Below are 54818 nucleotides of genomic sequence, written 5' to 3'. Positions count from 1 at the left end.
GGTCTGCATGATCGACGGGGCTGTGCCCGGTGGCAGCAGCAATAGCGCTGCTCGCCACCGGAGACACGCAGATGCCCAAGCTGAACGACACTCAGACGCTGCTGCTGGCGCAAGCCGCAAACCGCGATAGCGGAGCGCTCTACCCGCTGCCCCAGACCCGCAACGGCGCCGCCGCACGGGCGGCCACCGCGATCGCTGCGCTGATGAAGCTCGGCATGGCCGAAGAGCGAGAGACCACCGATAACTCTGCTGTCAGCCGCCGCGACGGTGACCTTCGCTACGGTGCCTACGTCACCGCCGCGGGCCTGGCTGCGATCAACGTGACGGTGGAAGGGGAGGGCGGTGAGCCTGCGCTGCCTGCAGCGGCGCCGCAGAAGCCTGCGACCAAGACCGACACCGTGTTGTCGCTGCTGCGCCGCGGGGAGGGCGCCACGCTCGCGGACCTGATCGCCGCGACCGGCTGGCTACCGCACACGACCCGCGCAGCGCTGACCGGCCTGCGCAAGAAGGGCCACGTGCTGGTGAAGAGCAAGCGCGATGACGCCACCTGCTACCGCATCGAGGTGGTGGCATGATCGACCTGGAGCTGGAGATCGCCGCACTGGACGATCTGACGTCAACCGAGCTGCGCGAACGCTGGTCGCGGCTCACCGCCAGCCCGGTGCCACGGATCAGCCCGAAGCTGCTGCGGCTGGCACTGGCATGGGAGATCCAGGCGCGGCGGCTGGGCGGGCATAGCCGCGAGGTGACCCGCCAGCTCGATCAGCGGGCGCGCGGCAAGACCAGGACCGCGCGCTCACGTGCGGGCATGCGGCTGGTGCGCGAGTGGCAAGGCAAGGTGCATGTCGTCACCATCGAAGAGCGGGACGGAAGCGAGGATCAGGTGATCCGCTATGCGGATCGGGAGTATCGCTCGTTGTGCGAGGTAGCGCGCACGATCACGGGCACGCGCTGGTCGGGACCTGCGTTCTTCGGGCTCAAGAAGCGGGTGGCAGCATGAAGACCATCCGCTGTGCCATCTACACCCGCAAGTCTTCGGACGAGGGGCTGGAGCAGAGCTTCAACAGCCTCGACGCGCAGCGCGAGGCGTGTGCTGCCTATATCCTGAGCCAGGCTAGTGAAGGCTGGTCGCCGGTGGCGGACACATACGATGACGGCGGTCTGTCGGGCGGCACGCTGGAGCGCCCCGCGCTCCAGCGCCTGCTCGCGGACGTAAGAGCGGGCAAGATCGATATCATCGTGGTCTACAAGGTCGATCGGCTGACCCGCTCGCTACTGGATTTCGCCAAGCTGGTAGAGGCGTTTGATGCCGCAGACACCAGCTTCGTGTCGGTGACGCAGTCGTTCAACACCACCACCAGCATGGGACGCCTCACGCTTAACATGCTCCTGTCGTTCGCGCAGTTCGAGCGCGAGGTCACCGCCGAGCGCATCCGCGACAAGATCGCGGCATCCAAGGCGCGCGGCATGTGGATGGGGGGTATCCCGCCGCTGGGCTACAAGCCCGACGGCCGCAGCCTCGCAATCGTGCCAGAGCATGCCAGTATCACAAAGCACATCTTCCAGCGCTATCTGGAGCTCAAAAACGTGCGCCTGCTGGCGGACGACCTCATAACAACGGGCATCCGCTCACCCGAACGCGCAACCAGCACCGGCAAGGCGATCGGCGGTCGCACGTTCTCGCGCGGGCAGCTGTACCTCATGCTGAAGTGCGTGACCTACACCGGGCAGATCGGGCACAAGGGGACGGTCTACGCCGGCAAGCACCCAGCGATCATCGACCGAGACACGTTCGCCCAGGTGCAGACGACGCTAGCCGACAACAGCAATGGAACGCGCAGTCGCAGCCGTGCCAGCAACCCGAGCCTGCTGGCGGGCAAGATCGTCGATCAGGATAGCCAACCGCTGATCGCCACGCATGCCAGCAAGGGCGCAACCCGCTACCGCTACTACGTCAGCCACGGGCTCCACCATGGCACCGCCAGCAGCAACATCCGCCTGCCGGCTCGCGAGATCGAACGGCTGGTGATCGACCGGGCAGGGGAGCTGTTCCGCGATCCGCTTCAGCTGGTCGCCAGCGCATGGCTCGATGTCGCACCCGACAGGATCAGCGCACTGCACGATCGCTGCGCCGAGCTGACCGAGACGCGACGCAACACCAAGCTGCTGGCGGGCATGATCACGCAGGTGCGGATCGAGGAAGGGCAGGTGGTGCTCAGCTACGACACGCTCGCGATTGCGACGGCGCTCGCGGCGACGCAGCACGAAGACGCGCCTGCAGAGATCATTATCACGCTGGACGCGAGACTGACGCGATCAGGAAGAGTGCTTCGGCTCGTTCATGACGGGGCACCCGGCGATGAACGTAGCAGCGTGTCGCTCACCAAGCTGCTTGTTCAGGCGCACGGATGGTGGTCGGAACTGCGCAAGGGCGAGCTCGACATCAAGCTGCTTGCCGCGCGGGAAGGGGTGACGGGCTCCTACCTCACCCGCGTGGTGCGGCTGGCGTTCCTGTCGCCCGCGCTCACACAAGCGATCCTGGCCAGTCGGCATCCCGCCGGGCTCGACGTGCGCTCGTTGACGTTGACGGGCACGGTCGTGGCGAGCTGGTCCGAGCAGGCTGGGTGTCGTCTGAATGCCTGAACCCCAGACCGCATTATCTAACGCAATTCAGCCCACACGGCATAGCCGCGCGCAACGAGCCGCCCGACGATCCAGCGGATAACGAGCTGCGGATGGCAGTAGACCATTTCCTTGCGATCCATCGCCTGCCGCCAGAACTCTGTCAGCATGGCATTGTCCGCGACGTGCGGATGCAGCACTCGCAGCGCGAGCCGGACAGCTTCTTCCGCCGGTCGCTCCCGCGCCGACTGCCGCGCTGCCTGATCGAGCACGACCAGTGACAGGTTAATCATCAGCATCGTGGATCGTCGCTGACGTAGCTCAACGGCGTTCTCGGCGAACGGGACACCATCAACCCGTACATTCGGTTCATGACACGCGCGGCAAGATAGGTCCGCACGAACGATCGGCCATTCGCACGATCTGCGTTCATTCATCCGCTGAGCGATCAGCTCCTCACGATCGAGCAGATGGACACGGCCGCAAGCGCGGCAGGTGACGCGCACCGCAGCCTCGATCCTGCGCAGATCCTGCAACGTTTTAGGCGGCCCAACCATGAGCGTCGTATGACAGAACGAAACGCGAACGGAAGGTCTCGAATCGACCGGCATCCCGCAGATGACACGAAAGCGCCATGAACCATGGGCAGGCCGCGATGATGCGAATTTTGATCCTTGCTTCGGCCTCCGCTTGTCTTTTTCTCGCACCATCGCAGGCGCTTGCGTGGGGCAAGACGGGGCACCGCGTTGTCGGCCAGATTGCTAATTCGCATCTTAACGCCCGCGCCAGGGCGGGGGTGAAGCGTCTGCTGGGCGTCGAATCTCTCGCCGAGGCGTCGAACTGGCCGGACTTCATGAAGTCCGATCCCTCCCCCTTCTGGCAGAAGACGGCAGACCCCTGGCATTACGTGACGTTGCCTGCTGGTAAAACCTACGATGAGGTCGGCGCGCCGCCCGAAGGCGACGCTGTCACGGCGCTGGCACGCTACGCTGCGGTGGTCCGCGATCGTAAAGCGACGGTGGCCGACAAGCAGGCTGCGTTACGTTTCATTGTACATCTGGTCGGAGACCTTCACCAACCGCTTCATGCTGGGAACGGGCTCGACAGGGGCGGCAACGAGCGGCGGGTGACCTTCATGGGTCGGTCCACGAACCTGCACAGCGTATGGGACTCAGGACTGATCAACGAGACCCAGTTGTCCTACTCCGAGATGGCGGCGTGGCTGAACACTCGCATTACGCCCGCTGACGCGAAAGCATGGTCCGTCACCGACCCGCGTGTCTGGATCGAGGAAAGCGCGTTGCTGCGGGATCAGATATACCCGCTCGGCGACGATAATTCGCTCTCCTATCGCTACGTCTACGACAACGAGACGCGACTCGAGGAGCGTCTGGAGCAAGGCGGTGTCCGGCTCGCGGCTTATCTCAACGACCTGTTTGGTAGCCGCCGGCGCGCCAAATAGCGCGGGCTACAGCGCCCTGAGCGCCGCTAGCAGGCCCGCCACAAACGCTCCGCCGACGATCAGTGTTGCCAGCCACCACAGCTTCTCTCGTTCGTCGTCCTCGCTCATGATATCGGCGTGGCGCATGTTGGATCGTGTAGGAAAGCGATGACACCGGACCAGGAGCGTTGGGCGGAAGCAGGGATGGTCCTGCGCCAACGCGGCGACCAGGCTCCCGTGTTCGTCGCCGAGCGTGTCGCGACGCTGGCGCTGGCCGGGGACGTCGCAGGCGTTCAACGATGGAAGGAGATTGCGGCGAAGCTTCTCCAACTGATCGACGCGCCAAAGGCATGAGGTGGCGGCGTCCCACGACGCTAGAGATTGAGGCGTGGCTGCTCGGCGTACTGGTCGTTGGAACGCTGGGGCTCAGCCTGATCGATGGCGGCACCTGGATCTGGGGCATCCTGCACTGACATTAGCTGCGACGGGTACGGCTTCGCCAAAGCGACCGCATCTTCGAACGGGCAGGTGAGCCATCGCTCTTCGTCTTCCGCATCGAGCAGCACCGGCATGGCCTTCGGATGGATCGGCGCGACCAGCGGGTTGGGCTCGGTCGTGAGGAAGGCGAACACCGCTCCGGCCTCTGTCGGACGCCAGACGCCCGCGAAGCTGACGATCGGCCGGCTGGGCACGTCGAACCAGTGGAGCGATAACTTGCCGTCCTCTCCCCGCTGTTGGCCGTATTCGCTGAACGCGGTGAAGGGCACCAGGCATCGACGCGCCGGGTTCACCAGCGCCGATCGCCAGAACGGCGACGTGTAATTGCGGACGTTCGTGATCTTCTTGTCGAGCAGGACGGGCTTGCCGGTCGCCTTGTCGATGCGTTTGCCGGGCACCTTGTGCGGGAAGCCCCATACCATCGTATCGAGCGTGCGATTGGCTTCGTCCTGCCGCACCACCCATGCCGGGCGATCGGGAAACAGCTCGGGGGGCTGGAAGGTGGCGTCCTCGGAATAGATCGGGTCCACGCCGTAGCGGGCGGCGACCTCGGCCTGTTTGGCGGTCATGCGGTATCGATTGCACATGCCGCGAAGCTGGCACGTCGCCTAGCTGACGTCGATAGCGCAACGAATGTGAGAAATGGTGGAAACCAGACTGACCGGTTTGAGGCGGCGAAATGCCCTTAGCGGCCGTTCATTCACGTCGCCTCACTGGGCAACTAAGCGCCCCACAATCGGTCATTCGCAGTCATTGCCGAGCCGTTTGAAAGCAGACCCTACCTTTCCTCTCGTGGGCGATCGTCAGCAACTATGCGGAAAGCGATCACTCCGCGCGGCGCCCACTCGGCATCCCGTGCGGTTGCCGGAGTAGGATGCTCGACGAATTGGAGGGTGGGCGCTAGATACAGAAACACCAGGTGAGGACTAGCCTGACCTGGTGCCCTATATTCTGTGCCGAGGGCGCATAGCTTTCGCCAGTGGGGCCGCTTCGACTGCTAAGAGATAACTAGGCGAGGGAATGGCAGAAAGTCAAGTACCATACCCCAATTTGCCGGTCCAAATCGCCGCAATCCGGGCCTCACTGTCAGAACCTCGCTTCGCCACCTATCTCAAAAAAGGTGGCGGTAACGAGGTCTACGCGATTGCCCTCTACCTCTACAACGCACGAGTGGCCAAGGCGTTCATGTTCCCGCTAGGCGTTGTCGAGATCACTCTGCGCAACGCTATAGACGCTTTGCTCGTGACAAAGCATGGCGCGACTTGGCATCTCGATGCGGGGTTCCGCGACACCGTGCTGATGCCAGAGGGCCTATCGACGCTCGACAAAGCCATCCAGCGCGCCGGCGCCGGCGCGGCTCGCAGCCGGGTGGTCGCGGAACTGACCTTCGATTTCTGGTCGAACCTGTTCCGTCCCGACTATGGCGCTCTCTGGCGAACCGGGCTCAACGTCGTATTTCCGAACTTGCCCAAAACAACGACGCGACACGACATCCAAACGATGGCGCGTTCCATCAACCAGTTCCGCAACCGCGTCGCCCATCATGAGCCGGTCCTGGATCTCAATGTCACCGATGTTTATGCCAGCATCGTCGAGCTTGTGGGCCTGCGCTGCATCGAGACCGCAGCATGGCTGAAGCATCATTCGACGCTCAGCACCATCATCCGTACCCGGCCGCGAGGTGCCGCTGCAGGCTTTGTGAACCTGGAGTCCCGATTGGCGCCCGATTTCATCGCAGTTACCGAGGCAACGACGCTCGAAGACGTCGCGGCGCAGTTCGATCGAAAATGCCAAGTGGCCGTCTGCCTGGATGAGCGAGGAGCGCTAGTTGCGGCGTTTGGGCCGCTCGACCTGATCCGCTTCCTTGCCGACGACAGCAAGGCCAATGACGGGATGACCGCGCCGCGCGAGCAGACGGTCAGCGCATTGCTCGCGGCGGTTAATGTCGGTCCCGGCTGGACGGCATTGCCGGCGGATGGTCCGGTTGCCGCGGCGGTGGATCAGTTGACGGGCAAGGCGATCAACATCGTGGTCGGCACCGATGCGACGGGCGCGGTCGTTGGGGTCATGACCCGGGCGCTGCGCCGTTACTAAGCTGGCGCGAAGCCGATTCCGGCCGGCGAGCGTTCGCGTTCGGCAAATTTGGTCGGCTGCGCACAGCCGGGCTGCATCACGCCCATCCAGGACGCCTGATAGCCAAGGATCAGGAAGAGCATTGGCGCGCGGCGCCGGTCAGTGATTGAGCGCCAGCTGTTCAGATCAACGCCGGAGGGGGTGGGGATCGCCTCTGGATGCGAATGCCATTCGCCCAGCCAATCGACGACATGACGAGACTGCAGCCAACGCTTGCGAGCGACTTCGCTATGCCCGGCCCGTCCCCGCCGAAAAGCGAAGCGCGAGCCCCGATCTCCGATCATCGGCAAGGTGGCGTCGACGACATGAAAGTGCGCACCGCGCCGGGTCCCAAGCAGAATGCCTCCACGCTCCTCGCGGCCGCCAAGATGCGCAACATCCGCAATCAGTGACGCCATAACCGCTTCCTCGAAAAGGATCAGCGACCCACTCACCCGCTACACGCTGCGCATTGGGCCAATGGATCCGGTGACACCCAGGCAAGCCGATCCCGGCCATGCACGGGATCGACGATCGTTGTGCGCATCCGATGGCCAGGCTCGCCGCCCGCCCAATCGACCGCCGCGCGTACGGCCAGTGCTGCCGCTGCGACCGGGGCATCGGACGGGAATGGGACATAACCGCCTTCGCCGCAATGCGCCGGCGCCCGCCGCACCTCGGCATCCGGATCCCGCATCGGGTTGTATCGCCATTGCCCTCCAAAGCCAGCACGCAGGCAGCGATAACAGGCGAGTCCATCGCCCAGGTTCAGGAAGGACTGGCCGGCAACTCCGTTGCCGAAAACCCATGCGTGAAGCAGAGCCAGTTGCTGGCCGTCCATTCTCGCCCTTAAATAAGGGTCATTCAGAGCAGTGGACACATTGGCGTCGCCGGTCGCATCGATGATGAGGTCGCAACGCGCCAGAGCGTCCCAATCGGCGAGCGCGTTACCCTGACGATAGGTGACATCGACATCGGGATGAAAGCCTTGCACGAATGCCGCGAGCGCTTCGGCCTTGGGCCTGGCAAGATCGCCGAAACCGAGCACATGTCGCCCCAGATTGCCGGGCTTGAGGGTATCGGGATCGTAAAGCGTAAGGGGGGCGTCGCAGCCCGCGCCGTTCTGAACGAGAAGGTGCGCCAGATAGCCGCCGATCGTGCCGCACCCGATCAAGGCGACCCGCTTTCCGATCAGGCCGGTGCGTCCATCTAGATTGCGGCCAACGCAAAAACGCAAATCTGCTTTCGTTGCCGATTCATGTTTGAGCATGACTTCCTTGGTCCTCGAAGCAAGCGATGCCCGCAGGAAATTTGGGCGAAAGCCCTTGGGCTTGGCATGGATGAGCGCCAACGTCCCCGTCAGCCTGGAACGCCAGCCAACGATCGCATTGGGGGCTGCTAAAAGAATGTCCTCGAGCCGTGCAGAGGCATCGAGCACCGCTGCCTGCCAGCCAGGTGGCGGCTTTTCCTGACCCGCGATATAGGCAATGGCTTGGTCGAGCCGTTCTGGCGGAAAGCCTTCGGCGTGACGAAGCGGCCGGTCGAAAACGAGCACGGTGGCCTGCTCGCGTGTATTCCCCTTGGCTTGCCAGGCATCCCGCGCCACTAGCACAAGCCCCGACGGTTTGCCTGTCCCCAGCTTGACGATATCGGCAGCGACAATCGCGGGCGAGCTCGGCAGCTGCATCGCCGAATAGAAATAGCGGCCGCGCCAGTAGGCCGCGAGCTCATTGTCGAATTCATGGCGCGACCTGGCGCCGAAGGATCGCTCCAGTGCCTTTGCTGCTTCGTTGAGGACGCGAAGCGCGGCGCCGCCCGGATCATAGAGGTCGAGCACCAGTCCGCCTTCGTCGGTGTAGCAGATGCCGCCACCGACCAGCAGGTGGGCGATCTGCCGCTCACCGAGTGCGGCGCCGTCGACGAGTCGGACGACGGGCAAGGTCGCGAAGCTCAGGTCGGAGAACGCTGCCTCGATGGTCACCGTCTTGCCATGGACCTTGATAGGGCCCTGATAGGTGGCAGGCGGGCCTATATAGGTGAACCCCTTGGCGGTGAGCGTCGCATGGATCGTCCAGATCGGATCGGGCGAGTTCATCCGGAGGTCGAGGCGCTCACCGTAGGAGAAGCAACCTTCGCCGGACGCTCCGCCGCCACCGTGGCCGCGATGGTCGGCATCATCTCCACAGCGTCGGGACGATAGGGGATGCGGGTGCCGAGTGCACGTCGAAGGCTCTCAACCACTAGCGTTGCGTCATGCGTGCCCTTCAACGCCGAGTGCAGGTCCGCTGCCAACGCCTCGGCGCTGCCGATAACCGCATCACGGTCCTCCGGGGACCAATCGTTGAGAATGATGCGCTGCCCGGGGAAGACGGGGTTAAGCAACTCGCCGCGCAGGATTCCGGGCAGGCGCTGCGCAACCTCGTAGAGAAGATGATCATCTGGAAGTGCCCGGTGCCCGCCGTTCAACATACCTAGTGCTTTCTCGACGGCGACCATGAGCGTGATGGACGTTAGGCAGGGCTTCGCCCAGCGCTGGTCGCGCCAGCCCTTGAGATAGCGGCACACCCGCCGGAAGTCCGGGCCATAGCGCGTAACGCATGCCTCAACCCAGTCCTTCATGCGTAGAGGATCGGACTGGGTCCAGGTCCCGTCGCGATAGGCCAGCATGATCTTGTCAGAGGGCAGGCGCTCGTAGCGTTCGCCTGAACGCTTCGCGAGCGCGGTATCCTGCGCCTGGAATGAGATCGCCTCGGTCACTCGCCGAGGCGCCGAATAGATCGGCAAATCGATATGGGCATCGCGCGCGACCTGGACGCGGACGCAGCAATCCTTCTCGGACAGGTACCAGCCACGCGCCTTGCAAAGTGGCATCAGCGCTTCTTCGATGAACTGGTAAAGCGCTTCGGCGACCAGCGCAGGCTCGCCGCTATCGAGATACTCGACATTGAAGTAGACCCCATCGTCCAAGTCGATTTGCTGGGGCGGCAGGTGCCAGGGCTCGACCAGCAGATCATAGTCCACCGATCCCTGCGTCTTGAACTTGGGTACGATCGACGGCCGCTGGCTTGCCGCAACCGTCATGAACCGGCCGCGCCAGAAACGGCCTTCGAGCGGGATCTTGCGGGCCGCTTCGCGAAGCGTCTGGCGAATCTCCCGCTGAGCGCTCCTGAGCGCGGCCTCGCGGTCGTCTTCGACCAGCAAGGCTTCATGATAGCTCTGGAAGCGCGAAGCGCCGACGAACAATGCGCTTGCGCGCGCGAGAAACCCCATATCTTTCCTCCCCGGCCGCTACGCGGCTTCAGTGGTGCTTGTTGCTCCTTCCCCGTGAATGACGTAGGCTCGTTCATCATATGTTCAAGATGCTCTCCCCTACTTTCTTGGCAGTGCCGGTCGCCTGGCTGGCGATTTTCCTGTTGATAGGTTTGAACGCCGTCTCGCCCAGCCTGAAGGCAATCGGGCTGTCGCCGACCAACAGTTGGGTAGTACTCGTCATTCAGGGCGTGGTGGCGCTTTTCTTCCTGACCCCCGCCTGGAAGATTTTTTGGAAGCTCGTGCCGCCGCTCAACCGCTGGTTCTATCCGGACTTGTCTGGGGAGTGGGTTGTCGAACTCGAGTCCAATTTCTCGCGGATCGAGGCGATCCTTGACGCTGCAATGGATGCCAAGGTCACCCTCGACATGCGCCTGTGCCCGTCCGATGCCCTGCCGCCCCTCCAGACCAGCCGGTTACGGGCGAAGATCACGCAAGGTTGGGTCAGCATGGACATGGAGGTCTGGAATCCGGAAGGCGATGGGCCGATCAAGCAGTCGGACACGATCGTCGTCGAGCCGTTCCGCGGTCGGCAGGGCAAGCACGGCCTCGCCTATATTTTCGAGCAACAGAACGAGACCGATACGGCGAGCGATACAAACTGTTTCAAAGGTGCCGCCTGGATCGTGCGTGACCGAGAAGATGCCAATGTACTGCATGGCCGCATGTGGAACGACCGCATGTGGCGGCGCGGCATGAACACGGCGGCCAATGTCCGCCTCACCCGCGCGACGCCCTGGCGGTCCTTCTGGGAAAGGCCGATCAACGGGGATAAGGCCCCGGAAACAGCATGAGCACGCAGCCGTCCTCTGCCGGCTTGGTCGGCGCGCTTGCCGGACTGCTCGCGGATGTGGCGAACCGGGCCGGCGATGGGTTTTCAGGGATCGGTTTGATTATTTGCGACGCGCCGGAGCGCCTGCCTATACTGCCGCTGCGCGATAGCGCGCCCCAACTGGTCACCGGCGACCAGCTCGGCGGCTTCCTGGCAGCTATATCGCAACAGGCCGGCCCCTATCATGACGGTTTCCATGTCCTATCGAGTGCATTGAATCCGCTTGCCATCGCGCAATATTTCTCGCCGCCGATCGTGCGGGGCATCGTGCTGGACCGCAGCCGCCATTTTGGCGGGCGTTATGTCGCTGCCCTGTTTGGTTCGGCATTGCCGGGGGTGCTCGCGACCGGGATCGCCAGCCGAGAACTCGGCATAGCAATCTTCGAGCGCGGCCATGAGATCTGGTTTGGACCCGCGCGTTGATCGGCCTTTTGCCCGTCCGTATCGTGATCTGCTGGATCGCGGTGATCTATGCCAGCGTGGCCTTGCTGTTGTTCGCGGCACTGGTCAGCTTTGGCGGCAAGGAAATAGGGCTGTGGCCGGCGGCAACCTTTGCGTTCGGGGGATCGAGCTTTTTGCAGCTCATCCTCTTCTTTTGGTTCACCGTTGGATGGCGATGGTTTTGGCGCCGCATACCCCAGCTCAATGCATGGCTCTATCCGGATATACATGGTCAATGGGATATGGAGATTGCGCTGGGCGGCGCGCAGGGCCAAGGGCGCAAGATCGTGGCTAAGGCGATCGTCAAACAAGATTTCCTGAAGGTTAGCATGACGGTGATCGCGCCAGGTTCACGATCCGTAACGCTTTCCACGGCGCCGAAAAGGGATCCAGAGTCGGGCTTGCCGCAACTACACTATATATTCCTGGTCACCACCAATCCGGAACCTGGCGCAGCGAGCAATAGCTACAGAGGCGCAGCAATTCTCGATCTAGATCCGACGTTGCAAGACGAAATAACTGGGATTTACTGGACTTCAGCGGAAACCAGCGGGACCTACCGTCTCTCCAATCGAAGAGACTGAAGCCGACTGATCCATAATTGGGGACCAATGTCCGTTTCACGCGATTGACCGCCGAAACCGGCCTTTCAGCTTGCGCCCACTTTCAGCCGTTCAGCGTCACCTGAACCAACGGCCGGTTTCGAGAAGCGTTTCATGGCCATCAAATGCCCGGAATTGGGTCATTCCGGAACGTTATCTCGAGCGCTCCGTTCACGAATGCGTGAAGCCATCCGGCCTTCGCCGGAGGTACACTTTGAAGCAGCGCGACGACTGGCATCTTACTGACGAACTCGAATACGAGCATGGGCGAGGGGATCCTTTCGCGGCCGCTGTCAGAGCTACACGAATGCCTATGGTCATTACGGACCCGGCTCAAGCCGATAACCCGATCGTATTCTGCAATGTCGCGTTTCAGGATCTGACCGGGTATACCCGGGACGAAATTATCGGCCGTAACTGTCGCTTTCTTCAAGGTCCCAAGACTGATCCTGCCACCGTGGCGCAGGTGCGCGACGCCATTGCAGCGGGTCAGGCCGTCGATGTCGATCTGCTCAATTATCGCAAGGACGGTACGACCTTTTGGAACGCGCTGTATCTGTCCCCGGTAAGGGATAAGGAGGGTGTAATTCGCTTCTTCTTCGCGTCTCAGCTCGACGTCAGCGATCGCGTGGAAGCGCAGAACATCATCAATGATCAGAAGGCTTTGGTCGAGCAAGAGGTTGAGCGGCGGACTGCCGATCTTCGCGCAGCGCTCGACGCTAAAACGATCCTTCTTCACGAAGTCGATCATCGCGTTAAGAACAACCTGACGATGATCGGATCGCTTCTGCGCCTCCAGGTTCGCACGATCGACGACCCGTCTGTGGCCTCCAAGCTCGACTCCATGCTCGAGCGCGTCGATGCATTGGCGGTCGTCCATCGCCAGCTATACCAATCCTCCGACATCACACGGTTCGATATGGGCAGTTTTGCCGAAAGCCTCGTGTCAGATGTGGTTGGGTCGAGCGGTCGCAGTGACATCACGCTCGATGTACGGGCGCAGCCGCTATACGTAGACGCCGCCAATGCATCGGCACTTGGCCTGATCCTCAACGAGATTCTGACCAACGCCGTCAAACATGCTTTCGCCGACGGCCGGTCGGGTCATCTAAGCCTCGTCGTCGAAGGTGGCGATGACTACGGCACCATCCGGATCTGCGACGACGGTCCGGGCATTCCATCCATCGCCCGTAGCAAGAGCATTGGTATGTCGCTGATTACGCGTCTGGCACGCCAAGCTCGCGCGGACGCAACCTGGCGGGACAACGCGCCGGGAACCTGCGTAACGATCACGTTTCCTCGAACCGAAGCGGGATCATGACCAACACGATGAAAGTTCTGATCGTCGAGGATGAAATGCTCCTCGCGATGGATATCGAGGCAATGGTCGAGGACAGCGGCCATCGCGTGTTGGCGGAAGCGGCCAGCCTTCAGGAAGTAGAGGCACTACCGGACGATCTGAACCCGCAGTTGGCGTTTGTCGACATACACCTGGCAGACGATACGAACGGGCTGGATGTCTGCCGATATATCCGGGCGCACTGGCCCGACGCGTTGATCGTTTTCGTCACTGCAAACGTCTCGAAGATACCCGCAGATTTTTCCGGTGCGCACGGCGTGATCGCCAAGCCGTTTTCACATGCAGGCGTAGTTGGCGCGATCAATTACCTGGCAAACGGGGTCTTTAATCCGCCGCCCGGCGTACCGCGACCGACAAGCCTTATCGCGTCGCCACACCTCGAAAGCCGTTGGGCAAACGCTTGACCATCGACTACGTGAACGAATGTCCGTTGCTGGGAAGCGCACAGAGCGTTTTTAATGACCGGATGTGGGTCTTGGCCGCCGAAATCGACGAAAGAAATCGGGCAGAGCTCCCGAGTTCATCTATCAGCAGGACCTCTGCGGTTCCGATCCTGCGTGAGCTATCGCTGCTTTTGGCGAATAGGATCAGAGTTTTGCGCTTGCTCGTCGATCTGAACGTTAGAACCATGCGCGATCACGATTTCATCGGCTTGTGGGATCAGAACGAGTGACATGCGATCGCGGCTTGGCGGCATCTGCTGGCCGAAGGGCGTTCTGAATGCACCAACTGCCCATCGAAGCACGGCAACCAAAGCTCCTCCGGGCAGGGCGACAACGGATTCAATTGCTTCGAGTGTCAGAGGGACACCCTTGAACATGATGTCGAAGTAAGCACGGTGAGCTTGGTCGACCTGCGCCTTGCCCTGCCAGTGCATGCCCACGATGTTCACCCAGTGCACATCACCAGCGTACAGCTTGGCCATCGCGTCCATATCGGAGGCGTTCCACGCATCGGCGTATCGATCCGCCAGTCGCTGCACCTTGTCAGCCGTTGTGTTCAGCATCGTCGCCCCTGTTCCACTGGTCATTAACGGTCCTGCCGCAAGTAGCCCCAATATCGTTTGCCGCCGGTCCATGTCGCGTCCTCCATAGGTGAGGGCGGATTAGCGCTGGCGACACGGCAGCGATTGAACAAAAGCGTCAGCGCCCTCGTGCCCATTCTGCAAAGAAGCTGGCGGGAGGACCTCCGGCGAGGGCACGGCAATCGCGTACAAAGTGTGCCTGGTCGGCATAACCGGCGTCGTGGATCAACTCCGTCCAGGTAGCACACGGCGAGCGGACCTTCGCGTCGAGTACCGCATTCAGGCGTACCGTTCGCGCAAACAGTTTGGGGGTGAGGCCTACCTGTCGCTCAAACCGACGCGTGAACTGTCGGTCACTAAGTTCAGCCCCCCGGGCAAGCGCGCGCACGCTTAACCTTCCCCCCGCACGTTGCAACGCAGCAGCCGAGAACGCCACCGGGTCGATGGGGGATAAGCGATCGAGTTTGCTCCTCAACCAGCGCTCTGCGGCAACGACTCGCTGATCGAAGTTGCAAGCTAACATGACTGCATCCCGCAGATCCGTCCCGGCGGGGCCGATGACGTCGCTGATCGCGATGCCCTCATTGACCAACGCGGTCATCGGCGTGCCGAACAGAGCATGAAATCCAGCAGGCTGAAATCGGATCGTGAATACATGGATGCTGCCGGAGAGGATGAGGCGTGTGCGCCGGTAGCTCTGGGGGCCGACGATCACGACCTCCGGCGCGATTGATGCTGCGCGATCATCGTGCGAAACCCGGTAGCGGTCCTGCAGATAAATCTCGATGAATTGATCAGGTCTCGCCGGTAAGGGTGATGTCACGGCATCCACGCCAAGCTGCGCTTGCCGCTCGGCATAGGAGCGCACGACGCCCCTGAGACTCGCATCAGCTTGGCGTTGATCGACGATCATGCTGCATCATCGCGCACCCGAACCGCGCGCGCTAGATTCATCACCGGCAACGAGTTCATGACCGACTTCGGCACCGTGCCCACCTTCTGAACAAGTGTCTGAAGTGGGGGATCGGCAAACTCGCTATGAACGGTCGGTTGTGGGTCGATCCGGACCCGGCTTTTTCGAAGCAGAACACTTGCAGAGCTGCTGTCCCGGAACCGCTTGAGAACGCACGGCAAAGGGGTAAAAATTCGCTGGGTGAGCCTTGGGCGATCATTCAGCTTCGCGCTTGCCTCCGTTCGCGTGGCAGCCCAGAGACCGGTTGCAAGGTCGCCGACTTAAAAAGAGTGCGGCTCTCGATGTCGGTTTGGGACATCGGCCGCCCGTAACGGAACCCTTGAGCCTCGCTGCAGCCTAGGCGGACCAGCGCCGCCTCCTGCTCGGCGGTCTCGACGCCCTCGGCGATCACCTCCAGGTCGAGCGCCGTAGCCATCCCAATCACGGCCTGGACGATCGCGGCATCTCCAGCATCGCGATTGATCTGCGATACGAAGCCCCGGTCTATTTTGAGGCGCGTGAGCGGATACCTCTGCAGCAAGCTGAGCGAGGCGAACCCCGTCCCAAAATCGTCGAAGGCGACCCCCACGCCCATCTCTCGCAAAGCGCGCAGCACGCTAGTCGACTGGGCGTCATGCTGGAGGACAGTGTTCTCGGTGATCTCCAGTTTGAGACAATCGGGCGATACCGCGTGCCGTTCGAGAGAAGTCAACACAACCTGCATCAGCCGCCCGGACCGAAGCTGTGCCGCGAAGAGGTTGATCCCCACCCGCGGCGATCTCCACCCCATTCGTATCCACCGCGCCGCGGCGGCGCACGCCGTGTCAACGATCCAATCGCCCACGTCTTCGGCCACCGGACTATGCTCGAGAAGCTCGATGAACGATGGCGGCGGGAGCACGCCATGAACCGGATGACGCCATCGTAGGAGCGCCTCCACACCCGTAAGCGTCGTATCGTCGAGCGCCACCTGCGGCTGGTACAGCAGGTCGAATTGTCCTAACGACAATGCATCGTGGAGCTCGGAACTAAGGCGGTGCCGTTGCTCCGATCTGCTCTGCATCACGGGGGCGAAGAACATCCTGGTGCCACCGCCCTCGCTCTTGGCGCTGTAGAGCGCGAGATCGGCGCTGACGAGCAGCTGTTCCCAATCGGAATTGGCGTGGGTCGCGCTCGCGATGCCGATGCTTGTGCCAACATAGACTGTCTGCCCGGCGAGGTGAAACGCAGATTGGAGCGCCTCGAAGACTCGTTTCGCGAGTGTGTCGAGAACCAGAGGATCCTCGCAGTGCGGCACTAGAATCGCAAATTCGTCGCCACCAAGCCGCGCGATGAACTCGCTTGACGCGATGACGGCGTTCAGCCGTCGGGCGACGGCGATTAGGAGTTGATCTCCCACCGAGTGCCCTAGGCTATCGTTCACGTGCTTGAATCCGTCGAGGTCCAGCAAGAGCAGGGAACATGGCCCACTTGCGAGTTCGGCCACGAGGCGCTGATGCAAGGCGTTCCGGTTGGGAAGGGAGGTCAGCGTGTCACAATGCGCGAGGTGTTCGAGCCGCTGCTTTGCCGACTGGCGGTCGGCGATATCGCGCAGTAGCGCGCCGAACATCGGCTTACCGGCTTCGAACCAGATCGACAGCGACAGGTCGACGGGAATCTCGCTCCCGTCCGCATGCAGCGCGAGGATGTCGACCGATTGCCCGGCGAGGCGGGCCGTGCCACTCTGAACCGCGCGCGCCAGCCCGGCCTCATGGGCTGCCCTGAGCCGTTCCGGAATGATGATCGATAACGGTTTGCCGATCGCCTGCGCGGCACTGTGCCCGAAGAGCCGTTCCGCAGCCGTGTTCCAGGACACGATGAGATTGTCCGGACCGGCGCAGATCGCGGCCGTGGCGGAGCCGGCGAGCATCTGCTCGTTGCGGTGCTGATTGTGACGCGCGGCGAACGGCACGCCCTCCGCCAGATCTATAGCCCCGGGGGCATCGACGCTCACGCTCATAGTGACGGTGACCCCGGATCGTTGTGGCGCCCCAGGCTGCAGTGTCGGAAGTGCCGTAGATGCGATTTAAGACCCTGAACTTTATAAATACCTACCGCGCCGATCCCCAACGGCGCAGGGCGGGCGGGAGAAAGCGAGAGGTCGTCGCCACCGCTAACAGACGAGCGCCGCACCAAACATGGATGATCCACTGCTTGTTTCGCCCACTACGATGAACGAACGGCTGCTTTCGCAGACAATCAAAGTGTCGCTGAGTGACCAATTCTCGGTCATTGCCACGCATTCGGGCAGAGGATGTCTGAGCGAAGACCGAACTTTTCGCTCCTGTCTGCTCAGCTGTTATCGTCAAGGTCTATACCGGAGCGCGTTCACGATTAGCGAGAATGCGGGTGTGGGTTGTCGACGACTTGGATAATAGAGGTGATAGCCCGTCCGTGGCGCGCACCAATCCTCCAGCACACGGACCAGCCGACCGTCCGCCAGATACGGCGCGACATAATTCTCGGGCAGGTTGACTAGCCCCAAGCCGTCGAGCGCAGCACGCCGCATGAAAGCGATGTTGTTGAACGCAAGCGGACCGCCCACACGGACCCTGGGTTCGCGCCCGCGCTTGCTGAATTCCCAAACATAATGGCCCTGAGGGTCAGAGAGCCAGAGATTGATGCACTGGTGGTTGGTGAGATCCGACGGTGATCGCGGCGCTGCGTGTTGCGCGAAATAGCTTGGCGACCCCACTACGGCCTGTCGCATATCCGGCGCTATGCGCACGGCGATCATGTCCTTATCAACATGCTCGCCCAGCCGAACGCCGGCATCGAACCGTCCGCCGGCGAGATCGGTCAGTCCGTAATCAAGCGCGATTTCAACGCTAACGTCGGGATATTCGGGCAGCAGCGCGCGTAGCGCCGGATAGATGTAGGTCTCGGCGGCATGCTCAACCGCGGTGATGCGGATCTTCCCCGACGGCCTGTCGCGCAACGAGGTCAGCGCGGCGAGGGTCGCGTCCAGGTTCGAAAGCGCCGGGGCTAGCGTGTCGAGCAGTCGGGCGCCGGCCTCGGTCGGCGACACGTTGCGCGTGGTCCGCTGGAGAAGGCGCAGTCCCAGCCGGCTTTCTAGGCGGCGCATAATCTGACTGAGCGCCGGTTGCGACATGCCCAGCCGCCGTGCCGCGCGCGTGAACGAGCCCTCTTGGGCAATTGCCAGAAAAGCGGTCAGATCGGCCATCTCGTCACGCTGCACTGATAAGCACCGATTATGGGTCCAACAAACCTCCTCCGCCTAATCGATCGATCACTATGTGTCTATCTTTTGGCAGATCAGTAGCCGGGACAGACTCAGATGCAGCCATCTTCAGACCCTCTCACGATCCTACCCGGCCGCCGCGAACTGCTGACAGCGATCGTGGTCGGTGCCGCGGTCGCACCCTTCGGCGCCTTGGCCCGCACCCGTTCGGCGCCACCCTTCAACGATCACACCGATCGCGTTCTTCGAGGAGTAACACAGATGAAAATGCGCAAATTGGGAAACTTGGAGGTCTCGCAGCTCGGTGCCGGATGCATGAGCATCAGCGCCAATTACGGCCCCGCCGCTGATCGCCGCCAAGGCATCGCCACGCTGCGCGAAGCGCATGATCGCGGCGTCACTTTGTTCGATACCGCCGAGGTCTATGGCCCCTATGTCAACGAGGAACTGGTCGGTGAGGCGCTGGCTCCGATCCGCGATGCCGTGAGGATCGCCACCAAGTTCGGCTTCGAGCTCGAGGACAGAGCCGGCGGGCTCAACAGCCGTCCCGATCGCATCCGCAAGGTCGTGGAGCAATCGCTTAGGCGCCTGCGGACCGACCGCATCGATCTATACTACCAGCACCGCGTCGATCCGAACGTGCCGATCGAGGATGTCGCGGGAACGATCAAGGAGCTGATCGCTGAGGGCAAGGTGCTGCAGTTTGGCCTGTCTGAGGCGGGCCCCGATACTATCCGCCGCGCCCACGCCGTGCACCCAGTCAGCGCGGTGCAGACCGAATATTCGCTGATGGAGCGTAGCGTCGAGCAAAATGGGGTGCTGGAGGTCTGCGGCCAACTGGGGATCGGGTTCGTGCCCTGGGGGCCGCTCGGCATGGGGTTCCTCACCGGCACGCTCGATGCGCGTTCGAAACTGGACGCAAGCACCGACCTGCGGGCCGGCTTCGATCGGTTCCAGCCCGAGGCGCTTGCCGCGAACCAGCGCATCCTCGAAGTGCTGAGCCGCTTCGCCACTCGCGAGGAGGCGACCCTCCCGCAGGTTGCGCTGGCTTGGGTGATGGCGCAGCGGCCTTGGATCGTGCCGATCCCGGGAACCGGCAAAGTGCAGCATCTGCGCGACAATGTCGGCGCGATCGATGTCGATCTGTCGGTGCAGGACCTGCGCGACATCGACGACGCCTTCGCCGGCATCCAGGTCGCGGGCGGCCGGATGAACGCAGAACAGATGAAGGTCGTGGAGGCCGCGGACTGAAGATCGATCGCTGCGGTGCGGTTGCAAGCAGGTTCCGGCGAGGCCACATACCCCGAGCTGAGTGCAAAAGCACCGGCGCGGGAGTGGATGCCGGATCCAACCCGAGGTTTCCCAATGCTGATGGCCACTTCCGCAACCGTCGCGGATCGCGACGACACGCCGCCGCACGGCACGCTTCTTGCCGAGTTGGCGTTGGCGCTCGGCGGCTTCGCGCTCGGTACCGGTGAGTTCGCCTCAATGGGGCTGTTGCCCAATGTCGCGCGCGATGTGCACGTTACCGTTCCCATCGCGGGGCACATGATCAGCGCCTATGCGCTCGGCGTCGTGATCGGTGCGCCGTTGCTTGCGGCTGTGTTCGCCCGGGCCGGGCGGCGGGCGATGCTGATCGGGTTGATGGTGTTCTTCGCGCTAGCCAACATGCTGTGCGCGCTCGCGCCCAGCTACGGCCTAGTCGTCGCCGCGCGCTTCCTCGCCGGCCTGCCGCACGGCGCCTATTTCGGGATCGCCTCGCTCGTCGCCGCATCGCTCGTACCGCCCGACAAGCGTGCACAGGCGGTAGGGCGGATGATGCTGGGGCTCAGCTGCGCCAATATTGTCGGCGTCCCGTTCGCGACCTCGGTTGGGCAGGCCGCGGGATGGCGCGCGGCGTTCGTCGTCGTCGCAGGCATTGGCCTGGCGACCGCGATCCTCTGCCGGTTCGCGCTGAAGCCGATCCCGGCGCCGGACGATGCCAGCCCACTCACCGAACTCGGCGCACTGAAGCGTGGTCAGGTCTGGCTGACGCTCGCCATCGCGGCGATCGGCTTCGGCGGCGTCTTTGCGGTATACAGCTACATCACGCCGATGCTGACGCAAGTGACGGGCATCACCGAGGCGCATGTCCCACTCGTCCTTTCGGTGATCGGCATAGGGATGGTCGCAGGCAGCTTGTTCGGCGGTTGGCTGGCGGATCGGGGCGTGATGCGCGCGATCTGGATCACGCTGGCGCTCAACGTGGTGACGCTCGGGCTCGTCGCGATCACCGCGCACAGCATCGCGGCGGTGATGATCAATATGTTCTTCGTCGGCTTCGCGGCATTATCGATGGGTCCGCCATTGCAGACCCGGTTGATGGACATTGCCGCCGATGCGCAGGCGTTGGCCGCCTCACTTAATCACAGCGCCTTCAACACGGCCAACGCCCTGGGAGCGTGGCTCGGCGGCGCGGCCATAGCGTCCGGGTTGGGATGGACCTCGACCGGTCCGATCGGTGCCCTGCTTGCGCTGGCTGGCCTCGCGATATGGTTCGTGACCTGGCGCACGAGCGCCGAGTAGCGCTTCCCGCACGCGATACCTCTAGGCGGGTTGATCGCGAAGGCTTGCTCCGAGCGAATGGCGAAGGCTGAACGAGCGGTAGGTTTAGGAATGGTCGGGAAGCTGCCTCAATGTCCGGTACTGGGTCAAAGGCGCCCGGCTGCGCATTCCCGGGCGAGCATAGTGAAGGCCTGAAAGGCCGCCGAGGAATTTCTACGGTTGGAATAGTATAAACATAGCGGAGCGAGCGGCGGTGTCCAATCTTCGAGAATGCGCACGAGCCGCCCCGCCGCAATATCCTCACGAACGTCAGACTCCATGAAGTACCCGATGCCCACGCCATTGATTGCTGCGATCCGGGCAAGGGACGCCTCATCAAGCGTGATTGGGCCATCGACGTCGAGCTGCATTTCGTCACCGCCCTTCGCGAATCGCCATCTGAGCAGTGCGCCATTGGGAAGCCGCCCCCGGAGGCAGGGGTAGGTCATCAACTCCTGCGGCACTTGGGGGATGGCCTTGTCGTCGAAAAGCGCGGGGGACGCGGCGACTGCGATACGTCGCTCTTGGCCCAGGGGTATAGCGATCGCATCGCTCGGCACCAAATCCTTGGCTCGGACGCCAAGATCGAAGCCAGCCGCGACGACATCGACCAAGCGCCCTTCGGTAACGATGTCGACATGAACCTGCGGGTAGCGTTCGAGGTAGGTCAGGACCAAGGGCGCCATGATCTCGCGGGCTGCCGTCGCGAAGGCGTTGATGCGCAGCGTGCCGGATGGCGCCTCCTGCTGGGAGCGCGCGATATCCATCGCCTTCTGGATGCCTTCGAACGCTGGCTTGATCTGAGCCACGAAGATCCGGCCGGCATAGGTGAGTGAGACGCTGCGCGTGGTGCGGTTGAACAATCGCACGGCAAGCTCGCGCTCGAGCTTCTGCACCGCGTTGCTGGTGGCCGTGGTCGACATACCAAGCTCGAGCGCCGCTGCACGGAACGAGCCGCATCGGACGATGGCCAGAACCGCTTCCAGCTCGATCAGCGAGTGCCGCGCCATTATCCCGCTCCCCGTGTCACGATGTCCCGATTTGTCTCGATTATCAGGCGCGAAGTCCATCGCTAAATCGTCCTCGTCACTGTCGAGGAGAAGGTTATGTCCCTGAAAATACCAGCGCCGATCGCCGACTATATTGAGGCCAACAGGCGTCTCGATCTGGAAGGCATGATGAAGCACTTTGCGCCCGACGCCGTCTTCACCGACAACGGCAAGGCTTTCGTGGGTCAGGACGCGATCCGCAAAATGCTGAAGGAAGAAGCGATTGCGGTGAAGGCGATCTTCGAGCCCGACACGTTCCGCGAGGAGGGCAACGACATCGTGCTGGAAGGGCCCGCGCACGGCGAGTTCCCCGGCAGCCCGCTCCGCTTCACCTATCGCCTCAAGTTGGACAGTGATGCCATCAAGACGCTGGAGACGACGGTATGGGCATGAATCCGGATGCCAGCGAGTTCGCGGGCAGGCGCGTCCTTGTCAGCGGTGGCACGAAGGGTCTGGGCCGCGCCACGGTCGAGCGCTTTCTGGCCGGTGGAGCGCGGGTCATCACCGCCGCCCGGACGATCAAAGACACAATCGAGGGCGTCGACTATGTTGAGGCGGACCTGACGACCGCGGAGGGTGGCGAAGCGCTGGCCGAGGCGGCGATGGAGCGCCTCGGCGGTATCGACATCCTGGCTCATGTCGTCGGTGGCTCCTCTTCACCTGGGGGCGGTTTCGCCGCACTGACCGACGAGCATTGGCTGGCCGAGTTGAACCTCAACCTGCTGGCGACGGTCCGCCTCGACCGCCTGCTAATCCCGCAGATGCTAGAACGCGGCGCGGGCATCGTAGTGCACGTCACCTCGATCCAGTCGATCCTGCCGCTCCCCGAGTCCACGACCGGCTATGCCGCCGCCAAGGCCGCGCTCCGGACTTACAGCAAGTCGATCTCGAAGGAACTGGGATCGAAGGGCGTACGGGTCAACTCGGTGTCGCCGGGCTGGATCATGACGGACGCAACTGCGGACTTCCTGAAATTGCTGCAGGACGCGAACGGCGGCACGATAGAGGATGCCCGTCAGTCGGTCCTCGACGCATTGGGCGGAATAGCGATCGGTCGTGGCGCGGAACCCGAAGAGGTAGCCGACCTTATCGCGTACCTCGCATCCGATCGGGCCGCGGCGATCCATGGCGCCGAGTTCATCATCGACGGCGGGACGGTTCGCACTGTCTGACGCCGCGCCCCCGGCGTCAGCCTCCAAACCAAAACCCACCGGGGGCAGACGTCGGCAAGCGCATACCCGTCAGCTGTGAGTGAATGAAGGTCAGCATCAACAAATGTCTAAAACTGAGCTGCCGAAAAGCGCCTGCGCACGTCCGGATTTGAGTCGTAGCGGTTGGAGGGCGGGACGTCCGCTCCCGCATTCTACCGCCTATCGTTGCTCACGGCTCCTTAGGCGCTCTGGCGATAATGGCCTCCGCGGCTTTCAGGCGGGTGCGCCAGACCTTCGCCGACGGGTGCCCGGCCGCCAGGTCCAGCAGCTGAGATTTGCAGCGCGTCGCATCCCTGTGTGCGGCGTCCAGCTCTCCTGGTGTGGGCGGCGGCGCGATATTTGCGCGCGCGCGAGCGCCGGTTCGGCCATTCTTCTTACTCATCGCCGCTGTCTAGCTCTCCAAATAGAGGCCGTCGACGACACTTTTCCGCACCGGTTCGGCAACCTGCGTTATCGCCGCAGGTTGGACGTCGATGCCGCTTTCAACCGTCCCTTACGCCATCGTCGTTGAAGACGATCCCATTATCATGATGGAAACGTCGTACATTCTCGAGGACGCGGGCTTTCGGGTCCATGAGAGCTTCGATGGTGACGAAGCAATCCTGCATCTCGCGGACCACTGGGAAAGCACCGTGTTGCTGTTCTCAGATGTCGACATGCCGGGGACGATAAACGGATTCGCCCTTGCGCGGCACGTCGCCGAGCATTGGCCGCAAATCGAGATTGTGATCGCATCGGGTCACATGGCTCCCGAGAAGGGGGATATACGCGCGCAGCAGCGCCGCAATGCCGTCATAGGGCGCAATCGTCCCGGCTACTCATTCGCTCACGTGCAGTTGAATCGTTGAGCCCGTACTGCGCGCGCCCATTCGCCCTTGTGGGTCGTTGTGCACGGGAAGGAGAAGGCCGATGATCGAGAAACCAACCGAGGAAGAGCCCGGCTTCGAAGCCGAGGTCGACGAACTTCCTGAGGACGACCAGGGCTCGCCCAACACGCTCGAGGAAGAACCAAAACCTGAGGACGATCTGCCTGAGATGCAAGAGGCCCAGGAACAGGCGGCCGAGGAGCGCAAGGAGGGCGGGTATCAATGACCCGGCGGAGCGGCGCCGCGTTGCTGTTACAAGCGACGGCATCGGCGCCGTAGGATCAGATTTGCGCTAGCCCGTTGGCAGCGCATACTTCGCTGCCGGTCATGAAGCTGCTGTCTGACGAGGCCAGGAACGCCGCCACCGCCGCGCCCTTGGACGGTTCCCGGTCATGGCTGGCGCTCTATCGCGATGAACGAATGACCACAGTCGGGACGTCGCATAACCGTGGCGCATGTTGGATGTTGGGTCGTAACAGCTAATGGCGGTCACCGGGCAAGCTTGATGTCACCCGAAGCGCACAATCCCGTCCAGTCCTGCAACCTTGCCCGCGAGGCCGGGCACCTCCTCCAGCTGTCGCAGTTCTTCGAAGCGGCCGCGCTCCTCGCGGTAGCGGACAATTTCAAACCCGTGCCCCTTCAGCGTGGGGATCGCGTCGATCTCGTTTGCGGTGGCGACGTTTACATCGATGCTGTCGGGACCGTTCACAGGTTCGCCTGCTCATCTTGCGGCAAGTCGGCGTCCGGGGGGTAGTAGAGCGTCGCGCATTCTGCGCGTAGGCAGCCGCCCTCGATCGTGATGTCGTCGCGGTAGGCGTCGGCGATGAACGACAGCGTGTCCACGTGCCGTGCCTCGAAATACATCGGGTGCACGTCGTCGCGCCCCGCACCGTAGACGACGCGCCCGACCTTGGACCAGATCGAGGCCATGGTGCACATGCCGCACGGCTGGAGCGTCGAGTAGAGCGTTGCGCCGCGCAGCTCGAGTTCCCGCGTGCCTTCGCACCCCCGGCGGATCGCCATCATCTCGGCGTGCGCGGTGGCGTCCGGCAGCTCCTGGGTCTGGTTGCGCTCCGCCGCGATCTCGCGCCCATCAAGCACGATCACGCAGCCGAGCGGGGAGGTCGAAGGATCGGAGCCTTTGGACCGCGCGACCTCGATCGCGCGGCGCATCCAGTGCTCGTCCGTCGGCGGGAAGGCATCGCCCGCCATCTCAGGCTTCGCTAACGTCGGCCTGGAACTCGGCGAAGGCATCGCGGACTTTGGCAGCCTTCGCGCCGTCCTCGATGTCGACCGATACGCTGATAGGCCCGTGCAATGGTGCATCGCCGCGCGGCTCGGGACTGGGCGCGCCTGCATCTCCGTCGGAGCCCGCCTGTTCCTCGCCTGCGCTGTTCTCGTTGCCATCCGCAGCGATGAAGATGTCCGTTCGCTCGACGCCGTGCTCCTGCACCAGGCGCTCGACCGTCATCTCGGCCTCGCGCCGCGTCTCGAACGTGCCGGTTAGCGTCGTGCCCATGATCGTTCTCCCATGCCACCGACAGGGGCCGGGGTTGCAGGCATAACGCATGGCGAGGCATCGGGTCCGTCCACCAGGCGTTGGTCGCTGATGAAAACCGTTCGCTTGCCTGATGGCGCTGATGTACCCGCCCTGGGTCAGGGTACCTGGATGATGGCCGAGGACCCGCGGCGCCGAGGCGACGAGATCGCCGCGCTGCGTGCCGGCATCGACCTTGGCATGACCCTGATCGACACCGCGGAGATGTATGCGGACGGCGAGTCCGAGCGGCTGGTCGGCGAGGCGGTGGCTGGCCGACGCGACAACGTTTTCCTGGTCAGCAAGGCCTATCCGCAGAGCGCCTCGCGCAGCCGACTGCCCCGTGCGTGCGAGGCAAGCCTGGAACGGCTCGGCACCGACCGGCTCGACCTCTACCTCCTGCACTGGCGGGGCGGGGTCCCTATGGGCGAGACTGTGGAGGCGATGGAGCGGCTGGTGGATGCTGGCAAGATCCTGCGCTGGGGGGTCAGCAATCTCGATATGGCCGATATGGAAGAACTCGTCGCCGCCGGCGGATCTGCGTGCGCGACCGACCAGGTTCTCTACAACCTGACACGCCGCGGGCCCGAGCTTGATCTGCTGCCCTGGCTGGCGGCGCGGCGAATGCCGGTGATGGCGTATAGTCCCGTCGAACAGGGCCGGCTCGTCGCGGATAGAGGACTGCGTACACTGGCGAGCGAGCTAGGCGTTACGCCGGCACAGGTCGCGCTCACTTGGCTGATGGCGCGCGAGGGCGCGATCGCGATCCCGAAAGCCGGTACTGTCGACCACGTACGGGAGAATCGCGCTGCCGCCGACCTCGCGCTGTCGCCTGAGACTGTGGCTCGGCTCGACGGCATGTTTCCACCGCCGAGCGGTCCCGTGCCGCTTGCTATGCTTTAGGTCTGCCGGCTTCTGAACGAATGTCTGGTTTCAGATGGCGAAGTGGGGAGGCTAAACGGCGGGAACTGGGTCTAGTAAGACGACGGACTGCGTTTGCGATCAGCGCAACTGACTGTCCTTGCTGCCTCGCCGATTGAACCCGGCAGCTAGCGGCCGATCCCGGCCGCTCTGGCACGTCACGCAGGTTCGCACTCCAGCGATCGCGCGACGGCGACCTTCCGGAATATCGTCACCGCAGATTGCGCAGAACAGCTCGCTCGCCCCACGCGGGATGCTTGCTCTGGCTGCCAGCACCGCGTCGGCCACTGTGTCGTCGATCTGATCCTGGATTGCGCCATCGCGCGTCCAACCGCCGGCCATCTGCCTCTCCTCTCCGTATTATATCGGTACCGTGAGGCCACAATTCCATCGCGAGATCGCGAACAGGTGTTCGCCCGGGGGTGGCTCAGGTCGCACCGGCTATCGATTTTGTGGTCCGTAAAATTGCCTTCTTTGGCAAGAAGGGTAGTCTCACTTTGTTGCTTCCAGAATAACTGCCGTTGTCTCCTGTGGCATGTCCCACATTGGAAAATGACCGCTGTGCTCAAACCAGTGCAGGGTGGCGGAAGGAAACGCTGCGATCGCGCGGGTCGCCTGACGGGGCAGGCACAGTCGGTCCTGCTTGCCCCAACCGATGACGATGCGTTTCGTCGGATCGGCTGCGGGACCATCCTGTTCCGGGCCATCGGCAAGATCACGAACGAGGTAGTCGAATGTCGGCGTGTCGGTGATGCCGATCAGCTCGGTGCGCACTAACTCGGGCGACAGGGCGGAGGGCTTCGCTGACAATTGAGCCAACAGCGCCATACGTGCAGGTACACTGCGACTAATCGCCGGCAGGCGCGATCGCAGAATGCGCAGCAACTTTGCCGACAGGCCTATTGTGGTGCTGAAGAATGGCCGTTCCCAACCGCGCCAGAACCCGCCCGGATCAAGCGCCACAACGTTGCCGACTTTTCCTCGTCGTGCCAGCTCGAGCACAATTCGGGCGCCCATCGAGCTTCCGACGACATCGACGCCAACCAGATCGTGATCAACTAGATAGCGCTCAACGCTTCCAACCAGCCCAGCGAACGTGCCGCTATCATGCTCCGCCGGTGTCGCGCCATGGCCCGGTAGATCGATGGCAACCACCGATCGTTCTGCTGCCAGTCCATCCAGGATCGGCTGCCACGCACGCCAGCTGCTACCCAGGCCATGAATGAGCAGCAGCTGCTTTCCAGCGCCGCGGGTTACCTGATGCATATGAAGCTCCGTCCTGTTCGCAACGTCTAACGGCCGCGAGGGCGGAACGGCACCGGATCAGGGGCATTGACCCCTCGGGGCCAGCGTCTCTCGTAGCAGCGCGACTTCATGCTTACCGTCGGAGAGCCTCAATGAACCGAACAGCATCGAACCCACGCTACCTGTTCGTTATGGCGACGGAGCACGAGTATCGCGAGCATCTGCGCGCGCGCATCGAACCGTTGATTACCGGCGTCGGCCCGGTGGAGGCGGCGATCGGCACGACGATCCGGCTGGAACAGCTGCGGGTCGCGGACGCGTTGCCGGACCTCGTCGTCTCCCTCGGTTCTGCCGGCTCGCGCCGTTGCGAACTCGGCGGCGTGTATCAGATCGCCTCCGTATCGTGGCGCGACATGGATGCGTCGCCGATCGGCTTCCCACCCGGGGTCACGCCGTTCGCCGACCATCCCGCCACCATGGTCTTGCCGACGCCGCTGACCAACGTGCCGAGCGCCACGCTCTCGACCGGGAGCGACATCGTCGTGGGAGATCGCTACGCGGCGATCGATGCCGACCTTGTCGACATGGAGACCTTCGCGGTGCTGCGGGCGTGTCGACGCTTCGGCGTGCCGATGATGGGGCTTCGCGGCGTGTCCGATGGCCCGGGCGAGCTCGACGGTGTCGTGGGATGGACGGAACTCTTGCCGCTGCTCGACGAGCGTCTCGCGGCAGCGGTTGACCGCCTGCTCCTTGCCGCGCATCCGGAATGATGCTTCCTCGGTCCATCCCTCCGCATCACCGACGACGCGCTGTGGACGAGGCGCCCATCAGCCCCGATAAGTGATTCGAAGGGATTGCCCGATGCGATTGAATCGACGCGAGGCGGTGGCCGGCGGCATCGCGCTGGCCGGGCTGGCGAGCGCACCCGCCCGCGCGGCCGCGACCGGGTTTCCGCACGCTGCCTACGCTAGGGCGATCGTCCTCGACGGTCTCGGCGGCTTCAGCGATCCCTACGGCAAGGACGACGACGCGCGGTTCAGCGCGCGCGGTGCGGCGGAGCTGCGCCAGTCGGGTACCACGGCCATTCACCTCTCTGTGAACGAGGTGGGCAACGAGCCCGGCACGTGGGACAAGACGATCGCCAACATCGCGCAGCTCGACCAGATCGTCGCGGATAATGCCGATCTGCTGGTGCACGCGAAAAGCGTTGCCGACATTCGCGCCGCCAAGGCTTCCAGGCGGATCGCGCTCTACTACGGCGTGCAGGACACGAGCCTGATCGGGACCGAGCTGGATCGCCTCGCGCTGCTCAAGAGCTTGGGAGTTCGCATCGTCCAGCTCACCTACAACCTTCGCAATCTCGCTGGCGACGGCAGCCTGGAACCCGGCAATGCTGGACTTTCCAAGCTAGGCCGCGCCACCATCGCGCGGATCGAGAAGGAGAAGCTGCTGCTCGACCTTAGCCACGGCGGCCAGCGTACGATCGCCGAAGCGATCGCCGCCGCCACACGGCCGCCGATCATCAGCCACACCGGTGCCCGCGCCCTCAACGACAATCCACGCAACGTCGGCGACGCCGACATGCGCGCGTGCGCACAGAAGGGCGGCGTGATCGGCGTCTACTGGATGCCGTTCCTCGTGGCGAACGGCCGACCCACGGGCGCCGATCTGGTCGCGCACATGACCCATGTCCGCAACGTCTGCGGTGAGGATCATGTCGCGATCGGTACCGACGGCGTCATTGGCAAGACGGTGATCGACGAAAAGGTGCGGGCGGCGCAGCGCAAGGCGTTCGAGGATCGCCGCAAGCGCGACGTCGCCGCGCCGGGTGAAGGACCGGACGTGTTCACGATCGTCGCCGAATGGGACGATCACATGCGGTTCAAGCATCTGGCGGATGGGCTCGCGCGCGCGGGCTGGACGACCGGGCAGATCGAGAAGGCGCTCGGCGCGAACTTGCTGCGATTATACGGTGAGGTCTGGGTCTAATCGTATCGCATATCAATCGGCCGGTATGTTCAAATGTCCGTGATCTTTATCGGATTAAGATGAACGAGCGTCCGCTTGTAGAGGCCGGCCAATAGCCTTTAAGCGTCTGATTATGGGTCTTTTCACACGGTCCTTCAGACGAAAGCCTACATCGCTCGGAGGTCTACGCCGCTGGCACCGTCACTGACGGCCTGGCGACATCGAGAAAGCGTTGGACCAGTGGTGAAGCCAAACCTTCGCATCGTATCGTGGCGAGTTCCGCCCTGGCGTTTGTTCCGGTTATCGGAACGACCATGACTCCAGGAGGGCAATGCCGCGCCGCAGAGGACGGTGCGATCGTGATGCCCAGCCCGCTTTCGACGAGGCTGACCACCGTCAACCACGCGCTCGCTTCCTGGACGACCATCGGGGAGAACCCGGCATCGACACACGTCCCTATGATCGTATCGTGGAGACCAGGTGACGCCGCTCTCGGGAACAGGATGAACGGGCATCCCGCGAGATCGCCGGGCACGAGTGTGCCGCGTTCGCTCAAGGGGTGATCGACGGGCATGACGGCGATGAACGGCTCGCTGTGCAGCGGCTCGACCACGACGCCAGTTGCCCCAAGAGGAGCGCGAACGATCGCCGCATCAAGCGCACCGGCCCGAATCAGGGCCCCGAAATCGACGCCGTCTCGATCATCAAGGTGCAGCGTGACGTCGGGGAGTTGCTCACGTATCCGCTGGATGATCGGCGGGAGAATGCCGATCGCGGATGATGCAGCGAAGCCGATACGCAACGCGCCCGCATCGCCATTCGCCGTCCGTTTGACGCGATCGATCATGCGATCTCGATATGCGATCAGATCATAAGCAGATCGCAGCAGCTCGGCACCGGCCGGCGTAAGCGAAACGCGGCGGCTGGTGCGCAGGAGCAGCGGGGTGCCGAGATCACGCTCCAGCTTCAGGATCTGCTGACTGAACGGTGGCTGCGCCATGCCGATCCGTGCGGCAGCACGGCCGAAGTGGAGTTCTTCGGCAACCGCGACGAAAAGGCGTAGCTGGCGGATGTCGATCATGATCATTCCCGTCTTGATCGCGGCTCAACGATATATTGGTAGCGCATAAGCGACGTGCGCTACGTATCGCAAATGCTTAGACGATCATGTTCCCTCCTCATCGCCGCGTTCTTCTGGGTAAGCCCCGCCACCGCACAACGGTTGCAAGGGTATCAAGAGACCGCCGTTAGGATCGACCGGGCTCGCAGCGTCGATCGCTGGCCAGAAGCGATCCGTGACAGCCTCGTTCCGCCGCGGTGGCTGGCAGGCAGCGATCGGCTCGTTTTCTGGGATGCGATTGGGGCCACGGCGGGAACCTGGGTGCTGGTCGATGCCGTTCAGGGCACCCGAACGCCAGTGATTGAACCGTCAGCATTGCGGGCGCAATTGGCGACGCTGACGGGCAGGGACGCGGCCCTGCCGATGCAGATGCCCTTCGTTCTGGCACCCGGTGATCGCGGGCTGCTTTTCCGTCTCGGGCCTGACCGTTTCCGAATAGACTTTGACGACACGGCCGTTCGGCGGGTCGCAGACGACAGTATCGACACCCATCTACTAAATCGCGGCATGCCTTCGCCGCAGGGCGATCGGGTGGCCGTGCAGCAGGGCGACAGCTTTGCGGTATTCGATGCGGCCGGGCAAAAGCTGGTCACCAGAAGCGGCGAACCGGATCTTACCTGGACGCTGCCCGAGCAGCCCTGGTCGCCGGATGGCCGCCTCGCGGTGTGGCGGGTCGATCAGCGTGCCGTCCACCACATCCCGATCGTGGATTATTCCAACGCGACCGAGCGGGTGACGATGGTAGCCTATGCCAAAGTCGGAACCCCGATCGCAAAGGCTGAACTCCATATCCTTGATCCCATATCAGGCGCGCTGACGCTGGTGCCGCTGCCGCATGAGGAAGGGTATCGCTGGCTCGCAGGCTGGCGGGAGGACAGCACTGCGCTGGTGCTTCACCTCGCACGAGACGGCAAGCGACTGGACCTGCTTGCGATCGCGCAAGACGGCAGAGTCCGGCGTCTGCTGCGAGAGGAGCGACCGAAGACCAAGGTTGCAGACCTGAACTTCGCCACCGACGGCTGGCGCGCGCAAGTGGTACCTCTGCCCGGAGGCGAGTTCTTGTGGATGTCGGAGCGGGACGGCTGGCGACACGTTCAACGCTACGACAAGGATGGCCGATTCCAGCGCCAGATAACGCGTGGCGCATTCCCCGTGCTGCGCGTCGATCGTGTCGCGTCCGACGGTTCCCTTATCGTGACCGCTTCCGCGGATCCAGCTGCGCCTTATGACGAACGTATATACCGAACTGGCCGAGATGGGGGCACGCTTCGACCGATCGCCACCGAACCGGGCGTGCACACTGCCAACCTATCGCGCAACGGCCTCTACCTGGTCGACAGTTGGTCCTCCTGGACGAGCGCCCGCGTCCGCGAGTTGCGCCGTCTAGACGGTACTATCGCAATGCGGCTGACGACAGCCGATGCCACCGCGGTTCAGGCGGCGGGGCACACCCCGCCGGAACCGATCACCGTGCTGGCGGCGGACGGGATTACCGTTCTTCACGGCGCGCTTTACCGACCTTTCGGGTTCGATCCTGCGCTGCGCTACCCGGTCATCGCCTACATCTATGGCGGGCCGTTCGGCACCGTCGTGACACGCAACTTCACCGGTAGTTCGATGACCCGTAGTGCCGAGACGCTCGCCGCCGCAGGTTTTGTCGTGGTGGCGATCGACGTTCGTGGGAGTGCCGGGCGAAGCAAGGCGTTTGGGGACGCAACCTACGGCAGGATCGGTCAGAGCGAAGTTGCCGATTATGTCGGCGGCCTGCGTCAGCTCGGGGCACAGCGGCGATGGATGGACCTCGGACGCGTCGGTATCCACGGCCATAGCTGGGGCGGCTATTTCGCGATCCGAGGCATGCTGACGGCCCCCGACATGTTCAAGGCTGGCTACGCCGGTGCACCCGGAGCCCTTGACGAGGACGCGTTGGTCAACGAGCCCGACATGGGGCTGCTTCGCGACAATCGGCTCGGCTATGCTGCTGGCTCGAACCTTGCGCTTGCCGATCGGCTCACGGGTCCCTTGCGGATCATGCACGGCACTGCGGACGTCAGTGCTCCTGTCTCCAGCAGCATGAGGCTGATCGACGCGTTCATTCATGCGAATAAATCGGTGGAGCTACTGGCCATCCCGGGGGTCGGTCATAACCCCGAGGGGGCAGTAAGCGACTATTATCGCGACGATGTCGTCCGCTTCTTCATACGCACGCTCGGGTCATCAAAAGCAGCTGCTTCAGCCCCAAAATCTACAATCAGTGTCGATGAACGAACGACTGATTAGGAGATTAGATCTAGCGCGCGCCAGTGTCCGGTTCTGGGTCTTACTTGCGTGATGGAATTCCCCTTGTGCTGGTGTTAGGCGGCCTCGGCAGCTTAGTTTCTGAAGGGGCGTCGTCCTCTCACCAAGCGGCCTGGCGTGCGCCCGATCCATTCTCCGCGCTCGAAGGTCGGCGTACCGGACTTGATCGTCCAGCGGTATCCGTGCGGCTGCTGCAAGAGGCGGGTGCCGCCGGCGGGCAAGTCCTGCACGATCTCGGGCGGGGCGAGCGATAACTCGTCGAGCGCGATCACGTTCAGGTCGGCTAAGTAGCCCGGAGCCAGCACGCCGCGGTCGTGCCAGCCCACGTGCGCCGCGTTGCGCTGCGTATAGCCATGCACGAGCTGTTCAAGGGGGGCGGACAAGCCCGACTTATTGCCTTTGGACCATAGGGCAATAGTGGTCGTCGGGAAGCTGCCGTCGCAGATCGTTCCGCAATGTGCGCCGCCATCGGACAGGCCGTAGAGCGCGTGCGATCCCGTCATCATCCCGTGGACGTCGTTCAGGTTGCCATGCGCATAGTTGATGAGCGGCATGTAGAGCAGCCGCCGTCCACCTTCCTCCATCAACACGTCGAAGACATGGGCGGCAGGATCGACCCCCGCCCGGGCAGCTTCCGCAGCGATCGAGTCCGATTCGTGCGGCTCGTAGTCGACCGGATCGCTCATACGGAACATGCGGTTGAAACCACGGGTGATGAGCGCGATGAATCCCTCGCTCGCGTGGAAGGCCGCGTGCTCGGCCAGGATGGCGGCGCGCACATCCGGGTGCGCCAGCGCGGTAAGTCGCTCGGCAACGCTTTGCCCGGCGGCGATGCGCCGGTACGTCGCGCTGACAACGAAGGGATTGGTCGTCGACGCGAAGGACAGGATCGCACCGATCGGCCGCGGTGCCACCTGCGTGCTGACCGGTAGCCCGTCCGCCACCATCCGTTCGACTTCGCGATAGATGCCTTTCCACCGGTCTGGTGCGTCGTCGGTCTGCTGCACCGTGAACGAGACGCGCCGCCCGCTGGTGGTGGCGAGGCGGCGGATCAGCTGGAGTTCGGCCGCGGCGAAATCGTCATCGGCGGTCAGATAGGCGTCGGAAATCAGCTGGATCACGCCCGCGTCCGCGTCCCTCAAGGCGGCGGCGATCCCCATCAGTTCCGGGTCTTCCGCTGTCAGGGTGCCAATATTAAGCCCATCGCGGCTGCGATGCGCATGGGTTCGTGAGGTGGAAAAGCCGATCGCGCCCGCCATCATCGCCTCGCGCGTCAGCGTCGCCATCTGCTCCACCTCACGCACGCTGGGCCGCGCCAGATGGTCGCCCCCTTCATCCCCCATCACATAGGCGCGCAGTGCTGCATGCGGCAGGTGCGCGCCCAGATCGATCGTATATTCGCGGCGAGACAGGGCATCGAGATAGTCGGGGAAGCTTTCCCAATCCCATGTCAAACCTTCGGCCAGCGCCGTCCCGGGGATGTCTTCCACGCCTTCCAGCAGCTGGATCAGCCAGTCATGCTTGTCGGTGCGTGCCGGCGCGAAGCCGACTCCGCAATTTCCCATCGCGGCGGACGTGACGCCGTTGATCGACGATGGCGCCAGCACCGAGTCCCAACTCACCTGCCCATCGTAATGCGTGTGGATGTCGACGAAGCCGGGCGTCACGATGCACCCGTCGGCATCGATCGTCTCACGCGCGGTGCCTGCGGCTTCGCCGACCGCGACAATCCGTCCATCTGCCACGCCCACGTCGCCGCGAAATTGCGCCGCACCGGTGCCGTCGACGATGATACCGTTCTTAATGAGGAGGTCGTACACGGGGTTAATCCTTCCGTTCCGGTGTCAGGCGTCGGCGTCATCCACAACGGCCCGCAGGCGATGGGCGATGACACGGGGATCGGCGTGGTCGCTGGTGTCGAACAAGGCGGCGGCGATGACGTGGCGCAGCGGGCCGGCCCGCTCCAGCGGCACTGCCACGCCCAGGACACCCGCATTGACGTGCCCCCGGTCGATCCCGACCGCGTCGCGCGCGGCGGCGGTGACTTCGTCCTTCCATGCGGCATAACAAGGCGGTTTTGCCCAAGGCACTTGCGCAAAACCGCGATCGAGCTCCTCTTCGCGCCACTCACCGCGTGCAGCCACCAGACGCCCCATCGCGCCGAGGAACATCGGCAGCCGACGTCCGAGCGTGAAGGCGATGCGGATCGTCGCGCCGCAATCGGCGACGTGAAGCAGTTCGAGCTCGTCGCCGACCCGTCGCCACAGCCCGATCGTCGCGTGCAATTCCTGCGCGGCGGCCACCATGGCACGGGCGGCGCGCGTCACGGGGTCGTCGCGTTTGACGAGCGGAGCGGCAAGGTCCGCGAGGCCACTGGCCAGCGTGTAGCGCTTGGTGCGGCGGTCGAAAGCGACGAGCCCCTCGTATTCCAGCGTGCGCAGGATGTTGAGCGCTGTGGAGGGATTGATCCCTTCCTTGGCTACGATCTCGGTCAGGCGCAGACTGTCCTCATGGTGCCCCAGGCAGCGCAGGATGGCGATCGCCGCGGTGACCGCGCCGACCTGCTTGGCCGGCTCCGTCCGCTGGAGCGGCACCACGCTGTTCACCTCGGCAGGTCCAGAATCTGCGTGGCTTCGGCGATCGTCGCGACAGGGCGACCCGCCGCGCGAGCGAGGGCGACGACCTCGCCGATCAATTCCAGATTGTCGGGCTGCCGCTCTCCGCCAAAATCCTCTAGCCCGACGCGCACATGCCCGCCACGCGCGATCGCGAGCTCGGCCAGCCCGGTCTCCACCACATCGTCCCCGATCGCCGCCACCGCCCAGGGAAGGCCTGCTCCTTCCAGCAGCTCCAGATAGGCGTCGAGCGCACGTTGCGTCGGCGGCAAGCCGAAGGTGACGGCGCTGCGCTTGCCATCGAGGAAATTATATCGACCACCGAAATACAGCTTCACGAAGGCACCGCGCGGTAACCTGCCGGCCTGGTGATACGCCATCACGGTACGGAGCCAGCCGGGCTCATAGATCGCGATCGCGGGCGCCAGCCGTTCTTCGTCGTGCAGCGCTGCGAGCCAGGCGATGTCCCGGTACGAGGTTGCGTAGACGAACGAGCTTCCCGGCAACCCGTCCTCGCCATGCGTGCCCAGATTGACCGATCCGGGGTCGAACGCTCCCATTCTCACGCCGGCGCGCGCCAGTTCGCGATAGTGGCCGAACCGCGCCTCTACGTCCGCGCCGGTCGCTACCGTGCCCCAAAGGATCGCCTCCGGCCGCGCTGCCAGAATGGGGGCGAAGCCCTCCATGTAGCGCGTGACCGCCGCCTCGCCGGTCAGATCCATCCGCTCGATGTGCGTGTGGACGATCGCCGCTCCCCCATCGAATGCCGCCAGCGCGGCGTTCGAGATCTCTCCGGGGGTCACCGGCACGTTGGGGTTGCGTGACTTGGGCGTAGCGCCGTTCAGCGCCGCCTCGATGATGAGCGGTGACATCGTCAGGCCGCCAGTGCCTCGCGCGAGGGGGTGGGCGCCGCTTGTCGTCCGCGGATCAGCTTGCCCGGCAGCGCATCGGTGGGCTCCCCGTCCCGGTAGATCACCTCGCCCGACTTGATCGTCGCGACATAGCCGGTGGCCTTTTGCATCAACCGGCGCGCGCCAGTGGGGAGGTCGTGGACCATATACGGCTTCCCAAGCTCCAGTGCGTCAAAGTCGATGACGTTGAGATCGGCGAGATACCCAGGCGCCAGCACTCCCCGATCCTTAAGCCCCACCGCTGCCGCCGTGTCGCGCGTCTGCTGGCGTACCGTCGTCGCCAGGTCCAGGAGCGGCCCGCGCGTGCGATCGCGGCACCAGTGGGTGAGCATGAAGGTCGGCAGGCTGACATCGCAGATCGCGCCGACGTGCGCGCCGCCGTCCGACAACCCAGCCAGCGTGTCGGGATGCTCGATCATCGACTGCACGTTGCTGAGGTCGCCCTCGACGTAATTGTGCATGGGGAAGAACAGGAACGCGCGGCCCTCGTCCTCCAGCAGCGCGTCGTAGACGAGCTCGTCGGGGTGGACCCCCAGCCGCTCAGCCTCCGCGGCGATGCTGGTCGACGGGTCGGGCTCGTAATTGACGCGGTCACCGATGCGAAACATCTTGTGCTGCGCGCCCGCGACCGAGTTGACGAAGGGATGGTCCTTCAGCGGCGCTTCCGCGATGAGGCGCGCGCGCAGATCGGGGTCGCGCATCGCCGCCACCATCTCAGCCAGGGGCAGGTGCTGGATCGCCGCATAGCTCGGGCGGCTGATGAAGGGGTGGACGGACCCCTGAAGCCCCAGCATCAGCCCCACCGGACGCCCAGCGATCTGCGCCTTGATCGGATAACCCTCGGCCACTGCTTGCTCAAGCCGCCCGGTAAGCTCGCGCCACTGGTTTGGCACCACGTCGGCCTGCACCATCGAGAAGCTGAGCGGCTGGCCCGCAATCCGGGTAAGGTCGCGCACCAGCGCAAACTCTTCCTCCATCTCCTGAAAGTCAGACACCCACTGGATCACGCCCGATCCCGCGTCCGCTAGGCCGCGTGCGATCGCCTCCATCTCCTCGCGCGCGGCGCGGACGGTCGGGGTCAGATCGCCGTCGGCGGTGCGATGCACCATCGTGCGGGTCGTCGAGAAGCCCAGTGCCCCGTGGCGGATCGCTTCCGCTGTCAGCGCGCGCATCTGCTCGTTCTCGTCTGCGGTCGCCGGCTCGCGGTTGGCGCCGCGTTCACCCATCACGTAGACCCGCAGCGCGCCGTGCGGCACCTGAACCGCCACATCGATGTCGTGGGGAATGCGCTCCACGGCATCCATATAGTCGCCGAACGACTCCCACTCCCACGACAGCCCTTCGTGAAGCGCGGCGCCCGGGATGTCCTCCACGCCTTCCATGAGGCGGATCAACGTGTCGTGATCGCTCGTCCGCACCGGTGCGAAGCCCACCCCGCAATTGCCCACCACCACCGTTGTCGCGCCGAGCGTCGATGATGGATCGAGCCGCGAGGCCCAGGTGATCTGCCCATCATAGTGGGTGTGAATATCGACCCACCCCGGCGTCACCAGCTTGCCAGTGGCATCGATCTCGTGCGCCGCCGACCCGGTCATCATCCCCACCGCCACGATGCGGTCGTTCTCGATCGCGACATCGCCCCGGTAGGGCGCAGTTCCAGTGCCATCGACGATAATGCCGTTGCGGACGATCAGATCGTACATCGACTCTCTCCAGCTCTTCTTATCCGTTTCAACGTGACGGGCTGCAGCACGCGCTGCAATAAAATTCGCTATGCAGTAGTATATTCTCTTGGGAGAATAGTTGGATCCGGTGGCTTGCTACGGTCAGTGCGCCCATTTTGGCGTTAGCTTGCACGGCGCTCGTAATGACGTGTGCAGCGGCATGTTTCGCCGGTCCGCCCGGTCCGCTTTCCACCTACGGAGAGACGTCGCGTTTTCACGGTCGTCAACTGAATGAACGGCAGAAGTCGGAAAGCTGTCAGAGCGCCTCAAATGACCGGTTCTGGGTCCTTTCGGCCACAAAGCTGCCGGTCGCTTTCCCGACCAGACCCGGCCGTTCCCGAGCTAGTGACCGAACGACCGTTCTGGACAGGAGTCGCCGTTCGCGTGAGCATACGGCACCCAGCTTATCCATTGAGCAATGAACGTCATTCAGCCTCGTTGTGTGAGGATGCAGAGGATGGCATCTCCCGCGCGATGCACGTCAGCCGTTCTGATCTCGCCGACTTCGCCTATTTCCTGGCGCTGGCGCGGCACCGTAGCTTCCGCCGCGCCGGTCTGGAACTCGGGGTTAGCGCTTCAGCCCTCAGCCATTCGCTAAAGGGGTTGGAGACGCGGATCGGCGTCCGTCTCTTTAATCGGACCAGTCGCAGCGTCACCCTGACCGCGGCCGGTGAGGAGCTACAGGCAGCTTTGGTCGCCCCATTCGACGCGATCGACGAGGCGGCGGAGAGGCTGAACCGCTATCGGGACGATCCGGTGGGCCGGATCAGGTTGAATGTCATGGATCAAGCAAGCGCATTGCTGCTCGCGCCAGTACTCCCCGTCTTTGTCGAGCGGCACCCGCAGATCGCGATTGATGTTGCCACATCGAACCATCTAGTCGACGTGGTGGCGCATGGCGCTGACGCCGGCATTCGCTGGGGAGGCACCGTCCCCGAGGATATGGTCGCGCAGCGCCTGTCGGCGGACGTTCGGTGGGTAGTCGTCGGCGCTCCTGCCTATCTCGATCGTCACGGTACACCGACGCATCCGGGCGATCTTGCCGATCATCACTGCCTGCGCCTCCGGCTTGGCGATGAGAGCATCTATCACTGGGAGTTCGAGAAGGATGGCGAGGACATCGCAATCGATGTGCCCGGCGCGATCACGCTCAATGAGACGCAGTTTGCGCTGACCCTGGCCGTTGCCGGCACCGCGCTTGCCTATCTGCCTGAACCCTCCGTGATGCCGCTGATCAAGGCCGGCGCGCTGCGCATGATTCTTGCCGATTGGGCATCGTTCGGGCCAGGTTTCCACATCTATTATCCGGGCCGTCGGCAGTTGCCGACCGGACTGCGCCTCCTGATCGACCTCATTCGCGAGTTGCGTCCGCTCGGCTTGTAGAGCCTGGAATCATTGAGCTGCGCTCAACGCTTCATCGCGGCAACAGCGGGTAATCTGCGGCGGACCTGAGCCTTACATCCGTTCTGCCGATCATGGTCGATTCATGGTCGTGCATCCAGAACCGGAGCACAGACTTGGCGCAAACCGCTATCCTCGATCGTCCCGCCGTGCAGTCCGGCGAGCAAGCCGACGCCCGCGCCGGGTGGAGTGCTGTATTCGCGCTGACGCTGTGCGTCTCCACGCTGATCGCGTCGGAGTTCATGCCGGTCAGCATCCTCAGCCCGATCGCGGCCGACCTCCATTTGACGGAAGGCATGGCAGGACAGGCGATTTCCATCTCAGGCTTGTTCGCGGTGCTGACCAGCCTGTCGATCGCCACACTCAGCCGCGGGATCGATCGCCGGGTGCTGCTGCTTGGCCTCACCTTGCTGATGCTGGTGTCGGGCCTGACGGTCGCCCTCGCTCCCAACTACCTCGTCTTCATGATCGGTCGCGCACTGATCGGCGTCGTCATCGGCGGCTTCTGGTCAATGTCGGCCGCGACTGTGATGCGACTGGTGCCGGAAGATCAGGTGCCGCGGGCGTTGGGTCTACTGAATGGCGGCAACGCGCTGGCGACCACAATCGCAGCGCCGCTTGGCAGCTTCCTCGGCCAGTATATCGGTTGGCGCGGCGCCTTCTTCGTCGTGGTGCCGCTCGCCGCCATCACTTTCGTGTGGCAGTGGCTGACGTTGCCGGCGATGCCGTCCGATCGAACGGCGCGCACCGCCAGCGCGCTCGGCGTCCTGCGCCGTCCGATCGCCCGCATCGGTGCGCTTGCCGTGGCGCTGTTGTTCGCGGGGCAGTTTGCGCTGTTCACCTATGTCCGTCCCTTCCTCGAGGGTGCGACGCAGCTCGGCGTACCGGCACTGTCGCTCGTCCTGCTGCTGATGGGCGCTGGTGGATTGTTCGGCACTTGGCTGTTCGGACGCTTCGTAGCGCGCAGCCTGTCGGCTACCCTAATCCTCGCGCCGATAGCGCTAGCCCTGATCGCGAGCGGACTAGTGGCGCTTGGCAGCTTTGCCCTGCCGACCGCCGTGCTGCTGACCCTGTGGGGTGTCGTCGGCACAGGTGCGCCGGTTGCATGGTGGACCTGGGTAGCGCGTCGCTTCCCTGACGATGCCGAGGCGGGCGGGGGGTTGTTGGTCGCGGTCGTCCAGCTTGCGATTACGCTGGGCGCCGCGGGCGGCGGGATGCTGTTCGATGCCGGCGGCTACCGCGCTACGTTTCTGACCAGCGCGGCTCTGCTTGTCGCCGGTGCGATCTTCGCGGCGGTCGATGCCCGAGCGGCCAGTGCTGAAGGACATCGCTGATTATCCTGCTCCCAATGATAGCGCTTCTTGCGACGACAGCCCTGGTTTCCGAACCCAAACCCGAAAGGATCGATACTATGGAAATCAGCCACAAGGCCGATATGAAGACCGTTGATGGTCCTGCGGAGTATTTCACCGGAAAGGCCACGATCACCGGCCAGTTCCAGCTCGAGGAGCCGTCACGCGTTTCCGGGGCGATCGTTCATTTCGAGCCTGGTGCGCGTACTGCGTGGCATACTCATCCCGCCGGACAGACGCTGATCGTTACCGAGGGTGTTGGCTGGACGCAGATTGCGGGTGGACCGAAGCTGGAGTTTCATGCCGGCGACATCCTGTGGTGCCCGTCTGAGCATAAGCACTGGCATGGGGCGACACCGCACGAAGCCATGACCCATGTCGCTATCCAGGAGTCGGTGAACGGCTCGCCCGTGACCTGGATGGAGAAGGTGACGGACGAGGAATATCTAGCCCCGCTCGGCACGGAGTAAGGCCATGCCGCACGTCATCGTGAAGCTCTGGCCCGGGAAGTCCGACGACCAGAAGCAGCGTCTGACCGAAACCATCACGCGCGGCGTGATGGATACCTTCGATTACGGCGAGGATGCGGTGTCGGTGGCTTTCGAGGAAGTCGCCCCCGCCGAGTGGATGCCCAAGGTGTACGAGCCCGACATCGCCGGGAAATGGGCCACCCTGACCAAGGAACCCGGTTACGGCAAACAGCCGGCCGGGGGGAGGAAAGAACAATGATCCTGAACGAGACGTTCGCCCTTGCCGATGGCGGCGCGATCCCAAAGCTGGGGCTCGGCACCTGGCGCATTGACGATGCGGCGGTCGAGCAGGTCGTCCGCGAGGCAACTGCAATCGGCTACCGCCATTTTGATACCGCACAGGCCTATGGCAACGAGCGCGGCATAGGCGCGGGCCTGCGCGCCAGCGGCGTGCCGCGTGATCACCTGTTCGTTACGACCAAGCTCGCGGCGGAGTCCAAGAGCTATGCGGACGCGAAGAGCCGCATCGACGGATCGCTTCAGGCGCTCGCGCTCGATCACATCGACCTGATGCTGATTCACAGCCCGCAGCCCTGGGCCGAGTTTCGCGAGGGCGGAGACTTCGACGCCGGTAATCTTGAGGCGTGGCGCGCGCTGGAAGAGGCGCAGCAGGCTGGCAAGGTCCGCGTGATCGGCGTCTCGAACTTCGAACACGCCGACCTCGACAATATCCTGCGGCACGGCACGGTGAAGCCAGCGGTCAATCAGGTAGTGGCGCATGTCGGCAACACGCCTTTCGATCTGATCGACTTTTGCCGAGATCAAGGCGTCCTGGTCGGGGCGTACTCGCCGGTTGCGCACGGCGCGGCGCTTCGTAGCGCCGACTTGGGCGGTCTCGCGGCGAAGTACGGCGTCGGCGTCGCTCAGCTTTGCATCCGCTACTGCCTCCAGCTCGGGCTGCTCCCGCTACCCAAGTCGACAAACGCCGACCATATGCGCAGCAACGCGGCCGTGGATTTTGAGATTTCCGGGGATGACATGGCGAAGCTGACGAGCCTGTCAGGCGGCATCGACTATGGCGAGGCCAGCGCCTTTCCCGTGTTCGGCAAAATCCGGCACGTCGAAGCATCGAGACCGAACGGCTGATCGCCCCGGCATCCCAAATCGTACCGAGAGGTCTTCCCCATGTCTCACAACCGCAGCGGTCACTCCGCTCACATGAACGAGCGGCAGGTTTAGGGCAGCGGGAACGGCCGCGTGAATGGCCGTGATTGGGTCGCAGCACCAGGCATTCTGTTCTTAAAAAGTCAAATTTGCCAATCCTATGAACTCTGCGAGTTGCTGCCCCGACAGCCAGGCGGCCTCAATTCGAGGTCCGAGGAGCCAATCGCCGCAGGCGCCGAGTTGGATATCCGCGTTCCAGATCGCACCGTGGTTCAACGCCTCGACTTTCGCATACCGCCAGCGATGGACGCTGGTCGCGATGACGGCAGGCGACCCGACGCCGATATGGTCCGCGAACGCCGCGAGAAGCGCGCGTTCGATCATTTTCGGATCGTCTTCGAGATGCGCGCGCGACCATTCGGCACTGGCTTGGAGCACCCATGCCTCCGGTCCAGCCCGCCCTGGCTTGGCCGAGTTGCGGACGGCGGATCCGATGATGCCGATATTCGTAAGCCGGTTGCGATCGATCGGCGCGGTGCCGTCGAACGCCGCCATGACCGTCCAGCAAGGATCGGAAACCGCAGAGCGGGCTGCATCGGCCAGCGCGACATCGTGAGCGGCAACCAAGGGTGCGACCTGTTCGGCGGGTACCGCGACGATGGCCGCGTCGAATCGTTCGTCGTCGATCCGCCACGCGCCGTCATAGGACAGGATGTCGATGGCCGTGTTCCAGCGGACGTCGCCGTCACTCGCCATCGCCCGGATCGGTGCGTTCATTGCCGGTGTTCCGACCCATGCATCGGTACCGGCGGGCAGCCAGCGCGCGACGTGGCCGTCTTTCGCCCAATGCCCGATCTGCGCCACGAACGCAGGGTCGCGTGCTGTCAGATATTGTGCTCCATGATCGAACGCAGCCTTGCCCAGCGGCGTTTCGATCCGCCGCGTCGACATGCGGCCACCGGGACCGCGGCCCTTGTCGAACAGGACCACGACGTGACCCTGGCGGCGTAGTGCCTGCGCACAGGACAGGCCCGCCATCCCCGCCCCGATGACACCGATCCGCATGACAACCTCCGTGCCGATGTGCGGCAAACGAACATTTCGCCGACCGGACAATTTCAAACGCGAAGCTTGCCGATTGGAGCCGGCCACGCGGAGTTTTCGCCTCGGCGGGTAGTTCCAGGATGACGTTTCAGCTTCGGACATCGCCGCCGCCGAAGACGACTTGATTACGCGCGGCAGGGTTGAACAGGCCGTAGAGAAACGGCAGGTCGCCACCGCTCGCCGCGTCGAGCGCAGCCCGGTGCTCGGGTGGCAGGTTTAGGCCGAGTGCGGCGACATTGTCGGTTACCTGCTCCGCCCGGCTCACGCCCATCAGCGTCGATGCGACGCCGGGCTGTCCGACCACCCAGGACAGCGCGACGCGCGCGGGCGTCTCGTCTATCTCGGATGCAACGCGCTTCAGTCCATCTAGGATCTGCCAGTTGCGCTCGGTGAACAGCGTATCGCCGAACGGATTGTCGCCATCAAGCCGCTTGTCGTCGGCGGGCCGCGCAGCGTCGTCCTGCCCGGCGAGGTTGGGGACGCCACCCGCGCGCTTCGGACCCGCCTCGACGATTGCACGGTCGTATTTGCCTGTGAGCAACCCATAGGCGAGGGGGCTCCAGGGCACGAAACCCATGCCTGCCGCTCGCGCGAGCGGCAGGTGCTCAGCTTCGACCCCACGTTCGACCAGCGAATAGAAATATTGCAGGCCGACGGGCGCCGGATCGCCCTGGACCCGCGCCAGCGTCGCGAGTTCGGCGACGTACCAGGCAGGGGTATTGGATATGCCCCAGTAACGGATCTTCCCTGCCGCGACGAGCGCGGTCATCGTCCGCAACAGTTCCTCGGCCGGGGTGACGCCGTCCCAGACGTGCACCCAGTACAGATCTATGAAGTCCGTCCGGAGTCGGCGCAGCGATCCTTCGACGGATGCCAGGATGTGGCGCGCGCCATTGCCGCCCGCGTGATAGCCGCGGCCGGTCGCAAACCCCGACTTCGTCGCGATCACCAGCCGGTCGCGCGATTGCGCGGCGACGAAACTGCCGACCATCTCTTCCGATCGCCCGCCTGCATAGACGTCGGCGGTGTCGACGAAATTGCCGCCGAGATCGGTGTAGCGATCGAACACCGCGCGGCTGCCGCTCTCGTCCAGCCCCCATCGCGGCGTGCCGAAGGTCGTTGTGCCGAGCGCCAGCGGGCTGACGAGAAGGCCGGAGCGGCCAAGCGGGCGATAGGTGTCGAGGTTCATGGTGGCATCCTGCGGTGTGTCGCCCCCAGATGGACGCGGGACGGCGCGAGGATTAGGTCGGCTCCGGCGCATGGGTTGCTGAAGGATGTTCAGGAATGGATCGTGACCTCTGGTCCGGTCTCGCGGTGTTCGAAACGATCGTCGAGGCTGGCAGCTTTGCGCGAGCGGCGACGCGGCTCGGGTTGTCTGCGTCCGCCTTGAGCCATGCGATGCGATCGCTTGAAACGAAATTGGGCGTTCGACTGCTAGACCGTACCACCCGGTCGCTGGCGCCGACGCCCGCAGGCGACGAACTGCTGGCGCGGTTGAGGCCGGCGATCGCTTCGGTCGCGGGCGCGCTGGCCGATCTCGACAATGCCCGCGAACGGCCGGCGGGGCGGATCCGGGTCAGCGCGCACCGGGTCGCGGCGGTCTACGCCATCCTGCCGCGACTGGCCGACTTTGCCTGCGCCTATCCCGACATCGCCGTGGAACTGGTGGTCGACGACGGGTTCGTCGATGTCGTCGCCGACCGGTTCGATTGCGGGATCCGGCATGCGCAGACGCTTCAAGCCGACATGATATCGGTCCCGATCAGCGCGCCGGTGCCGCTCGTCTTTGTCGCCGCACCGGCCTATCTCGCCGATCATCCCGCTCCCGTCGATCCCGACGATCTCGTAACGCATCGGTGCCTGTGTTACCGGTACACGTCATCCGGCGTCGTCCATCGTTGGGAATTCGAGCGGGATGGACGCACGTTGGAACGGTCGGTCCGCGGCGACTTCATCACAAACGACATCGACGTGATGCGCGACGCCGCGGTGGCAGGGCTGGGGGTGACTTGCCTGCCGTTGCCGCACGCCGCGCTGCCACTGGCGGACGGTACGCTGGTTGAGGTGCTTACGGGCTGGGCACCCACGCTGGCTCCGAACCACCTCTATTATCCCAGTCGCCGCCAGCCCACTGCCGCCTTCCAGGCCTTCGTGACGGCGATGCGTGTGTGATCACAAGCGTGCTTCGACACGATTGAGGGCAGTTGATGATCAGGACCACGGGGCGCTTCGGTAGGGGCGTCGCCGTCAACCTTTAAAGACCGAAGGGCATGAATGAGTGTCTGGAGTTGGAAAACGGGAAGGCCGGCCCGAACGTCTGGAAGTGGGTCTTTGCGGTTCGGTGCGAGGGCCTCGCCGAGCTCGGCGTCTACCTCGCGGCTCGGATCTGATAAACTTGATCCGCGTCCCTGCAACAGTTCCCCGGGTAGGGCGGCGCCCCGTCTCCCCCGGGCACGATGCCCCCCGCATCGCGCACGCTGGGTTCGGGACGCCGCCACCGGCGCGGCGGGTCAGGCCGCTGCCGGAACTCCCCGGCCCAGACGTCGACGCATCGCGCCGGCGACCATGCCGAAACCGACGATCATCAGGCCCCAGGTCGCGGGCTCCGGCACGCCTGCCACCGACACAAGCGCGCGGAGCTGCGCGGTGTTCGATCCGCCCTCCGCGGAAACGAAGCTGCCCGTCTTGTTCCCGCCAACGTCGAAGGCGGAGAAGGCGAGCGTGTAGGCGCGGCCGGCGACGTCGAACGTCTGCGTCGCCGGTCCCGCGCCGATGGCGACCAGGTCGCTGCATTGACCGCCGATGCCGCCATACGGGCAAGGGGGGGTGTTGGGTGTCTCGTCGATCGAAAAGGCGTAGATGAACGCCCGGCTGCCCACGCTCGCGCCGTCGACGACCACATCCGCGATCAATCGCAGGCTGACGCCGGTCAGCCCGAAATAGACGGGGTTGTTCGAATGGGTGAAATCGCCAAGCGTGAAGGCGATGGCGACATCGGTCGCGATGTCCCCCGCCGTGACGAAGCGGAACGAACTCTGACCGTTTCCGACCGGCTGGCCCCAGGCCACCGTCGAATCGGCGGTGCCCGACCCACCGGTGGTCACCAGCGCGCGAGCCGCCGGTTCGCCGACCGGAGCGAACCATTGTACCGTCATGTTGGTGAAGGTGATCGTGGCGGCGTCGGCCGCGCCGGCGGTCAGCAGCGCGGTGGCCGTGGCCCCTGCAAGGATGGCGTGGTGAAAACGGATCATCGGACTTTCTCCCCCTCGAGTCGGTGGTTAATGTCCGGGAAACTATCCTCACGCCGCGCGGTCCGCGTCATGCGATCGTGGGAGGCGCGTTCGACAGGACAGGCGAGGCGATGACCGATCCGGCGGGTGAGAAGGGTGCGACCGCCACGTTGGTGGAATTGCTGTATGCCGAACTGCGCGTCGCGGCGCGGCGCGCGCGGTTTCGCGGCGGTCGGCCCGCGACGTTGCAGACTACCGCCGTGATTCACGAGGCCTATCTGAAGATCGCCGGGCGCGACGGGTGGCAGGATCGCAATCACTTCCTGGCGGTCGCCGCCACGGCGATGCGCCACGTCCTGATCGATGCCGCCCGCGCGCGGTTGGCGGGAAAGCGCGATCCCGACGGCCTGGACGCGCTGCCGCCCGCGCCGCAGGGGAACGATCCCGAACTGGACCGGCTGGGCCATGCGCTGGACGAACTCGCGCGGTTCGATGCGGACCTGGCCCGGCTGGTTGACTGCCGCTTCTTCGGCGGGCTGACCGAACCGGAGACCGCGGCGGCGATGGGGATCAGCGAGCGGACCGTGCGACGCCATTGGCTACGCGCGCGGGCGTGGATCCACCGCGCGATGGAGGACGGCTGAACGCCGGAGCGCGACGATCGGGCGATAGGCCGCTCCCGACGGCCCGCCCTTCGCGAATGCGGCGTCGGCGGCGTCGATCATCCGCGCCGCATCGCCGCGCCCGGCCACCTGCGCCCGCGCCAGCCAGCGCAGACCGGTCAGGAGCGGGCTCGCTGCGATCGCATCCCCGTGCGTCGCGATACGGTCCAGCCCCGCCGCTGCCTGCGTAGGGCGGCCCGCCGCCGCCAGGGCCTCTACCAGCATCAGGTCGGCGAGCAGGGTGGCGTCCGAATCCCGGTCCATGAACGACGCGAACATCGTGCGTGCCTCAACCAGCATCGCCGCCGCGCGATCGGGCCGCCCCAGTCGCCCGGTCAGCCGCCCCAGATGGAGCAGGTCCGCCGCCAGGGCGGGAGAGGGGCCGAAAGCGGCGCGGCGCGCGGCAACCAGCGCGCGCAGGATCGCGGCGGCGCGGCGCGGATCGCCGCGCTGTTCCTCCACCAACGCCTCGGTCCGACGCAGCGTGAGCAGCGGTTGCGCATTGCGGTCGCCGCCCTGCATCAGGACGCGCTCGCCCCGCCGCACTGTGGCCGCGGCCTCGTCCAGCCGCCCCGCCTCTCGCAGCCGCGTGGCGAGGTTGGTGTAGCGACTGGCCAGGTCGCGGCCGTACCCGGAATAGGCCATGTCCGCCTCCGCCATGTTCGCCTGCAACAGCGCGATCGCCGCCTGCGACTGCCCCTGCCGTCGCAGGATGAAGGCGCGCGCGCCTACCGCCTCGACGCGCTCGCGACGGTATCGGTCGGGATCGGTGCGCCAGAAGCGGTCGGCCTGCGCCAGCAATATCTGCGCCCCATCGAAGCGGCCCTCGCGCGCCAGCACCGCCGCCAGTTTCAGTTGCAGCCGCGCGTAATCGGCCGATCCGACGCCCCCCATCCGGCGGCGCAGCGCGATCTGCAACAGCGCCTTCGCGTCGTCGGGCCGCTCCATCATCAGTTGCAGGTCCGCGATCGCGGCGATCGCGGCGGCGGACCCGGCGTGGGGAGGCAGGGTGTTCGCCAGCCTGCGGGCGCGTTCCTCGATCGACTGGACCCCGCCGTCGCGATCGCCCGCGAATACCAAGATCATCGCTTGGTTTACGGCCTCCAGCCGCGCCGCCTCGACGAGCGCGGAATCGCGTTCCCGCGCCGCCTGTTCGGCTTGCCACGCCGTGCCGATCGCGCCGCCCGTGATAGCCAGCAACACCGCAGCGCCGCCCGCGATCGGCCAGCGGCGACGGCGGAGAAAACGGCGCAGGCGATAGCCGCGCGCGCCGGTGCGCGCATGGACCGGGTGATGCGACAAATGCCGTCGAACGTCGCGCGAAAGCGCCTCGACGCTGACGTAGCGGTCCGCGGGCGCGGCGCGCATCGCTTTTCCCACGATCGCGTCGAGATCGCCGGTAATGCGCGCGCGATCGATCACGGGGTCGCACGCGACGCCGCTCGGCGGACCCGGTTCCGGCCGGGCGATGCGATGGACGATCGCGGGCAAGGGCGAACGCCCGGTCGGCCACGGCGGCTGACCCGACAACAGCTCGAACAGCAATGCGCCCAGTGCGTAGACGTCGGTCGCCACGCTGAGGTCGCCGCCGTCCAGCTGTTCCGGCGCGGCATAGACCGGGGTCGCGATGTTGCGTGTGGTACGATAGTCTAGCGTCGCCGCGTCCAGCAGCCGCGCGATCCCGAAATCGAGCAGACGCGCACGACCATTCCGGTCGACGCGGATGTTCGCGGGCTTGATGTCGCGATGGATAACCAACCTCGCATGGGCGTAGCTGACCGCGTCGCAGACCTGGAGGAACAGGTCGAGCCGCGCCGTCAGCGTCGCGGGTCCGCGCGCGACCCACGCCGCGATCTCGTCGCCATCGACATAGGCCAACGCCAGGTAGTGGCGACCGTCCGCCATCGTGCCGGCATCGACGAGTGGCGCGATGCCGGAATGGTCGAGCGTCGCCAGCAGCCGCGCCTCGCCCGCGACTTTATTCGTCCGGTCCCTCACGTCGGCGTGAATGATCTTCAGCGCCAGCCGCTGCTCGAACCCGTCATGTGCGCGATGGGCTAAGTATACGTCGCTGCTGCCACCGCGACCCAGCAGCCGTTCGATGCGATAGCCCGCGACGACCGGCATGGCGGGCGATTCGTCCTCGCATTCCTGCAGCAACGTGCGGTCGAGGATGCCCTGCGCGTCATGCCCGTGCAGCAGCGTGCGGATCTCGTCCGCGACAGCGGGGTCCAGATCCATCGCCGCCAGCCGCGACCCGCGCATATCGGGAGCGAGCGTGACGAGCCGGTCGAACGCGGCGGTCACCGCGCGCCATTGCTGCGACGATCCCCGCTCGATCATGCCGCGTCCACCCCGATTGAGGATCGCAGCCTACGCAAGTGCCGGCCGTCCGTCGACACGCGCGTCAGGCGGACAGGACCAGCCGCACCAGATCGCTTTGCCGCCGCGCTTGGGTCTTGTCGAAAATGCGTTGCAGGTGGGTGCGCGCGGTCGTGCGTGCGATCGCCAGCATCGCGGCCGCCTCCGGGAGCGAGCGGCCCTCGCACAGCAGCGCCAGCACGCGCCCCTCCGCGCGGGTGAGGCCGTAGCGTGCGATGGCGCCGGTCGCGGGATCGCGTGCGTCGGTATCCGCGATGATCGCCACGCGCGCGCTGCCGTCGCGATCGAGCGGGGCGAGCGTCAGGGTGATGGTGGCAAGGTCGTCGTCGTGGCGGATCGTCGCGGTCGCTGGTCCGCCCGTATCCAGCACGCGCCGCACCGCTGCCCCCAGCGCCGCCGCCTCGCTGTCGCGGGCGGGACGGACGATGCCGTGGCGCAGTTCGAGGCCATCGCCCGCGCGCAGCAGCGCATGCGCGGCGGGGCTGGCGCCGCTCAGCATCCGGCGGTTGTCCACGATCATCACGCACGGCCCGCCCAGCCGCCAGTCGTGCACATGATGATCCGCCAATGCGTGCGAATGCGAATGGTACATCGCCCAAATCCTCCACCGTATCGGAAGGGTTGACGCAAAGCGGCGACGAAAGCGGACAGCGGCGACCGCGAAAAACTCCTACGATCGAATGACGCGCACACGGACGGACGCGCGCATCCTGCCTGCCATAACCGAAAATGGAGGCGATGATGGGCAACGTATCGTGGAGCGAGGGACTGCGCGTCGGTGCAGGGTATGACGTGGTGCGCGGGGAAGCGAAGCAGGAAGCGGTCGTCGGCGAGCTGGAGGTGACGCAGGACGCCGCGGGGCAGAGCGGCGACATGACCTTCATCCAGACGCACACCAGCGAGGAGGTGGACAAGGCGCTGGAAATCGATGCCGAGATCAAGGTCGGCGTCGGCCCGTTCGGCGGCAGCGCGAAGATGTCGTTCCGCGAGAAGTGCAAGGTGTCGCAGGAGGCGACGTTCTGCATCGTCAGCGTCACCGCGTACAACGCCTATCAGCAACTGGTTCGTCCGCGCCTGAGCGACGAGGCGCTGGAGCTGCTATCGACCGGCAAGCGCGACCGCTTCCGGGAGCGGTTCGGCGATAATTTCGTCAGTGGGCAATATGTCGGCGCCGAATATTACGGCGTCGTCCGCATCGAGGCGAAGACCGAGGCACGGCAGACCGAGATCGCGGGCGAGGTCAGCGCCAGCTATGGCATGATGGCGAGCGGCAGCGCATCGACGAATTTCAAGAGCGGGATGTCGAGCGCCGAGCACAAGATCGAGATCTACACGTTCCAGAAGGGCGGGTCGGTCAACATGTGCCGCAGCATCGAGGAGATGTTCGGCAACGCCGTCCGCGTGCTGGACGAAACGCGCGCGGGACGGGGCTATCCGTTCGAGGTGTCGATCGATCCCTATACCGAATTGAAACTGCCCAACGACGATGCCTCGTTCATTCAGACTGAAATGGCCGAGCGCGCGATCCGTGAATATATGCGACATACGAAAGAGCTGACGAAGATCGCCAACGACATCGATTTCGTTCGCCGCAACAAGGACTGGTTCGACAACGTCGATATGGAAAAGCTGAACGCAGCGGCCGGGCTGATCGCCGATCAGGTGAACAAATTGTCCGAGCATGCCGACGTCTGCAGCCGCGATTTCGCCGCGTGTCAGGCCTTCAGCCCGACCTATCCCGATTATCCGCGATGGACGCGCAAGCCGGATGCGCCGGCGGCCGCCGGCGGGGGCTTCGTCATCAAGCCGCAGCTCATCAACATCGGACCAAGGAAGATGTCGCCGGCACTGGCGGCGATGGTGAAGCAGCGGATCGGGCAGCGGCGGCTCGTGAAGGTCTTTAAGAGTTGAGCTAAGTCGCAGACAGTGAGAGGCGACCCGGAAGAATGCATGCGGTCAAAAAGCGGGGAACAGCGCCGTTCGTCGAAATTCGTATCGAATTTTAGAACGGTGTTGTGACTAAGGTTGAATAAGTCGCCGCCGTAACGTCGGCTTAGAATCGACAAGCCCGCACGGCCGCTGGCTCCGGCTCGGCGACCTATTACTTCGCTATACATACTGCCCGCGCCTGTCAGCTGAACGAATGACCGAAATTGGATGTGCTCCGGGGCAATTGAATGGCTGGTTTTGGGTCTTTGCGGGTTCGGTGCGAGGGCGTCGCCGAGCTCGGCGTCTACGTCGCGGCGCGGCTTTGATAAACTTGATCCACGACACTACGGCATTGTGCATGCTCCACGCGGCAGTAACGCTTGACGATCTGCTTGACGATCTGCTTGACGATCTGCTCGACGAGCTGCCCGATGTAGCGGTTGCCCATCCCCGAACTGCCAATCGGGGAGGCTGAGACATTTATCGTAACGCCGTCTGCGTTGCCGGGGAGACCCGCCAGACCGTGTTCGACAGGTCGTCGGCAACATACAGCGCGGTGCGCGCTCCATCGAACGTTACGCCCACCGGCCGGCCGCGCGCTTTGCCGTTGACGAGGAAGCCGGTGACGAAGTCCTGCTTGGCACCTGCCGGACGGCCGGCACGAAACGGCACCCAGCTGACCTTGTAGCCGGCGAAATCGGGTCGGTTCCAGCTGCCGTGCTGACCGACAAACGCACCCTCGCGATACTGGCCGCCCATGCCCTGGCCGCTCGCGAAGGTCAGTCCCAGCGCGGCGACATGCGCGCCAAGCGCATAGTCGGGCGCGATCGCGCGCGCGACCATCGCTGGATTCTGCGGGCGTGGTCGCGGATCAACGTTTTTGCCCCAGTAGCTCCACGGCCAACCGTAAAAAGCGCCGGGCTGCACCGATGTCAGATAGTCGGGAACCAGCCGCGCGCCGATCTCGTCGCGCTCGTTCGCAACCGCCCACAGGCCGCGCGTCCAAGGATTGATCGCCAGCGCGGTCGGATTGCGGATGCCTGTGGCGTACGTACGATGCGCGCCACTGGCAGGATCGATCTCCCACACCACCGCGCGGTCGCCCTCGATCTCCATGCCGCGCTCGCCGACGTTGCTGTTCGAGCCGATGCCGACATACAGCCGCCGCCCGTCGGCGCTCGCGGCGAGCGATTTGGTCCAGTGATGATTGACTTGGCCGGGCAGCTTGGTGACCTCGACCCCGGTGGAGCGCGGGATCGCGGTTTGGCCGGCGATGTAGGGAAAGCGCAGCAGCGCGCCCTGTTCGGCGACGTACAGATCGTCGCCGACCAGCGCGATCCCATAGGGTGCGTCTAGCCCATCTATGAACACGGTTCGCGCCTCCGGCCGGCCGTCACCATTGGCGTCGCGTAGCAGCGTTAGCCGGTCGCCGCCCTCGACGGTCGTGTTGCCGAGTCCCTTAATATAGCCAGCGATCACGTCCTTTGGGCGAAGCTTGGGTGCATTGCCGCCGCGCCCCTCGGCCACCAGCAGGTCGCCGTTCGGCAGCACCAGCATCTGCCGCGGGATTCGCAGGTCGGTCGCGAAGGGGACGATGCGGAAGCCGGCCGGCACGGTCGGCACCGCTTCGCCCCAGCCGGTCGGGCGCGCGACCTTTATGGTCGGAACCAGATGTTGGCGAATGTCGGGCAATTGAGGCTCGGGCCCGGTATCCCGAACGTTCGGCGGGCCGCCACAGGCAGCGAGGACGAGCGACAGCGCAGTGGCGGTCGCTGCGGTGACGGCGCGTGCAACGGTCATGCGCGGTCTCCGCCGGCGATGGTCGAGAACGTCATCCATCCCGCCGCGATCGCCAGGATGGTGCAGCTAAGCGATAGGAACAGGCCGCCGAACTCCACCGAACTCCATGCATCCTGGCTGTGCTTGAACGCGTCGATCAGCCCTAGCACCCACATGCCAGCGGTAAGTCCGAGATAGGTGAACGCCCCACGCGGACGCTCCGTCTTCCGCCGTCGGACCGCGCCGACAATGGCGAGCAACACGACAGGCGCGCCGAACACCAATGCGCCGGTGATCGCCCACTGGGCGAAGTTCGTCCACTGAATCTCGGCGGTCTTGAGATAGGTGACGTCCGCCATCGCCGCGGTGGAGAACAGCGCGATGGGGAAGCTCAACAAGATCGCATGGATCGGCACCAAGATGGGCGCAGCGCGGGAAGGCGGCATGGGATCCTCCGAGAACAGTCCGAAGCGGAATGGTTCTGGCACAATGCCGCATGATCTGGATGGTTGCTTCGATCGAAAACTCGGGGGGAAATGAAGTGGGAAGCGTCCCCGCATGTATCCCGATCGGCGCTAGCCAATGCGTGAGCGATGTTGTCCGCGTTACGCGAGCTCGGGAAGATTTCTGCTGATGCAAGGAAAGCTACTTCCAGTCTCGGTCTGAGCGTCCGACCCGCGGCTAATCAAGATATCTGCAAGACACTCTAGGCAGCGACCCGATCGAAGCATAGTTCTGGAGGGCGGATGCCTTGAGGGCTATCGGGCGGCCAATTCTATTCGTTCCATTTTTTCGCAGATAGTGACGTGCTCCCCTGAAACTCTGCCAGTTTGAGCTAGAGTCCGCCTTCGTGAGGAGACGGA

The 54818-nt window shown here is 64.2% G+C and carries 57 protein-coding genes and 1 pseudogene; 29 read left to right on the top strand and 29 right to left on the bottom strand.

From position 1 onward, the window contains the following. Positions 1-71: 71 nt before the first annotated feature. From ASG29_RS16155 to ASG29_RS16145, 3 genes are read left to right on the top strand one after another with little or no spacing between them, the layout of a single operon-like run. Positions 72-575 (top strand): DUF3489 domain-containing protein, encoded by a 504-nt coding sequence (locus ASG29_RS16155; protein WP_055986797.1) that lies wholly within the window; start codon positions 72-74, stop codon positions 573-575. Further along, positions 572-1000, top strand: coding sequence for a DUF2924 domain-containing protein (locus ASG29_RS16150; RefSeq protein WP_200932558.1), 429 nt, complete (start codon positions 572-574; stop codon positions 998-1000). The genes ASG29_RS16155 and ASG29_RS16150 overlap by 4 nt, the downstream gene beginning before the upstream one ends. Continuing rightward, positions 997-2643, top strand: a complete 1647-nt coding sequence (locus ASG29_RS16145; protein ID WP_055986795.1) for a recombinase family protein — start codon at positions 997-999, stop codon at positions 2641-2643. The genes ASG29_RS16150 and ASG29_RS16145 overlap by 4 nt, the downstream gene beginning before the upstream one ends. A 17-nt stretch (positions 2644-2660) precedes the next feature. Here the strand turns inward: ASG29_RS16145 and ASG29_RS16925 are convergent, their stop codons facing one another. Beyond that, entirely contained in the window at positions 2661-3233 is a 573-nt protein-coding gene (locus ASG29_RS16925) for a hypothetical protein (protein WP_156458125.1), read from the bottom strand. Positions 3234-3256: 23 nt separating this feature from the next. Here ASG29_RS16925 and ASG29_RS16135 point away from each other — a divergent pair, with 23 nt between their 5' ends. After that, the gene (locus ASG29_RS16135) at positions 3257-4084 is read left to right on the top strand and encodes a S1/P1 nuclease (protein WP_235532978.1); all 828 of its coding nucleotides are present in this window, start codon (positions 3257-3259) and stop codon (positions 4082-4084) included. Positions 4085-4231: 147 nt separating this feature from the next. After that, the gene (locus tag ASG29_RS16130) at positions 4232-4417 is read left to right on the top strand and encodes a DUF6961 family protein (protein WP_055986789.1); all 186 of its coding nucleotides are present in this window, start codon (positions 4232-4234) and stop codon (positions 4415-4417) included. A gap of 20 nt (positions 4418-4437) precedes the next feature. On the opposite strand, the gene ASG29_RS16125 is transcribed toward ASG29_RS16130, so the two are convergent. Next, positions 4438-5148, bottom strand: a complete 711-nt coding sequence (locus ASG29_RS16125) for an SOS response-associated peptidase (protein WP_055986786.1) — start codon at positions 5146-5148, stop codon at positions 4438-4440. A 463-nt stretch (positions 5149-5611) separates the two neighbouring features. Here ASG29_RS16125 and ASG29_RS16120 point away from each other — a divergent pair, with 463 nt between their 5' ends. Next, positions 5612-6655, top strand: coding sequence for an Abi family protein (locus tag ASG29_RS16120; protein WP_235532976.1), 1044 nt, complete (start codon positions 5612-5614; stop codon positions 6653-6655). Here ASG29_RS16120 and ASG29_RS16535 read toward each other — a convergent pair. From ASG29_RS16535 to ASG29_RS16110, 3 genes are read right to left on the bottom strand one after another with little or no spacing between them, the layout of a single operon-like run. Continuing rightward, positions 6652-7092 carry a Mov34/MPN/PAD-1 family protein gene (locus tag ASG29_RS16535; protein WP_156458123.1) on the bottom strand — a complete coding sequence of 147 codons (441 nt, stop codon included), beginning with the start codon at positions 7090-7092 and terminating at the stop codon, positions 6652-6654. The two genes, ASG29_RS16120 and ASG29_RS16535, sit on opposite strands and share 4 nt — an antisense overlap. A gap of 32 nt (positions 7093-7124) precedes the next feature. Then, on the bottom strand, positions 7125-8768 hold the full coding sequence (locus ASG29_RS16115) for a ThiF family adenylyltransferase (RefSeq protein WP_055986780.1): 1644 nt from the start codon (positions 8766-8768) through the stop codon (positions 7125-7127). After that, the gene (locus tag ASG29_RS16110; RefSeq protein WP_156458121.1) at positions 8765-9943 is read right to left on the bottom strand and encodes a CBASS cGAMP synthase; all 1179 of its coding nucleotides are present in this window, start codon (positions 9941-9943) and stop codon (positions 8765-8767) included. The genes ASG29_RS16115 and ASG29_RS16110 overlap by 4 nt, the downstream gene beginning before the upstream one ends. Before the next feature lie 80 nt (positions 9944-10023). Here ASG29_RS16110 and ASG29_RS16105 point away from each other — a divergent pair, with 80 nt between their 5' ends. The 5 genes from ASG29_RS16105 to ASG29_RS16090 all read left to right on the top strand — a co-directional run bounded on the left by ASG29_RS16105 (position 10024) and on the right by ASG29_RS16090 (position 13621). Then, positions 10024-10776 (top strand): hypothetical protein, encoded by a 753-nt coding sequence (locus ASG29_RS16105; RefSeq protein ID WP_055986774.1) that lies wholly within the window; start codon positions 10024-10026, stop codon positions 10774-10776. Further along, entirely contained in the window at positions 10773-11237 is a 465-nt protein-coding gene (locus ASG29_RS16100) for a hypothetical protein (protein ID WP_055986771.1), read from the top strand. Before ASG29_RS16105 ends, ASG29_RS16100 begins: the two co-directional genes overlap by 4 nt. Continuing rightward, on the top strand, positions 11234-11839 hold the full coding sequence (locus ASG29_RS16920; RefSeq protein ID WP_156458119.1) for a hypothetical protein: 606 nt from the start codon (positions 11234-11236) through the stop codon (positions 11837-11839). Before ASG29_RS16100 ends, ASG29_RS16920 begins: the two co-directional genes overlap by 4 nt. A gap of 199 nt (positions 11840-12038) precedes the next feature. Continuing rightward, the gene (locus ASG29_RS16095) at positions 12039-13178 is read left to right on the top strand and encodes a histidine kinase dimerization/phosphoacceptor domain -containing protein (RefSeq protein WP_268796252.1); all 1140 of its coding nucleotides are present in this window, start codon (positions 12039-12041) and stop codon (positions 13176-13178) included. After that, complete coding sequence (locus ASG29_RS16090) at positions 13175-13621, top strand: response regulator (RefSeq protein ID WP_055986765.1); 447 nt, start codon at positions 13175-13177, stop codon at positions 13619-13621. The genes ASG29_RS16095 and ASG29_RS16090 overlap by 4 nt, the downstream gene beginning before the upstream one ends. Positions 13622-13779: 158 nt before the next feature. Here ASG29_RS16090 and ASG29_RS16085 read toward each other — a convergent pair whose 3' ends face one another. From ASG29_RS16085 to ASG29_RS16070, 4 genes are all read right to left on the bottom strand, one after another. Next, positions 13780-14295 (bottom strand): SgcJ/EcaC family oxidoreductase, encoded by a 516-nt coding sequence (locus ASG29_RS16085; protein ID WP_082516254.1) that lies wholly within the window; start codon positions 14293-14295, stop codon positions 13780-13782. Positions 14296-14359: 64 nt separating this feature from the next. After that, on the bottom strand, positions 14360-15154 hold the full coding sequence (locus ASG29_RS16080; protein WP_055986758.1) for a helix-turn-helix domain-containing protein: 795 nt from the start codon (positions 15152-15154) through the stop codon (positions 14360-14362). Between the two features lie 259 nt (positions 15155-15413). Next, positions 15414-17186 carry a putative bifunctional diguanylate cyclase/phosphodiesterase gene (locus ASG29_RS16075; RefSeq protein ID WP_235532974.1) on the bottom strand — a complete coding sequence of 591 codons (1773 nt, stop codon included), beginning with the start codon at positions 17184-17186 and terminating at the stop codon, positions 15414-15416. 351 nt (positions 17187-17537) lie between these two features. Next, positions 17538-18431 (bottom strand): LysR family transcriptional regulator, encoded by an 894-nt coding sequence (locus tag ASG29_RS16070; RefSeq protein ID WP_055986753.1) that lies wholly within the window; start codon positions 18429-18431, stop codon positions 17538-17540. 264 nt (positions 18432-18695) lie between these two features. On the opposite strand from ASG29_RS16070, the gene ASG29_RS16065 reads away from it, so the two are divergent. Then, positions 18696-19685 carry an aldo/keto reductase gene (locus ASG29_RS16065; RefSeq protein WP_055986751.1) on the top strand — a complete coding sequence of 330 codons (990 nt, stop codon included), beginning with the start codon at positions 18696-18698 and terminating at the stop codon, positions 19683-19685. A gap of 120 nt (positions 19686-19805) precedes the next feature. After that, on the top strand, positions 19806-20999 hold the full coding sequence (locus ASG29_RS16060; protein WP_200932559.1) for an MFS transporter: 1194 nt from the start codon (positions 19806-19808) through the stop codon (positions 20997-20999). A gap of 125 nt (positions 21000-21124) precedes the next feature. On the opposite strand, the gene ASG29_RS16055 is transcribed toward ASG29_RS16060, so the two are convergent. Beyond that, complete coding sequence (locus ASG29_RS16055) at positions 21125-22027, bottom strand: LysR substrate-binding domain-containing protein (protein WP_055986744.1); 903 nt, start codon at positions 22025-22027, stop codon at positions 21125-21127. Between the two features lie 96 nt (positions 22028-22123). Between ASG29_RS16055 and ASG29_RS16050 the strand changes: the two genes are divergently transcribed. The 4 genes from ASG29_RS16050 (at position 22124) to ASG29_RS16035 (ending at position 24369) form a co-directional block, all read left to right on the top strand. Next, positions 22124-22459: a nuclear transport factor 2 family protein gene (locus tag ASG29_RS16050; protein ID WP_055986741.1), complete on the top strand. Its 336-nt coding sequence runs from the start codon at positions 22124-22126 to the stop codon at positions 22457-22459. Then, complete coding sequence (locus ASG29_RS16045; RefSeq protein ID WP_055986738.1) at positions 22450-23238, top strand: SDR family oxidoreductase; 789 nt, start codon at positions 22450-22452, stop codon at positions 23236-23238. The genes ASG29_RS16050 and ASG29_RS16045 overlap by 10 nt, the downstream gene beginning before the upstream one ends. A 512-nt stretch (positions 23239-23750) precedes the next feature. Then, a complete protein-coding gene (locus tag ASG29_RS16040; protein WP_082516252.1) occupies positions 23751-24125 on the top strand; it encodes a response regulator in 375 nt (124 codons plus the stop codon). Positions 24126-24186: 61 nt separating this feature from the next. Continuing rightward, complete coding sequence (locus ASG29_RS16035; protein ID WP_055986735.1) at positions 24187-24369, top strand: hypothetical protein; 183 nt, start codon at positions 24187-24189, stop codon at positions 24367-24369. A gap of 55 nt (positions 24370-24424) precedes the next feature. On the opposite strand, the pseudogene ASG29_RS17875 reads toward ASG29_RS16035, so the two are convergent. From ASG29_RS17875 to ASG29_RS16020, 4 genes and pseudogenes are all read right to left on the bottom strand, one after another. Beyond that, positions 24425-24517, bottom strand: a pseudogene (locus tag ASG29_RS17875) (oxidoreductase); the annotation flags it as partial. A 134-nt stretch (positions 24518-24651) separates the two neighbouring features. Further along, on the bottom strand, positions 24652-24852 hold the full coding sequence (locus tag ASG29_RS16030) for a helix-hairpin-helix domain-containing protein (RefSeq protein ID WP_055986731.1): 201 nt from the start codon (positions 24850-24852) through the stop codon (positions 24652-24654). Continuing rightward, positions 24849-25355, bottom strand: a complete 507-nt coding sequence (locus ASG29_RS16025; protein ID WP_055986727.1) for a nucleoside deaminase — start codon at positions 25353-25355, stop codon at positions 24849-24851. The genes ASG29_RS16030 and ASG29_RS16025 overlap by 4 nt, the downstream gene beginning before the upstream one ends. A gap of 1 nt (position 25356) precedes the next feature. Further along, entirely contained in the window at positions 25357-25662 is a 306-nt protein-coding gene (locus tag ASG29_RS16020) for a hypothetical protein (RefSeq protein ID WP_055986724.1), read from the bottom strand. Positions 25663-25752: 90 nt separating this feature from the next. Here ASG29_RS16020 and ASG29_RS16015 point away from each other — a divergent pair, with 90 nt between their 5' ends. After that, a complete protein-coding gene (locus ASG29_RS16015) occupies positions 25753-26583 on the top strand; it encodes an aldo/keto reductase (RefSeq protein WP_082516248.1) in 831 nt (276 codons plus the stop codon). Between the two features lie 99 nt (positions 26584-26682). On the opposite strand, the gene ASG29_RS16525 is transcribed toward ASG29_RS16015, so the two are convergent. Then, on the bottom strand, positions 26683-26943 hold the full coding sequence (locus ASG29_RS16525; protein WP_082516245.1) for a DksA/TraR family C4-type zinc finger protein: 261 nt from the start codon (positions 26941-26943) through the stop codon (positions 26683-26685). 150 nt (positions 26944-27093) lie between these two features. Beyond that, positions 27094-27867 (bottom strand): alpha/beta fold hydrolase, encoded by a 774-nt coding sequence (locus ASG29_RS16010; RefSeq protein WP_055986721.1) that lies wholly within the window; start codon positions 27865-27867, stop codon positions 27094-27096. A gap of 131 nt (positions 27868-27998) precedes the next feature. Between ASG29_RS16010 and ASG29_RS16005 the strand changes: the two genes are divergently transcribed. Together ASG29_RS16005 and ASG29_RS16000 are read left to right on the top strand one after the other, a co-directional pair. Beyond that, complete coding sequence (locus ASG29_RS16005; RefSeq protein ID WP_055986718.1) at positions 27999-28616, top strand: 5'-methylthioadenosine/S-adenosylhomocysteine nucleosidase; 618 nt, start codon at positions 27999-28001, stop codon at positions 28614-28616. Between the two features lie 91 nt (positions 28617-28707). Then, positions 28708-29835: a dipeptidase gene (locus tag ASG29_RS16000; protein WP_055986716.1), complete on the top strand. Its 1128-nt coding sequence runs from the start codon at positions 28708-28710 to the stop codon at positions 29833-29835. A 163-nt stretch (positions 29836-29998) separates the two neighbouring features. Here the strand turns inward: ASG29_RS16000 and ASG29_RS15995 are convergent, their stop codons facing one another. After that, a complete protein-coding gene (locus tag ASG29_RS15995; RefSeq protein ID WP_235532972.1) occupies positions 29999-30901 on the bottom strand; it encodes a LysR family transcriptional regulator in 903 nt (300 codons plus the stop codon). A 48-nt stretch (positions 30902-30949) separates the two neighbouring features. On the opposite strand from ASG29_RS15995, the gene ASG29_RS15990 reads away from it, so the two are divergent. Beyond that, complete coding sequence (locus ASG29_RS15990; protein ID WP_156458116.1) at positions 30950-33214, top strand: S9 family peptidase; 2265 nt, start codon at positions 30950-30952, stop codon at positions 33212-33214. 92 nt (positions 33215-33306) lie between these two features. On the opposite strand, the gene ASG29_RS15985 is transcribed toward ASG29_RS15990, so the two are convergent. From ASG29_RS15985 to ASG29_RS15970, 4 genes are read right to left on the bottom strand one after another with little or no spacing between them, the layout of a single operon-like run. Beyond that, complete coding sequence (locus ASG29_RS15985; RefSeq protein ID WP_082516241.1) at positions 33307-35052, bottom strand: N-acyl-D-amino-acid deacylase family protein; 1746 nt, start codon at positions 35050-35052, stop codon at positions 33307-33309. Positions 35053-35076: 24 nt separating this feature from the next. Beyond that, positions 35077-35838, bottom strand: coding sequence for an IclR family transcriptional regulator (locus tag ASG29_RS15980; protein WP_055986709.1), 762 nt, complete (start codon positions 35836-35838; stop codon positions 35077-35079). Continuing rightward, positions 35835-36719 carry a 3-keto-5-aminohexanoate cleavage protein gene (locus tag ASG29_RS15975; protein ID WP_055986705.1) on the bottom strand — a complete coding sequence of 295 codons (885 nt, stop codon included), beginning with the start codon at positions 36717-36719 and terminating at the stop codon, positions 35835-35837. Before ASG29_RS15975 ends, ASG29_RS15980 begins: the two co-directional genes overlap by 4 nt. A 2-nt stretch (positions 36720-36721) precedes the next feature. Further along, positions 36722-38461, bottom strand: coding sequence for an N-acyl-D-amino-acid deacylase family protein (locus ASG29_RS15970; protein ID WP_055986702.1), 1740 nt, complete (start codon positions 38459-38461; stop codon positions 36722-36724). A gap of 495 nt (positions 38462-38956) precedes the next feature. Here ASG29_RS15970 and ASG29_RS15965 point away from each other — a divergent pair, with 495 nt between their 5' ends. From ASG29_RS15965 to ASG29_RS15945, 5 genes are all read left to right on the top strand, one after another. Beyond that, entirely contained in the window at positions 38957-39865 is a 909-nt protein-coding gene (locus tag ASG29_RS15965) for a LysR family transcriptional regulator (RefSeq protein ID WP_055986700.1), read from the top strand. 92 nt (positions 39866-39957) lie between these two features. Continuing rightward, positions 39958-41217, top strand: a complete 1260-nt coding sequence (locus ASG29_RS15960; protein WP_082516237.1) for an MFS transporter — start codon at positions 39958-39960, stop codon at positions 41215-41217. Positions 41218-41294: 77 nt separating this feature from the next. After that, positions 41295-41705, top strand: coding sequence for a cupin domain-containing protein (locus ASG29_RS15955; RefSeq protein ID WP_055986696.1), 411 nt, complete (start codon positions 41295-41297; stop codon positions 41703-41705). A gap of 4 nt (positions 41706-41709) precedes the next feature. Continuing rightward, positions 41710-41964: a tautomerase family protein gene (locus ASG29_RS15950; RefSeq protein WP_055986694.1), complete on the top strand. Its 255-nt coding sequence runs from the start codon at positions 41710-41712 to the stop codon at positions 41962-41964. Continuing rightward, the gene (locus ASG29_RS15945; RefSeq protein WP_055986691.1) at positions 41961-42851 is read left to right on the top strand and encodes an aldo/keto reductase; all 891 of its coding nucleotides are present in this window, start codon (positions 41961-41963) and stop codon (positions 42849-42851) included. The genes ASG29_RS15950 and ASG29_RS15945 overlap by 4 nt, the downstream gene beginning before the upstream one ends. A 153-nt stretch (positions 42852-43004) precedes the next feature. Here ASG29_RS15945 and ASG29_RS15940 read toward each other — a convergent pair whose 3' ends face one another. Both ASG29_RS15940 and ASG29_RS15935 read right to left on the bottom strand, forming a co-directional pair. Further along, positions 43005-43934, bottom strand: coding sequence for an NAD(P)/FAD-dependent oxidoreductase (locus ASG29_RS15940; protein WP_055986672.1), 930 nt, complete (start codon positions 43932-43934; stop codon positions 43005-43007). A gap of 127 nt (positions 43935-44061) precedes the next feature. Further along, complete coding sequence (locus ASG29_RS15935) at positions 44062-45162, bottom strand: aldo/keto reductase (protein WP_055986670.1); 1101 nt, start codon at positions 45160-45162, stop codon at positions 44062-44064. Between the two features lie 125 nt (positions 45163-45287). On the opposite strand from ASG29_RS15935, the gene ASG29_RS15930 reads away from it, so the two are divergent. Beyond that, the gene (locus tag ASG29_RS15930; RefSeq protein ID WP_055986667.1) at positions 45288-46145 is read left to right on the top strand and encodes a LysR family transcriptional regulator; all 858 of its coding nucleotides are present in this window, start codon (positions 45288-45290) and stop codon (positions 46143-46145) included. Positions 46146-46483: 338 nt separating this feature from the next. Here the strand turns inward: ASG29_RS15930 and ASG29_RS15925 are convergent, their stop codons facing one another. Beyond that, the gene (locus ASG29_RS15925; RefSeq protein WP_055986663.1) at positions 46484-47224 is read right to left on the bottom strand and encodes a THxN family PEP-CTERM protein; all 741 of its coding nucleotides are present in this window, start codon (positions 47222-47224) and stop codon (positions 46484-46486) included. A gap of 110 nt (positions 47225-47334) precedes the next feature. Here ASG29_RS15925 and ASG29_RS15920 point away from each other — a divergent pair, with 110 nt between their 5' ends. Then, on the top strand, positions 47335-47847 hold the full coding sequence (locus tag ASG29_RS15920) for an ECF-type sigma factor (RefSeq protein ID WP_055986661.1): 513 nt from the start codon (positions 47335-47337) through the stop codon (positions 47845-47847). On the opposite strand, the gene ASG29_RS15915 is transcribed toward ASG29_RS15920, so the two are convergent. Together ASG29_RS15915 and ASG29_RS15910 are read right to left on the bottom strand one after the other, a co-directional pair. Then, the gene (locus tag ASG29_RS15915; protein ID WP_055986657.1) at positions 47803-50208 is read right to left on the bottom strand and encodes a serine/threonine-protein kinase; all 2406 of its coding nucleotides are present in this window, start codon (positions 50206-50208) and stop codon (positions 47803-47805) included. The two genes, ASG29_RS15920 and ASG29_RS15915, sit on opposite strands and share 45 nt — an antisense overlap. A 64-nt stretch (positions 50209-50272) precedes the next feature. Continuing rightward, on the bottom strand, positions 50273-50839 hold the full coding sequence (locus tag ASG29_RS15910) for a helix-turn-helix transcriptional regulator (protein WP_055986653.1): 567 nt from the start codon (positions 50837-50839) through the stop codon (positions 50273-50275). Between the two features lie 146 nt (positions 50840-50985). On the opposite strand from ASG29_RS15910, the gene ASG29_RS15905 reads away from it, so the two are divergent. Next, positions 50986-52158: a hypothetical protein gene (locus ASG29_RS15905; protein WP_156458113.1), complete on the top strand. Its 1173-nt coding sequence runs from the start codon at positions 50986-50988 to the stop codon at positions 52156-52158. Positions 52159-52480: 322 nt separating this feature from the next. Here the strand turns inward: ASG29_RS15905 and ASG29_RS16915 are convergent, their stop codons facing one another. From ASG29_RS16915 to ASG29_RS15895, 3 genes are read right to left on the bottom strand one after another with little or no spacing between them, the layout of a single operon-like run. Then, the gene (locus ASG29_RS16915; RefSeq protein WP_156458111.1) at positions 52481-52624 is read right to left on the bottom strand and encodes a hypothetical protein; all 144 of its coding nucleotides are present in this window, start codon (positions 52622-52624) and stop codon (positions 52481-52483) included. A 32-nt stretch (positions 52625-52656) separates the two neighbouring features. Next, positions 52657-53976, bottom strand: coding sequence for a PQQ-dependent sugar dehydrogenase (locus tag ASG29_RS15900; RefSeq protein ID WP_055986647.1), 1320 nt, complete (start codon positions 53974-53976; stop codon positions 52657-52659). Continuing rightward, positions 53973-54401, bottom strand: coding sequence for a DUF2231 domain-containing protein (locus ASG29_RS15895; RefSeq protein ID WP_055986643.1), 429 nt, complete (start codon positions 54399-54401; stop codon positions 53973-53975). The genes ASG29_RS15900 and ASG29_RS15895 overlap by 4 nt, the downstream gene beginning before the upstream one ends. Positions 54402-54818: the final 417 nt, after the last annotated feature.

It is taken from the genome of Sphingomonas sp. Leaf412 (assembly GCF_001425405.1).
Lineage (GTDB): Bacteria > Pseudomonadota > Alphaproteobacteria > Sphingomonadales > Sphingomonadaceae > Sphingomonas.
The sequence above is the reverse complement of the archived record's forward strand: the minus strand, read 5'-3'. Positions and strand labels throughout refer to the sequence as shown.

What these genes read in the sequence shown, in the direction of transcription:
- ASG29_RS16155 (WP_055986797.1), top strand. Translation starts at nt 72, where the DNA reads ATGCCCAAGCTGAACGACACTCAGACGCTGCTGCTGGCGCAAGCCGCA.
- ASG29_RS16150 (WP_200932558.1), top strand. Translation starts at nt 572, where the DNA reads ATGATCGACCTGGAGCTGGAGATCGCCGCACTGGACGATCTGACGTCA.
- ASG29_RS16145 (WP_055986795.1), top strand. Translation starts at nt 997, where the DNA reads ATGAAGACCATCCGCTGTGCCATCTACACCCGCAAGTCTTCGGACGAG.
- ASG29_RS16925 (WP_156458125.1), bottom strand. Translation starts at nt 3,233, where the DNA reads ATGCCGGTCGATTCGAGACCTTCCGTTCGCGTTTCGTTCTGTCATACG.
- ASG29_RS16135 (WP_235532978.1), top strand. Translation starts at nt 3,257, where the DNA reads ATGAACCATGGGCAGGCCGCGATGATGCGAATTTTGATCCTTGCTTCG.
- ASG29_RS16130 (WP_055986789.1), top strand. Translation starts at nt 4,232, where the DNA reads ATGACACCGGACCAGGAGCGTTGGGCGGAAGCAGGGATGGTCCTGCGC.
- ASG29_RS16125 (WP_055986786.1), bottom strand. Translation starts at nt 5,148, where the DNA reads ATGTGCAATCGATACCGCATGACCGCCAAACAGGCCGAGGTCGCCGCC.
- ASG29_RS16535 (WP_156458123.1), bottom strand. Translation starts at nt 7,092, where the DNA reads ATGGCGTCACTGATTGCGGATGTTGCGCATCTTGGCGGCCGCGAGGAG.
- ASG29_RS16115 (WP_055986780.1), bottom strand. Translation starts at nt 8,768, where the DNA reads ATGAACTCGCCCGATCCGATCTGGACGATCCATGCGACGCTCACCGCC.
- ASG29_RS16110 (WP_156458121.1), bottom strand. Translation starts at nt 9,943, where the DNA reads ATGGGGTTTCTCGCGCGCGCAAGCGCATTGTTCGTCGGCGCTTCGCGC.
- ASG29_RS16105 (WP_055986774.1), top strand. Translation starts at nt 10,024, where the DNA reads ATGTTCAAGATGCTCTCCCCTACTTTCTTGGCAGTGCCGGTCGCCTGG.
- ASG29_RS16100 (WP_055986771.1), top strand. Translation starts at nt 10,773, where the DNA reads ATGAGCACGCAGCCGTCCTCTGCCGGCTTGGTCGGCGCGCTTGCCGGA.
- ASG29_RS16090 (WP_055986765.1), top strand. Translation starts at nt 13,175, where the DNA reads ATGACCAACACGATGAAAGTTCTGATCGTCGAGGATGAAATGCTCCTC.
- ASG29_RS16085 (WP_082516254.1), bottom strand. Translation starts at nt 14,295, where the DNA reads ATGGACCGGCGGCAAACGATATTGGGGCTACTTGCGGCAGGACCGTTA.
- ASG29_RS16080 (WP_055986758.1), bottom strand. Translation starts at nt 15,154, where the DNA reads ATGATCGTCGATCAACGCCAAGCTGATGCGAGTCTCAGGGGCGTCGTG.
- ASG29_RS16065 (WP_055986751.1), top strand. Translation starts at nt 18,696, where the DNA reads ATGAAAATGCGCAAATTGGGAAACTTGGAGGTCTCGCAGCTCGGTGCC.
- ASG29_RS16060 (WP_200932559.1), top strand. Translation starts at nt 19,806, where the DNA reads ATGGCCACTTCCGCAACCGTCGCGGATCGCGACGACACGCCGCCGCAC.
- ASG29_RS16055 (WP_055986744.1), bottom strand. Translation starts at nt 22,027, where the DNA reads ATGGCGCGGCACTCGCTGATCGAGCTGGAAGCGGTTCTGGCCATCGTC.
- ASG29_RS16050 (WP_055986741.1), top strand. Translation starts at nt 22,124, where the DNA reads ATGTCCCTGAAAATACCAGCGCCGATCGCCGACTATATTGAGGCCAAC.
- ASG29_RS16045 (WP_055986738.1), top strand. Translation starts at nt 22,450, where the DNA reads ATGGGCATGAATCCGGATGCCAGCGAGTTCGCGGGCAGGCGCGTCCTT.
- ASG29_RS16040 (WP_082516252.1), top strand. Translation starts at nt 23,751, where the DNA reads ATGCCGCTTTCAACCGTCCCTTACGCCATCGTCGTTGAAGACGATCCC.
- ASG29_RS16035 (WP_055986735.1), top strand. Translation starts at nt 24,187, where the DNA reads ATGATCGAGAAACCAACCGAGGAAGAGCCCGGCTTCGAAGCCGAGGTC.
- ASG29_RS16025 (WP_055986727.1), bottom strand. Translation starts at nt 25,355, where the DNA reads ATGGCGGGCGATGCCTTCCCGCCGACGGACGAGCACTGGATGCGCCGC.
- ASG29_RS16020 (WP_055986724.1), bottom strand. Translation starts at nt 25,662, where the DNA reads ATGGGCACGACGCTAACCGGCACGTTCGAGACGCGGCGCGAGGCCGAG.
- ASG29_RS16015 (WP_082516248.1), top strand. Translation starts at nt 25,753, where the DNA reads ATGAAAACCGTTCGCTTGCCTGATGGCGCTGATGTACCCGCCCTGGGT.
- ASG29_RS16525 (WP_082516245.1), bottom strand. Translation starts at nt 26,943, where the DNA reads ATGGCCGGCGGTTGGACGCGCGATGGCGCAATCCAGGATCAGATCGAC.
- ASG29_RS16010 (WP_055986721.1), bottom strand. Translation starts at nt 27,867, where the DNA reads ATGCATCAGGTAACCCGCGGCGCTGGAAAGCAGCTGCTGCTCATTCAT.
- ASG29_RS16005 (WP_055986718.1), top strand. Translation starts at nt 27,999, where the DNA reads ATGAACCGAACAGCATCGAACCCACGCTACCTGTTCGTTATGGCGACG.
- ASG29_RS16000 (WP_055986716.1), top strand. Translation starts at nt 28,708, where the DNA reads ATGCGATTGAATCGACGCGAGGCGGTGGCCGGCGGCATCGCGCTGGCC.
- ASG29_RS15995 (WP_235532972.1), bottom strand. Translation starts at nt 30,901, where the DNA reads ATGATCATGATCGACATCCGCCAGCTACGCCTTTTCGTCGCGGTTGCC.
- ASG29_RS15975 (WP_055986705.1), bottom strand. Translation starts at nt 36,719, where the DNA reads ATGTCACCGCTCATCATCGAGGCGGCGCTGAACGGCGCTACGCCCAAG.
- ASG29_RS15970 (WP_055986702.1), bottom strand. Translation starts at nt 38,461, where the DNA reads ATGTACGATCTGATCGTCCGCAACGGCATTATCGTCGATGGCACTGGA.
- ASG29_RS15965 (WP_055986700.1), top strand. Translation starts at nt 38,957, where the DNA reads ATGCACGTCAGCCGTTCTGATCTCGCCGACTTCGCCTATTTCCTGGCG.
- ASG29_RS15960 (WP_082516237.1), top strand. Translation starts at nt 39,958, where the DNA reads ATGGTCGATTCATGGTCGTGCATCCAGAACCGGAGCACAGACTTGGCG.
- ASG29_RS15955 (WP_055986696.1), top strand. Translation starts at nt 41,295, where the DNA reads ATGGAAATCAGCCACAAGGCCGATATGAAGACCGTTGATGGTCCTGCG.
- ASG29_RS15950 (WP_055986694.1), top strand. Translation starts at nt 41,710, where the DNA reads ATGCCGCACGTCATCGTGAAGCTCTGGCCCGGGAAGTCCGACGACCAG.
- ASG29_RS15945 (WP_055986691.1), top strand. Translation starts at nt 41,961, where the DNA reads ATGATCCTGAACGAGACGTTCGCCCTTGCCGATGGCGGCGCGATCCCA.
- ASG29_RS15940 (WP_055986672.1), bottom strand. Translation starts at nt 43,934, where the DNA reads ATGCGGATCGGTGTCATCGGGGCGGGGATGGCGGGCCTGTCCTGTGCG.
- ASG29_RS15935 (WP_055986670.1), bottom strand. Translation starts at nt 45,162, where the DNA reads ATGAACCTCGACACCTATCGCCCGCTTGGCCGCTCCGGCCTTCTCGTC.
- ASG29_RS15925 (WP_055986663.1), bottom strand. Translation starts at nt 47,224, where the DNA reads ATGATCCGTTTTCACCACGCCATCCTTGCAGGGGCCACGGCCACCGCG.
- ASG29_RS15920 (WP_055986661.1), top strand. Translation starts at nt 47,335, where the DNA reads ATGACCGATCCGGCGGGTGAGAAGGGTGCGACCGCCACGTTGGTGGAA.
- ASG29_RS15915 (WP_055986657.1), bottom strand. Translation starts at nt 50,208, where the DNA reads ATGATCGAGCGGGGATCGTCGCAGCAATGGCGCGCGGTGACCGCCGCG.
- ASG29_RS15910 (WP_055986653.1), bottom strand. Translation starts at nt 50,839, where the DNA reads ATGTACCATTCGCATTCGCACGCATTGGCGGATCATCATGTGCACGAC.
- ASG29_RS15905 (WP_156458113.1), top strand. Translation starts at nt 50,986, where the DNA reads ATGATGGGCAACGTATCGTGGAGCGAGGGACTGCGCGTCGGTGCAGGG.
- ASG29_RS16915 (WP_156458111.1), bottom strand. Translation starts at nt 52,624, where the DNA reads ATGGGCAACCGCTACATCGGGCAGCTCGTCGAGCAGATCGTCAAGCAG.
- ASG29_RS15900 (WP_055986647.1), bottom strand. Translation starts at nt 53,976, where the DNA reads ATGACCGTTGCACGCGCCGTCACCGCAGCGACCGCCACTGCGCTGTCG.
- ASG29_RS15895 (WP_055986643.1), bottom strand. Translation starts at nt 54,401, where the DNA reads ATGCCGCCTTCCCGCGCTGCGCCCATCTTGGTGCCGATCCATGCGATC.